Source organism: Nocardioides sp. AN3 (genome assembly GCF_054653495.1).
Genome location: NZ_BAAIGC010000028.1, coordinates 1 through 57104 on the forward strand (window position 1 = coordinate 1; position 57104 = coordinate 57104).

Genomic DNA, 57104 nt, shown 5'->3' on the forward strand with positions numbered 1-57104 from the left:
CTTAGGTCGTCGGTTCGACTGCTCAGGTCGTCAACGTCAGTCCGCACGGGAAGCAACTCGTCCGTAAGGACAGACGTGGTCACGACTCCACCATCTTGCTCATATGCATGGTCGACGAGCGGCCGACCAGCCGCGAACAGGACGAGCCCAGCGCCTACAGCGCCCGCGAGCATCGACACAACAACCGTAACCACCCATCGCGCGGGATCAGTCATGACGTGACGCTAGGCCAATAGCCTGCGATTACACGACAACACGACGCCACCGGGTTCGGGTCACTTCCGAAGAGTCAGGCCGGCCTAGCCGCCCATGGTGCGGCTCACTCGCGGGTCAGCAGCTTCGCGCAAAGCTGATCTCGGCTGTCGCCCGGACAAGGCGTGTCAACAAGTAGCCGCCTGGCGATCAGGCGACCGAGTTCGGAACCTGGCAAACAGTCAGGCGGCTACGGGACACTGTTCAGGGGGCCGTACGGCGGTTGAACCAGAACCGGAACGGTCCACGTCTGGCCGTCACGGGACGAAATGGCTCGAACCTCCAGCCATTCGTCCCCTCGATGATGCTCGCTGACGATTTGAACACGCCAAGCAAGGTCCCTCGCTCGCGGCAGAACAGAAACGGTCGTCGAATCGGCGACGTCGGGTGCCTTGACGCCGAGCACGTGCTCGGTAAAGGCGAAGGAGCAGCCTCTTGGCAGCCTGACCTCTACCCTTTCCAGTTCCTCGTTCGACGTGAGCACGAGACGCAACCGGTAGAAGTATCCGTCTCCATTGACGTCCTCAATGGTGGCCTCGAACGTCGGCGCACGCTCATCGCGACGCCGCTGCTCCTCTACTCGCGCGGTCCGTTCAGCTGACCCCGCTTGCCTCCGGGAGTAGACCGCTGACGCGATAGCTGCACCCAACGCGAGGATCGAGATGACAAGCGCGGCGACGTCCACCACCGCACCCTAGACGCCGGACGACAACATGCCTCGAACCCGACGATGATCGGCCCAGGCAGACCGGGCTGCGCTCACGCGCCTCGTCACCGGGCAGCAGTGCGTCATTCCGCTCGGTTGCGCGCATGTTGTCACGTGCCCCGAGCCGCCGTCCAGGTGCTTGAGCGGCGCGCCTGATCGAAGATTGCGTCGGCCTGGGTCTGTTCGAGCAGGTTCGGCTGCGTCGAGATCCAGCTCTTGAGGCGGCGACGGGTAGTGATCGCGACGTCGGTCGGGTCTTGGCGGATCGTGAGGTTGCGCGGATCGACGACCACCACGACGGCGTACACGGGGACGGGGAAGCCGCAGGCTCGGGTGAGGAGCTTGCTGGCGCGTTCCGCCTCGTGGCGGGAGTTGCGCAGGTAAGGCTGCTTCTGGCCGTTGACCATGAAGGTGTTGCTGTCGACCCAGATGTTGGCGCCGCAGTGGTTCTTCGTGTTGAGGGTGAAGACGCCGCCGGGGCCGACGAGGATGTGGTCGATGTCGGAGCCGTGGGTTCCGACGGGTACGGAGTGAAGATGGCGCCATAGTCCGTTACGGCTGAGCTGCCATAGGTCGCGGGCGACGGTCTCCTCGCCGAGAGCTCCCGTGCGCCATGCCCGCAGCTCGTGTCGGCCAGCATGATCGAAGAATCCGGGCGTGGGCAGTGACGCCGCCCGCCGCCACAGCGCGTCGCCCGCCTCGTTGCGAACGAGGTCGCGCCAACCTCCGTGCGGAGGATCGATCGGCCCCCGCCAAGTCGGGTGATCGAGCCACCACCGCGCCCAGGCCTGCCTGTTCACGGCGTCTTGACGCAATGCCTTGCGGCGCCGCCACCGGTTCCGGAATCCACCGTCTCGTGGTGGGATGACGAAGGGTTCGCGCTCTGGTCCGATGCGCGCATGCGGCACCCCGTAGGTCGCCAGCCAGCTCTCGACCGACACCTTCAGCAGATCGACCCAGTCCGCTGACGCAGGCTGGTCAATACCGGTGACGAGGTCGCGATAGCCGACGACAGTGCCGTCGTCGAGCCAGGTATATGCGCGGCTGACTCCGGGCTCGTTGCGCCACGACACATTCGCTGCGAGCGTCGACGGCATGCCGAGCGCCCCGTGCTCGGCGGGTGCGGCCGGCTCTTACTCACCCACCGAACGTTCCCAGACGCATCCAACCGAATCGAGCACTTCAAGAGCATCAGGGACGAACGTCCCGATAGCGAGGCGTTGGGCGTGAGGGCGATGGCGGTCACTCCGCGAGACAGACGTGAAGTCGACCTCAGAAAGCCCTGGTCGGCAGTCGGCGCGAAACGCATCCTTCCCTCACGCGAATCTACGACGATCGAGTCGTGATCGGGATGGTGTTTTCGCTGATGTTCATCATCGTCAGTCTCACGATTCAAGTCATGGTGTGGACCGTTCGGATTATGTTCCTCTTCCTTCGGCTCATGATTGCTGCAGTTCTCAGCAGCGGCAGCGCTCGATCGGAAGTGAGGCGCGTCTGAGCCGGATACACATGCGTCACACCGTCGGCTTCGAGGTGTGTCGCATCGCCGCGAGTATGGCTTTGTCAGCGATGCTTCTATTCACGTCATGGCTCCGATGTGCGGTGATCCCACGCCTTGGTCGAGTCCTCCGGGCCGCGCTTGGGGATGTCGGCACTTCGCGATATTCGGGCGTGTCAACAGCCGCTAAAAGCGCTCCCCCCTTTACCTTGCGTATGTGCCCCGTGTCCCTCGCTCGCGACCCGCGATCGACCCGTGGTGACCGCTCCCGACCTCACGGCCGTCGAGCGGTGGGAACGCCGCACCGAAGTACCGCTCATCCTGTTGGCGTTAGCCTTCCTCGTCGCCTACGCATGGCCTGTGCTCAACCCCCGCATCGACCCCGACCTACGCACGTTCCTCATCGCGGTGTCGTGGGCGGTCTGGGTTGCGTTCGCGATAGACCTCACCATCCGTCTCTGGCTCGCCGAGGATGTGCGCCGTTACGCGCTGGCGCACTGGTATGACGTGGCGCTCGTGGTGCTGCCAGTGCTTCGACCGTTACGACTACTCCGCCTCCTCACTCTCGTCCGCATCCTCGACCGGTCAGCGGCACGCAACCTGGCCGGGCGGGTGTTGGTCTACGTGTCCGGTGCGGCGGTCATGGCAGTTGTTGTGGGCGCGCTCGCCACTCTGGATGCGGAGGAGGACGCGCCCGGAGCCAACATCACGACCTTCGGGGACGCGCTGTGGTGGGCCGCAACTACCGTGACGACCGTCGGCTACGGGGACCGATATCCGGTGACCTTCCAAGGGCGCGTCATCGCCGTCGTTCTCATGATCATCGGCATCGGCGTCGTTGGCGCAGTCACCGCATCGGTGGCGACCTGGATTCTTGGACGCGTGGCCGACGAACGGGCGGCCCGAGAGCACGACGTTGCGGGCTGACTTTGTGAAGGGCACGTCGGATCGACCGCGACCTATCGTGACGAGACGCGGCTATCCGCCGCCAGTCGGCGTGCCTGAGTATGGGATCCGCCGATGGTTGGCGACCGCTGCCGGGCCTTGGCGGGTCACGGCGTGTGGACGCACCGCCGATCAGGCGTCCGGACTGAATGTGCCCGAACGAATCTGCTGTGCAACTTCATGGGCTCTGTCGCGGCCAGCACCCAAACTCGCGCAGTCTTCGATGAGGACTTGCTCGTCGTCATCGACCCTTGTGACGAGCAGCATGTGGCCATCGACTCGTCTCGCTGCCGGCTGGACGCGAACCAGCAAGCGGTTCACGAGCCGAAGGATCGGCCCTTGGCGGATCGAGTCTCCATACGCAAGGACGGTCGGTCCGACGCTGCCGAAGGAAGGCACCACCTGAATGAAGTACCTCGCACCGTTCGGCGCATTAGCAGAACAGGTGAAGACGTTAGCGGGGTAGTCGGCGTGGTCAGGCACGGACGCAGCATCCCACCTACCGGATCTGCCGCGATGAGCTCAGGCGCCGAGGGTGTGCCACACCGCCGGGTGCGTCGCTTCGGCTCCGCGTTCGGGCGCTAACGACCTACCGGATCTGCCGATGACCCGTCATGTCGGAGACACCGCGCTCGAATCGCTCCGAGAGGTGCTACTTGGAGCGGATGATCCTTTGCTGAAGCTCCTCGTAAATGAAGGCGTCCTGGGGGAAGTCACCGTGGCCACGCCAAGGGTCGGGCCACACGCCGCGCAGCCACTCCAAGACGTCCTCAGGGGCCGGGTGGCCGCCGGTGGCATGCTCCGCGTCGACGATGTCCGAGTCCCCCGTCCACCGGGCGACCCGCTGCCAGCCGATGCCGTCCTCACCGGCCGCGTAGATGAGCCAAACCGGCGATTCATACTGCGTCTCGCACGCGCAGAGCCATACGGCATGAGTCACCCGCAGCCGCCCATCTCGGTGCAGGTCTTCCCCGCCTGAGCGAGATGCAGCCGCTTGGAGAACTGCCTCGACGGCCGCGACGCTCGGGTCCCAATCAGGCGGCGGTCGCCTGCGACGCGAGAACATGCGCCCATGCTATGGGCGACCGGATAGTGCCCACGCGGCGCACGCGGAGTCTGCCGCGAGTCGCGCGTTCCAAGGGGTGCGTCTAGCAGCCGCGTCTCGGCTACGGCACACAGAGCGTTGTATCGCCATTCGCCGTCGCAGCGAGGACGCGTAGGTGAGGATAGTTCGGTGAGTCGTTTCCCGTGCCCGTGCTGTGGCCACCTCACTCTTCCTCAGGGACCGGGAGACTACGAGCTCTGCCCGATCTGCTTCTGGGAGGACGACGGCGGACAGCTGCGTTATCCACTCAGCCCCGACGGTGCCAACGGGATCAGCCTTGCCGAGGCGCAGCAGGTCTATCGACGGCTCGGCGCGATGGATCAGGTGTTCAAGCGGAAGGTCCGCAAGCCCCGGCAGGACGAGCCGGTCGACGAGGGCTGGCGTCCTTTCGATCCCGATCTCGACTGGACCGTCCCTGCGCTGGACGACGACCGATGGCCGGTGAATACCGAAGCGCTCTACTACTGGCGCCCTACCTACTGGAACGGTGATCAGCACCGGCTGCCGCTGCCGGCCCGGGAGCCAACCAACGATGATCGATTCGTCGCACACCTTCGCGCTCAGGTGCCCGAGCTTCGCGAGGCGATCGCCGCATCTGAACGACGCTGGGGCGTGGCCGGCGCGTTCGACGTGTGTCACGCCGCGGCCCGCCGCGTCCTCACGGCGTACCAGGAGGGCGACGACCAACTCGCCTTGAGCATCGTGACCGCGCTGCTTCCCGCTGTCGACGAAGGTTCGGCGATGTACAGCCCGAACTGCGTCTCCATCGCATTCCTGGAGCACGAAGGCTGGCACAATCCCGCCACCCAGGACCACGTCGATACGTGGCCAGCGCCCATCCGAGACGATCTTCGAGCACAGCAGGCATATCGACGGCACCACGATGCGACGATGGTGCTCCGGCGGGAGTCATGGACCGAGCTGCACCGCACCGGGCACGGCCAACCGATCGACGAGATTGCCGCACGGCTTCGTGCCCTACCTGGCCAGGTCGATGACGATGACCCTGAGACCGAGCTCGGGCTCCAGGTGACCGCGAGAGTGATCAGTGACCGGTTCTGGCTCTACCGGCACCCGATCGACTCCTTCCGTCTCGCGTGGCGATACCGCGCGACGCGGCGCCCTTGGCGGACGATCGGCGCGCTGCGCCGCCCTCGGTTCGTCGTGGCAACACAGACTCCGACCGAGCCCTGATGACGTTGTCGTCCGGATCTACCCAGATACCAGTACGCCCAGAGCGGTGCGTCTAACCGGGTCCCCTCTGTGTCAAGGACCCGGGTTCGGCGCCTTTGAGTGTGCGCCGGTGTTTGTCGCCGTCAAGGTCGTTCGTCCGGTGGGGCGCTCCATCTTGACGGCTCCTGCACGCCGGCGCGGGGGCGGTGGAGCCGAAGCTGCGTGGGGTGTTCGAGGTCGTGGTCGGGAGGGTAGCGTCGGTGCTGCGGGCTCGGGCTGTGGCTGGTCCGAAGAGCCGACGACCGGGGTGTACAGGTCGGCCACGCTGGACTTTGCAGTCGTCCCCGAGTGCCCTCCCGGGCCCGCCTGAGCCTGGTGTGTCGCGTCTGCCGAACCGACTGCGGCCGCGGCCGCGTCGGCTCGCAGCTGCCGGTAGACCAGGTCTGAGAGGCGCCGCTTGAGGCAGCGCAGTGCTTCCTTGCCGGTCTTGGCCTCCTGCAGCTTGCGTCGGAAGTAGCGGCGCCCTTCGCACTCTTGCCGGATCTGGGTGATCGCGGCGACGTAGAGGACGTGGTTCATTCGTCGGTTCCCGGCCCGCGACAGGCGCTGCCGGGTGTGGTCTCCAGAGGAGGCGTCCAGTGGAGCGGTGCCGTTCCAGGAGGCGAAGTGGGCGCGGTCAGGGAAGCGGGCGATATCACCGACATCGGCCAAGATCCTTGCGGCTCCCGCCGGGCCGATCCCATGCAGGTCCATCAGATGCGAGCCTTGAGCCAGGACGGCGGCCTTGAGCTCGTAGTGCATCGCCTTGAGCTTGCGGTCGACGCGGACCAGGTCCGCCAGCTCTTCGGCGGCCATCCGCCGCGTCGTCTTGCCCACCACGGTCCGCGGTCTCACCCCAGCCAGCAGCTTCTGCGCCTTGGTCGCGGTCAGGTTCCGTGGCGCGCCACCGGGGATGAGCTCGGCGAGGAGCCGGTGCAGCCGGTTCACGGTCTGGACCCGCAGCGCGGAGAGCTCATCACGACGATCGGCCAGCAACCGCAGCGCGATCAGCTCCTCGTCGAAGGTCAGCACCTTCAGCTTCGAGCTGCGTAGCGCCGCCGCGGCGACCGCATGCGCGTCGACCGGGTCACTCTTGCGGGCGTTGCCGGTATCGAAGACACGCACCCGGGCGGACAGCTTCGCGGGCACGTCGACCACCGTCTCGCCGTCAGCCAGCAGCCGCTGCGCCAGCGGTCGACCCACTCCTTGAGCGCCCTCGACGGCCCACCGGTGATGGGGCCACTGCTGGCGCACGTACCCCAGCATCGAGTGGTAGTCCCGGTTCTTCGTGCCGAACCGGCCAGTGGCGGCCACCACGCCCTGGTCGTCGATGACCTCGATGGTCACCGACCGCTTGTGCGGATCGACCCCTACGATCATCCGGCCCATCTCCTTCTCGCCTCCGTCCTCTTCAGTTGCTACCTGGATCGGCGAGGAAGGGCAGAGCTACTTGGAGCTCGGGGCAGTCCCCTCTTGAGCCACAACCTCACCACGGCGCTCGACGAGAACGCAGCCCGAAAGAGAGCCACAACATCCGAAATTGCTGGGCAGCCGCGAATAGAGAGCGTCCCGTCGAGCACCTCGACACCAGCCTGGCCGGGCCGGAGCCGTAAGAGAAGTCAACAAGTAGCCGCCATTGATCAGCTCGACCATGACGCCGGTTCTAGTCAGAGGATCGCGCCTCGTGGCCCTAGTTCGATGGAGGCAACGCCCCGCGCGAATAGCACGAGCAGCCGATCCCCGTGCTGGCAACGAAGGACACCTGGCTCAGATGCCAACGTTGCTACAACGCGTTCGACGAGCTTGTCCTCATCGGTCGCATCTGGATCCTCGTACCTCACGTCAGTGTGCTCACCGCTGGTGAACCGGACACGAAGCACAACGTCTGTCATGAAGGCACGCTACCGGCGGCCGGTGCTCACGTGTCACCCAGGCCAGCCGCCTGGCAGCGTCTTTCCGCCGCGCTCACAGCCGCAGGCTTGTCATCCCTCCGTCGACGCGAAGGATGGCGCCTGTCGTTGATGCGGCCAGTGGCGAGGCAAGCGAGGCGATCGCGACTGCGACCTCCTCGGCAGTGACCAGGCGACCCATGGGCTGCCGTTTTCGGAGGGCTTCGGCCGCGGCGTCCGGGTCGTCGGCTTGCGCCAGCAGACGCGTGATCCATGGCGTATCAGCGGTTCCGGGAGCGACCGCATTGACGCGGATGCCGTCCTCGACGTGGTCGGCTGCCATCGCCAAGGTGAGCGCGTGGATGGCACCCTTGCTCGCGCTGTAGGCGGCCCGGTTGCGCACTCCGACGAAAGCGACCGCCGAGCACATGTTCACCACCGAGGCGTGGTTGGACCGTCGCAGGTGAGGCAGCGCTTCGGCGGTGACGCGTGCCGTGCCGATCACGTTCACGTCGAGTACCTGCCGCCATTCGGCTTCGTGGGTGACGTCGACCGATCCGATCGCGCCGATTCCTGCGTTGTTCACCACGATGTCGACGGCGCCGTACTCGCTGACGACGGCCGCGACTGCTGCGACCACCGACTCGGTGTCCGTCACATCGCAGGTGACGGCAAGCTGGTCAGCCGGAACCGTTGAGACGTTCATGTCGAGCACAGCCACCCGAGCGCCCCGGCGACGGAGGCATGCTGCCGCTGCCGCGCCGATGCCGCTGGCGCCGCCGGTGACAACGGCCACGAGACCGTCGAAGTCATTCATGTGCGCATCTCCTGCTAGAGGACGTGAGGATTGACAAGGATCTTGGGGCCTGGGCCAGCGTCGGCCGGACGTTCACCCTCGAGCACGGCACCGACCTCGGCCAGGCCGACCGTCGCGGCGACCAGCGGTCTCGGGTCGACGCGCCCGGTCGCGTAGGCGCGAATGGTGGCCTCGAGCCCGGGTGAGGCGGACAGGATCCCTACTGCCGTGACGTCCTTCAGCGCGAGTACGCGGGAGTCGACCAGACTGGGGTTTCCGGCCAGCCCGATGTAGACGACGCGGCCGCCGGGTTCGACCGTCTCGGCCGCATAGGCGGGCAGGTCTGCTGCGTTCGAAGCATCCACCACGGCATCGAAGGCGGCGTCGGGGACCGTGTCGGTCGTCCAGGCGTCGTCGAAGCCGAGATGCCGCGCGAAGCTCAACGAGCCCTCCGAGCGCCCGAGGAAGTGAACCTCGACGCCTTCAGCGCGCAGGAAGAGCCCGGTGAGGGTGCCGATCGCGCCAGGGCCGAGGACCAGGACCCGGTCTCCCGGACGAGCATGTGCCGCACTGGCGGCCCGCCACGCGTTGCCCCCGGGTTCCACCATCGCGCCGGCCGTGACGTCGACTGTCGACGGGAGCGCGTGGAGGGAGGAGACCGGTACCGCGATCTGCTCGGCGAGCGCTCCGGCCCGGCCGTTGCGGATACCGACTTCTGACCGTTCCTCGCAGACATGCTGGTGTCCGCGCAGGCAGCGCCGACACGACCCGCACCCGAGCATCGTGTCGCCCATGACGCGCCGGTTCAGCCAGCCAGGGTCCACGCCAGCACCGACGTCTCGAACGGTTCCGCACCATTCGTGTCCGAGCGTCATTGGGTACTTGGCGTGGCCTTGATGGAGGTAGGCCATCTCTCCGGTGAAGAACTCGGCGTCTGTGCCGCAGACCCCGACCCGCTCGACGTCGATGACGACCTCGTTCGGGTCCGGTTCGGGTGCGGGGACATCTTCGACAGACCATTCGCGTGGCCCGTGAAGGACGAAGGCGCGCACGCCGCGCCCTACCGGGGTGCCAGCACGCGCTGGCGCTGGCGACCGAGCCCCCTGATGCCGAGTTCGATCACGTCGTCGGGCTGGAGCCAGATCGGCGGCGTGAAGCCCATGCCGACGCCCGGCGGGGTTCCCGTGTTGATGAGGTCGCCGGGCTCGAGAACCATGAACTGGCTGATGTAGTGGACGATGAAATAGGGGTCGAAGATCATCGTGCCGGTCGAGCCGGACTGGCGCCGCGTCCCGTTGACGTCGAGCCACATGTCGAGCGCAAGGACGTCGTCGATCTCGTCGGGGGTGACAAGCCAAGGCCCGGCGGGGTTGAAGGTCTCGGCAGACTTGCCCTTCAGCCACTGGCCGCCCCGTTCCATCTGGAAGGAGCGCTCGCTGACATCGTTGACGAGGACCCAGCCGGCGATGTGGTCGGCGGCAGTCTCGACCGAGTCGAGGTAGCTGGTCCGTTTGCCGATGACGATGCCGAGCTCGACCTCCCAGTCGGGCTTGGTGGCACCGCGGGGAATTCGTACGTCGTCGTCGGGTCCGATCAGGGTGTTCGGCGACTTGGTGAACAGGATTGGCTCTCTCGGTACGTCTTGACCGGTCTCGGCGGCGTGGTCGCTGAAGTTGAGCCCGACGCAGATGATCTGGTGCGGCCGGGCGATCGGTGCGCCGAGGCGTTGGCCTGCGAGCGGCTGGCGCGCGGTGGAGGCACGCTCGGCCACGATGGGAGCGATCCGCTCGAGGCCGCCACTGCCGAAGAACTCCTCGTCGAAGTCGGAGACGACGTCGGAGAGGTCGACGAAGTGCTCGTCGTCGACGAGTGCGGCGGGCCGCTCGGCGCCGACATCTCCGATGCGGACAAGCTTCATGGTGTTCCTTCCGAGGGAGGTGGCGGGCTAGCGAGTTCCGGACCACAGATGAGGTGGATTGCCCGTGACGCCGGGCTTGAAGGTGAAGAGCCGACCCGAGAGCGGGAACCTCTGCTGTTGGCTGGTGTCGAGGTCCTCGGTCGCCGTCGTGATGACGAGGGTGTCGAGGTCGGGCCCGGCGAAGACGGGGCAGGAGGTGTGGGGGGCCGGCACGTCGACGCGACCGATGATCTCGCCCTCGGGCGAGAGGCGAAGAACGCAGCCCGCACCCCAGACTGCGACCCACAGGTGGTCCTGGGCATCGGTGGTCATGCCGTCCGGGTGGCCCTCGTTGAGGACTGTGAGCAGCGTTCGTGTCCCAGCGGAGCCGGTCTCCGGGTCGTAGTCGCGGACGAAGATCCGATTCGTCAAGGTGTCGATGGTGTAGAGGCGCCGACCGCTGCTGCTCCAGGCGAGCCCGTTGGCGAGGGTGAGGTCCTCGTCGAGGACGGTGGCCGTCTCCCCCGCGTCGATGCGAAACAGCCGCTCGGAACTGGTGGGGCCCTTGGTTCCGAGGACCATGCGGCCGGAAGGGTCAGGCTTGCCGTCATTGAACCTGCGTAGGTGGCCGTCGATGAGCTGGCGTCCTGCCTCGATGTCTCCGCCAGGGCTTCGGTAGTAGAGCCGGTGCGTCCCGGCGACCAGGAGGTCCCCCGTGGCCGCGATGGCGACCGCTCCTGCGGTGTCGGGAAACTCGATCCGGTCTTGTGCGTCGATCCGTCCCTGGTCGGTCAGGCGCCCGGTGTAGACGGCACCGTCCATGATGTCGACCCACAGCACGACCGAGCGGATCGGATCCCAGATGGGTCCCTCGGCCAGGTAGTGCGGTCTCTGTGTTGCCACCTCCGCCGTGCCTAGGAGCGGGACGGCCTTGTAGGTGTCCATCACGACCGCCCGCGCGAGGCGTGGGCCTGTGAGCCGGCAGCCGCGGCGAGCCGGTCGCTCGCGCGTGTGCCGACGTGGCCCCAGGCGTCCCGCAGTCGTGCGACGAGCACGGAATCTGTTGCCATGAGCGTCTCAGTGGGACTCACGTGAGACCTTCGAGCCGGTCCTTCCGACGAGGAAGTCGAGGTCGGCACCCTGGTCTGCTTGCAGCACGTGGTCGACGTAGAGCCGCTCCCACCCGCGCGCAGGGTTGGCGAATCCCCGAACGGTCGCGTTGTTGGGCGTTCGTGCTGCCAGTTCTTCGGAGGGGACGTCGAGGTCGAGGCGCCCGGCGGCGACATCGAGGATGATCCAGTCGCCTGTCTCGACCACTGCGAGCGGTCCACCTGTCGCGGCTTCGGGTGTTACGTGGAGTACGACCGTTCCGTAGGCGGTTCCCGACATCCGGCCGTCGCAGATGCGCACCATGTCCCGGACGCCCCTCTCGAGCAGCTTCGTCGGGAGGGGCATGTTGGAGACCTCCGGCATGCCGGGGTATCCCTTCGGTCCGCATCCGCGCAGCACCATCACGGAGTTCTCGTCGATGTCGAGGTCTGGGTCGTCGATGCGGGCGTGGAAGTCCTCGATCGAGTCGAAGACGACCGCCTGTCCGCGGTGCTGGAGCAGGTGTGGCGAGGCGGCGCCCGGCTTGATGAGCGCGCCGCCCGGGGCGAGCGAGCCGCGGAGCACGCTGATGCCGGCGGCCGGCTTGAGCGGCTGGTCGCGTGGCGTGATGACGTCACGGTCCCAGATCTGCGCGTCGTCGAGGTAGTCGACGAAGGGGCGGCCGGTGACGGTGAGGGCGGTGGGGTCCAGCAGGTCGCGGACCTCGCGCATCACGGCGAGGAATCCGCCGGCTCGGTAGAGGTCGTCCATCAGGTATTGACCGGCCGGCTGAAGGTTCACCAGCAGCGGGACCTTCGCGCCGATGCGGTCGAAGTCGTCGATCGTGAGGTCGACGCCAAGGCGTCCGGCGATAGCCAGCAGGTGCACGACCGCGTTGGTGGAGCCGCCGATGGCGGCGAGGGCGACGATGGCGTTGTGGAAGTTCGCCTTGGTCAGGAACGTGGAGGGACGTCGGTCGTCGGCGACGATTTGAACGGCGAGCCGTCCGGTCTCGTGGGCGGCCTCCAGTAGGCGGGCGTCGGGGGCTGGCGTGCCGGCGAGGCCCGGCATGATGGTTCCGAGGGCCTCGGCGACGAGCGCCATCGTGGATGCCGTGCCCATCGTGTTGCAGTGGCCCTTGCTGCGGATCATGGACGACTCGCTCTCGAGGAACATCGCGTCGCTCAGGGTGCCGCCGCGGACCTCCTCGGAGAGACGCCAGACGTCGGTGCCACATCCGAGGGCCTCATTGCGGAAGTGGCCGGTGAGCATGGGGCCGCCGGGCACGACGACTGCGGGCAGGTCGACCGAGGATGCCGCCATCAGCAGGGACGGGATCGTCTTGTCGCATCCGCCGAGGAGGACGACGCCGTCGATGGGGTTGGCCCGGAGCATCTCCTCGGTCGACATCGCTGCCATGTTGCGCCAGAGCATGGCGGTGGGGCGGACTTGGGTCTCTCCGAGGGAGACGACGGGGAGCTCAAGGGGTATGCCGCCCGCTTCGTAGATGCCGTTCTTGACCGAGGCCGCGACCTCCGTCAGGTGGGCGTTGCAGGGGGTGAGGTCGGACGCGGTGTTGGCAATGGCGATGTGCGGGCGGTCGTGGAAGGCCGAGGTCGGGAGTCCACGACGCATCCATGCACGGTGGATGTAGGCGTTGCGGCCGTCGCCGCCGTACCACTCACTGCTGCGCAGGTCGGTCATGCTCTCCAACTTTCGAGATCTTGTTCGCCGAAGTGAAGGGCTTCACAGGATCCGTCTCACGGCCGCGCCCTGCTCATCGATGACTCGGTCCTCCCACCCGCCCACGGGGGATGACTCAATCCCGTCCCCACGATCGAGTGCCTCGAACGCTCGTGCGTATCCCGATTCCAGCGACACGGCGGGGCGATACTCCGGGACGTCCCGCTGCAGCTTGGCCGCGGTGAAGAGCTGATTGCGGGCGAGGACTCCCGGGACGAGCATGAACCGTTGGGGATCGAGAGCCTGGAGCGTGCTTGCGGCGACAGATACCTGTTCCACCTCACGGCCGAGCAGTCGCATGGCGGTGCGATGGACCTCGTCCCACGTCGTGTGCAGCGGGTTGACGAGGTGATAGGTCTGACCGACGCAGTGGTCGTGCTCGAGCACACCGGCGTAGCCGAGTGCGGCATCCTCGGCATGGAGGATGTGGTGCAGCTGGTGACCCTCGCCGATCTTGACGATCGGCAGCCCTCGCCTGATGCGATCCACCCAGGTGGTGTCCCACCCGATCTGACGGATGACGTTGTTCTGTCCGTACGTCGTTGACGGCTTCAGGATCGTGACGGGGAAGTCCTCGGCGAAGTACGCGGCCTGGTACATGCGGTCGATGAGGAGCTTGTTCACCCCATAGGGATGGGTCGGACGGAGTGGATGCTCCTCCGTGGCCGGGAGCCAGTCGAAGTCGTCCCCGATGGTGGCCACGGTGGAGGTGTGCACGAAGCGCCCCACGCCCCGGAACGCCTCGAGACTGGCGCGAGCCTGCTCGGGCTGATAGCTGATGAAGTCGATGCCCGCCTCGAAAGAAGCGGCACGCACGGCCGGGATGAACCAGTCGAGGTCGTTGCGGTCACCGACCAGCACCCGGGCCCCGTCCGGGACGTCGCCGGAGAGGCCGCGCGTGATGCACGTGACGTCGTGTCCACGCTCGAGGAGCGCCGTGACCACGCTGGTCGAGATGGTGCCTGTGCCGCCGACGATCCCGATCTTCACCCGTTCTCCTGTGCTCGCTGGTGGGCTCGCGCCAGTGTCAGGCCTGGCCGTGGATCGAGCGCGGGGAGAGAACAGACCGGTCGATGTCGGCGATCCGCGGGGCGCCGGTGAGGGCCATCGCCTCGGCCAGCTCACCGCGCAGGATCTCGAACACACGCTCCACTCCCTGGGCACCGCCGACCGCGAGACCCCAGATGATCGGTCGGCCGATCAGCACGGCCCGTGCGCCCAATGCGAGAGCGCGCAGCACGTCACGGCCGGAGCGGATGCCGGAGTCGGCCAAGACCTCCAGGTCACCCCCGACAGCGTCGACGATCGCGGGGAGGCTGTGCGCCACGGGCTCAGACGACCTCAGGCCCTGACCGGCATGGTTGGACACGATCACGGCGGCCGCGCCGTGCTCGCGGGCGAGGACCGCATCTTCAGGACGGATGACGCCCTTGAGGATCAGGGGGAGCTCGGACAGGCTCCGCAACCATTCGATGTCGGACCACGAGACGCCCGGATCGGGGAATGCGGCACCGAACGGCCTGTCGGCGTAGTCCCGCGCGATGTACATGGCGTGCGCATCGGTGCGCCACAGCTCGCCGAGCGCCTCGGATGCTCGGCGCATCGGTGGTGAGAACGACGGCATCACGGGCAGATCCACGGTCAGGCACAGGGCGACGGCTCCGGTCGCAACCGCCCGATCGACCACGTCCTTGACGATCGAGCGGTCCCTGACGCAGTAGAGCTGTTGCCAGTACCGTCCCGCCGCCACCGCGCCGACCTGCTCCGGGGCGCGCGTACCCGTCATGCTGAGGGTCGTGATGCTCCCAGCGGCGACTGCTCCGCGTGCCGTCGCCACTTCCCCCTCGGGGTGGACGAAGGTAGAACCGACGAACGGTGCGGTGATCACCGGCACCGCGATCTCCTGACCGAGGACCGTCACGGCGGTGTCGATCTCGCTGACATCGACAAGAGCGCGAGGACGCAACAGGATTCGCTCCCACGCCGCCAGGTCAGCGCTCAGCGTCTCTTCCATTCCGACGTTGTTCACGAAGTCGCGGTACGCCTCCGGCATCAGCCGCTGCGCCGCGACGCGGAGCTCCCCGAGGTCACCGAGGTCCGCGAGCTCCGGGTTCGGCTCGGAGGTCGGCTCGGCGGCCTTCCGCTCGGTCGTCTCGGTCGTCATCGTTGTCTCTCTTCCTCACAGTGGTGCGGCGGCTCAGCGCGGCTGGAGGCCCGCCGCCCGGTAGATGTCATCCACGACCCGCATGGTCCCGACCGCCTGATCGGCGTCCAGAATGCTGGGGGATCCCTCGTCGAGTACGGCGACCAAGTGCTCCAGCTGCCGCACGTAGCTGTTCTCGCCCTCCGCGCCGCTCTCCTTCACCAACACTCGCTCGCCCGACGTCACGGTGAGCGTTGCGCCCAATTGCGGCACGATGACGCCGGTGGCCTCCAGCCGGGCGTCCGAGCCGATCATCCGCACAGACATGCTGCCGCGGTCGTCGCCGATGAACGACGCACGTACCCGGGCCGGGATGTCGCCAGGCAGGCTCAGCACGGCGTCGGTCTGCAGATCGATGCGGGGATCGTCCGCATAGAGCTGGGCCTCCGCTGACACCACGGTCGGCTCACCGAGGGTCGCTCGAAGGAGGTCCGCGGCATAGCAGCCGACGTCCATCACGGCCCCACCGGCCAGGTCCCCGTCGAGCCGGATGTTCCCGGGCTTGACGACGAAGTGCGGGATCGAGAAGTCGATCTCCACGTCGCGGACCTCGCCCAGCACCCCGGAGGCGATGACTTCGAAGAGCTGTCGGTTGAAACTGTGCAACTTGTAGTGAAAGCCCACGAACGCTCGGCGCCCCCGTGCTGCGGCCGCATGGGCGATCGACCTCGCTCCGGCTTCGTTGGCGGACAGTGGTTTCTCGCACAAGACGTGTTTCCCGGCGGCGAGGGCCTGCAAGGCCCACTCGGTGTGAACGATCGGCGGCAGAGCGAGGTACACCAGGTCGACCTCCGGGTGGGCTAAGACGGTGTCGTAACCGCCGGACGCCGGCACATCGAGGCGCTGGGCGAAGTCGGCCGCCCGCCCCGGGTCACGAGCGCCGATGGCGACGACCTCCACACCCTCCACGACCCGGGCTGGTTCAACCATCGCGCGTTCCGCGATGCCGCCTGCGCCGAGGATCCCCACGCGCACCGTGCTCACCCTCGCTCGCCCATGAGTCTCAGGGCGAGGCGGCCCCCCGACTTACCTCTACCGACGACTGGCCGGTCGCGAAACATGGACACTCCCACGCGCTGCACCTGGTCCTTTCCCATGATGAGAAGCCCACTGTGGCCAGGCCGGCTTCTGTCGGGAACCCCTCATTGCCGATCCAGGCCATCGACAACCTCGATGACCGCCCACTCAGTCCTCCGTCCAAGCCGCTGCCCATGCCGAGGGCGGCATCGCCATACTGCGCGGCAACCTCGCTCCCCGAGCGAGCCTTGATCGAACCCGCTGCGGCGCCACCGGAGCTCGCCTCGACGGCCCAGTACGCCGTTCGCCGTCGCGTGCGATATCATGAGATATCTAGGAGGTGGTCGAGATGGCCGACGTACTGATCCGTGACATCCCCGAGGACGTCCTGGCGGAAGTGGACGCCCACGCCGCACGCCTGGGCCTCTCACGCGCCGAGTACATCCGACGCCGTCTGACCGCAGACGCGGCCGTGTCAAGCTCCGGAGTCTCGAGCCATGACCTGCGCGCCTTCGCAAGCAACTTCGCCGACCTGGCCGACCCAGAGGTGATGGACGCGGCGTGGCAGTGACCAACTGGCTGGTCGACAAGTCGGCCCTCGTGCGCCTGGGCGACAGCCCGGACGCCGAGCAGTGGGCGAACCGGATCGAACGTGGCCTGGTACGGATCACAACGATGACGCGGCTCGAGATCGGCTACTCGGCGCGCAACGCCGCCCAAGCCCGCACCACGTTCAGCACCCCGCCCATATCCGCGATGCCGATTGAGTACCTCACTCCTACGATCGAGGACCGCGCGCTCGAGGTGCAGCAACTCCTCGCCGGCAGGGGCCAGCACCGAACCCCATCGATCCCCGACCTCATCATCGCAGCCACTGCCGAGCTCACCGGCATCACCGTCTTGCACCTGGACAAGGACTTCGAGCTGATCGCCGAGGTCACCGGCCAGACCTGCGAACGCGTCCGTCTTTGAACGGTGGCGCCAGCGTCACGTCGCCGCGTCACACCGCCGGTTGTCTGCCGCGACCCGCCGGACCGTCGAGGGTGCGTCTTATCGCCGCCTTGGATGACATCGCGCCGCTCGTCTTGCCGGCCGAATGGCAGTAGCGGCTTCCCGCCACGAGCTGCTAGGCGATAGCGTGCGGAGCATGAAGGCCGACGCGGCCGGTCGGGTGCGGATCACGGCTCCGGGTGTGAGTGACATCATCCGCATCGCGGCGTTGCTGAAAGCCATCGATCCGCACGTCGAGTGGGCCCCGCGCTACGTGCTTGAGGTATGGCTCGCCGAATCGCGACTGGAGGCCGACCATTCCGTATCTCGGCGGCTGCTGTTCGCGTCTGGGGCTCTGATATTCGCCGCGGTCGCTTTGGGTCTGATGTTGCTCATTTTCATCATCCTCCTCAGCGGAGCCGAGTAGCTCGCCTGCCGCCTGCGCAGTGGGCTGCTGCGCCGTTCTCCCGGCGATGCTGGCGGCAGCGTGCACAGCCGCGGCATGGGGGTCGCGTCCGAAGGCGCGTCTTTCCGCCGCGTCAGCCCTGTGCGCCCGCCCGGTGGGCTCAGATCTACCGATGCAGTCCCGACTGATGGTTCCCACACCGCGTAGGTCAGGGCGTGTCACGCACGATGCTGCAGCGGATACACAATCCGCGCAATCGCGAATGCGGTTGCGACCGGGATTGTTGGTATCGCCGAAACGCGGTCGGTCGCGCAGTCAAGTGGTGGTTCCCCGCTCGGCTCTTCGGTCTGCACCACAAGTGCAGTCCCTCAGCAGAGTGGAAGCGGGCCATGGAGTAGGACGCCGACCTCGAAAGTCGACGTCGTCGACGGCCTCCCCTTTGGTCAGCCTGCCGTACGGCTGCGTCACGCCGCCGAGTCCGACTCCGGTCACTGAGAACGACGGTCAACCTCCATGGCGGCGGCGCCAATCGCCCGCTCCAGCATGAGCGCGGCTGAAAGCGCGTTCGAGACCGAGATCTTGAACGGCCCGAGCCCTACCACCTTCTCATTCGAGCCGTATCCGAACCCCAGAAGGCACTGGCGACGTCTCGCCGCTCCGAACCCTCGACGACACTTCTACGTTGCGGACCCCGACCGTACCCAAGGGCCCATTCGTCGAAATGCGTAAGGGCGTTCCGCATCTCCGCGATACCGGGCAGCGCGGTGAGGAAGCGATCTCGTGCACTCGCGAGCTTCTCGCCGATGTTGGCTTCCACCCCCAAACCGGCTAGAGCCACCTGTTCCAACTGTTCGGCAGCGAGCAACTGCACTAATGCGAACACCAGGTTCCGTGCGTCAACCTGCTTCGAACTCACCGGCGCTGAGCGGAGGTCGTTTGCATCGCCGAGCCGCACCACCGCGAGTTGAACAGCACATCGCCACCACATCGCTTCGGAGACCGCTATGGCGTACGGATGGTCAGCGGGTGACCAGTCAGCCCCTTCGGGAATGTCAACCACACTGTGGTTGTACACCCCGCGGTCCCAAGGCGGGTGCGTCACACCGCCGGGTCAGCGCCCTCTGACATACGTCGCTCTGGGTCCGCCGGGTTCCTCCCCCGACTTGCAGGAGCCACGACGCGAGCAAAATCGATCGGTTCCCGATGTGCTTCGAGCCGATCCCGCCTAGCCTTGACCAGTGACCGATGAGAAGCCCAAGACGAGAGTCCATCGGCTGAAAGACAAGATCGTCGACCTCGCCGAGTTCGTCTGGGACGTGGTCTTCTCCTGGCTCTAGGCGCAATCCGGAGCCGCATCTCACGCTGTCCTGGACGCGCGTCACACCGCCGCCAGTCCCCGCCGACTTATCGGATCAGCCGAGATCCGCTCAGATTGACGCGTGCGTCGCGCCGATACTCGCCGCTACCGATGGCGAACGCCCTCAGACGAACGCGACGAGAGCGAGGCCGATCGTCACGAGGGCCGCGACCCAGCAGCGGCCAACCCGACGCCGGTGCGCCGCTCGCCAGGTCACGACAAGGGCCGCCACCGCAAGAAGCGGCACGCCGACGCGCTGAGCCGTAGCACGTGCAATCTCCGTGGCGGTCGGGTCGACCGCCCGAACACCCTCCGGCATGAGGTCGTTGGGTGACCACAGGAAGACAGAGACGCCAAGAAGCCACACCAGCATCCACAGCACGGCCAGCGCCGCCGCCACGGACGCCAAGGCAATCGGCACCGGGGAGACGCGCGCTCGCGCAGGCGCAGGCTCCGACGCGACGAGACTGGGCTGTTCCACGCAGCTGAGCATCCCATGTTGGCGACCGTCACGGTCGAGAACGGCGACCATGTCTGCCGCATTCTGCTCGACCCTGGAGTTGCGTCATTTCGCCGGCAGTCGGGCGCGCGTCGACTTGCGTCCCACGGCCGCCTGCGCTCGCACGATCAGCGGCGCGTTACCTAGGGTCTGAGAAGGGCGGGGTCTCCCGGTGATGGCGCTCATGTTGGGGTTCCGAGGATATGAGTTCCTGGTTGCTTCGGGCGGCGTCGTTCGTGGGTCGGTCGGGTGTGGCGGCGGATGGCCCATTCGGCGACGGCGAGGTTGATTACCCAGCCAGCACCTTTCGCGAGGTCGTCTCGGACGTCGCCGGTGCCGAGGAGGGCGCCGCCGATGGGTTCGGTGAACACCTGGGTGCCGGCGGCGAGGCCGATGGCGTAGGCGCGAATCATCCATGCCCGGTGGGCCGGGATCTGGCGGGCGCGGGCGGCGCAGACCCCGAGAACGATTGCGCCCGCCATGGCGGAGGCGAACACCAGCCGGAACGCGTAGAGGACATCGCCGGTGCCCGGCTGTGGTGAGTACACCAGTGTTAGCCAGAGCGCGGACCCGGCGACCATGAGACCGGCGACGGCGATGACGCGGCCCGCACGCCGATGCCAGGTCAGGTGCTGGCGGCGGAATCGTGGCAGGAACTGGAGGATGCCAACCAGCGCGAAAATCGCGGCGCCGACTATGTGGACGACGAGCGCGACCGGGAACCCGGTGAACCTGGCGTCGGCAGGGATGACCGCGGGACCGCCGAGGAGTTGGATCACACGCAAGGTGCCGGCGGTGAGCGGGATGAAGCTCAACGCGAGGAGTGCGAGGGGCATCGGCCAGCTGGGCGGGATCCGCTCACGGCCCGAGGTCGGGCTGCGGACGGCGGCCGGTGTTGCGAGGTGGTTCATCGTTCGCTCCCGGTGGTGCTCCCAAGCTGGTCCGCGGGGCTGGGCTCGACGCGGGCAACAGAGATAAGCGGCATCCCGAGGTCGCGAAGTCTGGCGAGAATCCCGTGCAGGGCGGCCTGGTCCGCGACGGGGCCGCGAAGGACCGTGGTGACGCCCCTACCGGCGCTGCCGGGGATGTCCGGGCTCGCGTTGGTGACACTGGTGAGGGTCATGCCGTCGAACCACGCCAGCCACCGTTCGTGGAGGCGCCCCTCGATGCGGATCTCGTACAGACCGGGCTCATGCGGGCCGGCGGGCGGGGTGTTCACCAAGTGCTCCTCTTCCTGGTCCTGACGGTTCCAGCGAGAGCTGGAGCCGTGCTGATGCCTGCAAGCTAGGAGCAGAAGCGATGAGGGGTCGTCACATCATGTGGTGACCACGGTGGTGAACTTGCCGCCCGCGCTGATCCAAGGTGCTGAGGTCGCGTCTTCCCGGTTTCGGCAACACCCCTTGTGGCCGCTGGCGTGTGCGAGGACTGTGGGTCACACACGACGTGGTGGTCGCCCAGGGTCTCGGCCTACGCCGCATGGCACTCATCTTGCGTGTGAACACTCCTGCCAGCGATTGCTGCACAGGTGTCATCCCGCGAGTGCCGCAGGCGTTGCCCGTCGGCAGAGGGGAGCTCGTCATGAGCTCGAGAAATAGCACTGCGACCGCTGTAGGAATCTTGTTCTTCACCCAGATGGCGACCGCCATCGCCGGCACCAGTCTCATCTCTGCCTACACCGACAGCGACGCCGGCCGGACAGCACTCACAGCAGGTGTCCTGTTCATGATGTGCGCCGGCCTTGCGGTCGTCGGTATCGGCCTGCTCATGTACCGGGTCCTGAAGTCCGTCGATGCGCGCCTGGCGATCTGGTATCCGGTGCTGCGGGTCGTGGAGTTCACTGTTTCGGCGGCCTGCGGCATCTACCTCCTGATCCAGCTGGAGGTCGTTCCCAACTACCTGCTGTGGGTCTACGTCCCGACGGCCGCCGGTGGCCTGGTCCTCACCTACCTGCTCTTCGTGTCGCGGCTCGTGCCCCGGCCCATCGCGCTGCTCGGACTCGTGGGCTACGCCTGTCTTGCGGTCGGTGTGCCGCTGGACCTTCTCGGTGTCCTCAGCATGGACTCCGGCGCGGGACAGGCTCTTCTCGTGCCCGGCGCTCTCTTCGAAGCGCTGGTGCTGCCCATCTGGTTGCTCGCGAAGGGCTTCCAGACCCCCCTTCGCGCGCGAACTGCTGCTGCCCCGAAGCTCGCACCGACACGCTGACCGTGGGCCGCGCGGGCCAAGCAGATCAGGTTCAGCGGACCCCGGAGCCCGTCAGGAGGCCGAGCCGGTGGGCTCGGCTGATAGCGGCGCGCCGGTTGTTGACGCCGAGCTTGGTGTAGATGTGCTTGGTGTGGGTGCGGACCGTGTTCAGGGACACGACGAGATGGCGTGCGATGGCGGGCCCGTCGAGGTCTGAGCCGAGGAGTCGCAGCACGTCGAGCTCCCGGTCGCTCAGCGGGTCCACCAGCCCCACCTGCGGTTCGAGACGCGGTGCTGACTGGGCCGACGGTGCAGTCGTGGACCCGGCGCCGCGAGCCACCCCGTTCGCGGCGTTGCTGGCCATCATGGCGTCCAGCAGCTCGTGGACGTATCCGGACCGGGGCTGGGTGGTGGCGAGCTCGCGGAGCCGGGGTGTCAGGGCGGACGCGGCGTCGACGAACACACGGACCCAGCCGTCGGTCTCGGCGAGGTCGACCGCGTGGCGAAGCGCTTCGAGCGCCGCACCTCGGTCCCCGTTCGCCTCGTACGCGGTGGCCAGCAGGACCTCGAGCTCGATGACCGACCCGATCCGGCCGCCGTCGGTGGCCGCGGCAAGCAGACGGCCCAAGAGAGCCAACGCGGCATCCAGCGACCCTGAGGACCCTGTCGACCTTGTCGACCCTGCAGGCCCTGGAGACCCGTGGGCGGCGTGCTCTGCCAGCAGCACCCTGGCGAGGGTGATGTGCTCGTACTCGCGGAAGTACGACAGCTCGTCGTCGACCGCGACCCCGTGATCGCGCGCCCACGCACGCGCACCGACAAGATCGCCACTCGCGGCGAGAACTCGAGCACGGGACGCGTGGACCGGCTGCACGTTCGGCGAGTAGTCGCCGACGTAGACCCGCTCGGCCTCGTCGAGCAGCTCGAGGGCGGCGGCCAGGTCGCCCTCGGCCGCCCGTAGTCGGGCCATGCCGACGCACCACCGGTACGGGTTCTGTGGGAGAGAGGCTGCCTCCCCCAGCTCGTCGGAGCGACGCAGATGCTCGGCTGAGGCAACCAGGTCGTTGCGGTACCACGCCGTGCGGCTCAGGCCGACGAGCATGTCGGCGGTGCCTCGCATGACGCTTGCCCCGGGCGGGGTGTTCGCCTCGACCAGCCCAAGCGCATGGGCGAAGGTCTGTTCGGCGTCGCGGAGCCGACCCAGGCGCAGCTCCATGTCGGCTATCGCGATGGAGCAGCCCAGCACGTCGGCGATGTGCCCGGCCCGCGTCAGGGCCGGAATGGACCGGGCATAGCTGGCATGGGCCGCCGTGATGTCCCCGGTCGACCAGGACGCAAGCCCGGACAGCGCCGCCGCTGCCCCGACAGCGAGGTCGTCGCCCTCGACGGCGGCGACGATGGCGCGTTTGGCGCGGGCGATGGCACGGGCTGGGTCGCCGCCGAGGAGGGCGAGCGCGGAGCGGTACATCTCGACCGCGGCAGGGACCCGGTCGAACTCCTTGGGGTCGACGAACACGAGGTCTGCCGCAGGCTTGGCCAGGAGGTCCTCGACGTGGTCGAGGCGGCGGTCGACGCCGTCGAACTGGTTGCTGGCCATCAGGCCGCCGATGAGCGCGACCGCGAGGACGGGGCGGTCCCGTAGGACCTCATCGGGCAGCCGGCGTGCCCAGCGGCTCAGCAGGTCCTCGAGTCGCTCGCGCCCAAGGGCTCGAAACGAGCTCTCGATGAGGTCCGCGGCCCGGTCGAGGTCACCGCCCTCCAGCGCGTGCCGTACCGCGGCCTCCACCTGGCCGGCCGCCGCATACCAGTCAGCCGCTCGACGGTGCAGCTCAGGAACGTCCCCGGGGCGTTCCTCGAGGAGATGGGACTGGAGCACGTCGCCGAACAGGTGGTGGTAGCGGTACCAGGTGCGCCGGTCGTCGAGCGGGACGAGGAAGAGGTTCGCACGGTCCAACGTCTCAAGCATCGCCTTACCGCTACGAGCGCCACTGGCGTTCCTCGACGGCGGGCTGACCGCGTCGCACAGCGGCCCGGTCACTCGAGCGAGGATGGAGGTGTCGAGCAGAAAGCGGCGTACGCCGTCGGGTTGGCGGCTGAGGACCTCGTCGGCGAGGTAGTCGACGACGAACCGGTCATCGCCGGCGAATCCGGCGATGAACGCGGAAGGGTCGTCGCGACCGCGTAGCGAGATGGCGGCGAGCTGGAGCGCGGCGACCCAGCCTTCGGTGCGGGTCTCCAGCGAGGCGATGTCGGTGACGGTGAGCGCGAAGCCGTGGAGGTCGTTGAGGTAGGAGGCGACCTCCTCACCGGTAAAGCGGAGATCGGATGCGCGGACCTCGAGCAGCTCTCCTCGTGCCCGCAGCCGCGACAGGGGCAGTGCGGGGTCGGCGCGGGTGCTGATGACCAGCCGCAGCTGGGGCGGCAGGTGGTCGACGAGGAACGTCATCCCGGCCGCGACATCGACGCTGTCAGCGAGGTGGTAGTCGTCGAGGACCAGGGTGACGTCGCCAGCTTGGACGCTGAGTTCGTTCACCACCCCGGCGAGCACGGCTTCGACGGGCGCCTGCCCGGACTGGAGCAGCGTGAGCGCAGCAGCACCGGTGCCCGGGACCGCTCGGTCGAGGGCCAGGAGGACGTAGGTCCAAAACGTAGTCGGCTGACGGTCCCGGCCGTCGAGCGAGACCCACGCGACGGGATGCTCGCCCCCAGGGCTGTCCCGTCCGGTGCTCACCCAGTCTGCGAGGAGCGATGTCTTCCCGAACCCCGCGGGTGCAGAGACCAGCGTGACCGGTGAGCCGTCCGCATGCTCGAGCAGATCGGCAAGGCGGGGCCGCGCGACGACGTCGCGTCGCGGACTCGGTTGGAGCAGCTTCGTCTCCACCAGTGGGTCGGCCATGCGGCTCCCCTTCCTGGGCGTCGGACCGACGGCCCCCTGAGCGTAGGGCAGAACGCCGTCGTCGGCGCGGGGTCGACCAGCACCCTGACGCCCTGTGCGTCAGTGCGCGGACTCGGAGGTACTGGCATGGGTGTGCATCCGTTCGCCGGGGCGGCCGAAGATGCTCAGGACCTCGGCGGGTCCGTCGCCGGTGCTGCCGAACCAGTGCGGGACCTGGGTGTCGAACTCGGCGGCCTCTCCGACGCCTAGGACGATGTCCTGGTCACCCATGACGAGCCGCATCTGCCCGGACAGCACGTAGAGCCATTCGAACCCGTCGTGCGTGCGCGGCTTCGGCTCCGACTGGCCCCTGGGGATGACGATCTTCCACGCCTGGATGCCACCAGGGTGGGTCAGCGGCAGGACGGTGCGCCCGTTGACGCGTCGCGGCTTCAACCGGATGCGCGGGTCACCCACCTCGGGTGCGCCCACCAGGTCGTCGATCGGCACCCGGTAGGTCTGAGCCAGCGGCAGCAGCAGCTCCAGGCTCGGGCGTCGTTGCCCGTTCTCGAGCCGCGACAAGGTGCTCTTGGAGATCCCGGTCAGCCTCGCGACCTCCGTGAGAGTGACGCCGCGCTGCTCGCGAACACGCCGCAGACGCGGGCCGACCAGGTCGAGCGCGGCCGCGATCGGGCCGGTGCTGCCCACGGGAGCGCTGGCAGATACGGAGGTGCTTCGAGAGTCGTCCATGCGCCCCATTGCACCGCCTCGTTCCCAGAATCAGCAACAACGGTTGTCGAAGACGTGGTGTCGGACGACTCTGGTGGCATGAACGAATACGACGTGGTGGTAGTCGGCGGGGGCGCCTCCGGCCTCTCAGCAGCCCTGGTCCTCACTCGCGCCCGTCGCAGGGTCGCCGTGGTCGACGCGGGCCATCCGCGCAACGCACCAGCGGCCCATATGCAGGGCTTCCTAGGCTCCGACGGGCTGGCGCCGACCGAGCTGCTCGCAGCCGGCCGCGCCGAGGTCACCGGCTACGGCGGCCGGCTGGTCTCCGGAACGGTCGCGACCATCACCGCGTGCCCGCGCACCAGTGCTCGCCAGAGCCGTGGCTTCGAGGTCTTGCTCGCGGACGGCTCCACGCTCAAGGCGCGCCGCATCCTGGTCACGACCGGGCTGCGCGACGACCTCCCCGACATCCCCGGCGTGCGGGAAGGGTGGGGACGCGACGTGCTCCACTGCCCGTACTGCCACGGCTACGAGGTCCGCGACCAGCCCCTCGGCGTGCTCGGCGGCGACCCTGCCTTCATCGAGGACGCCCTGGCGCACGCACACATCGTCCGCCAGTGGTCCGACGACGTCGTCTTCTTCGCCAACGGCGGATCCTTGACCGCCGCACAACGTGAGCAGCTCGTCGCCCGCGCCATCGGAGTCGTCGACACGCCGGTTGCCCGCCTCGTCATCGAGGACGACCGGCTGACAGGTGTCGAACTCGACGGCGGCCAGGTCGTGCCCCGGAGCGCGGTGTTCGTCCGCCCGCAGTTCGTGCCGAACGACACCCTGCTGACCGGCCTCGGCTGCGAGACCGGTCAGAACCGCTGGGTCACCGTCGATGCCACCGGACGCACGAGCGTTGCGGGCGTCTGGGCAGCCGGTAACGCAGTGAACCCGCGCGCCCAGGTCATCACCGCCGCCGGCGAAGGGTCAGCGGCCGCTATCGCCATCAACCACGACCTCGTCGACGAGGACCTGCCCATCGCGGTCACCAACTTCCGCCTCGGCCTTCCCGTCGGCTGAGCCCGCCGACTGAGCCCCTCGGCTGAGCCCAACCGACTGAGGCCATCGACTGAGTCGGGCTCGGACCTACCCCACAGACACGCCGCCCCCATTGGTCCGGACCAGCACCCCACTGACCCGGCGTACCAACCCCGACTCCGAAGGAGCATCACCATGTCCAACCCCGCCCCCACCCCGAGCCCCAGCGCCGGCACCAGCTTGGCCATCGGCGTGGTCCGACCGGTCGGACCACCCTCGAAGCACCAACTCGCGCTGATGATCTGGATCGCGGTCTTCCCGACCCTCACGGTGCTGAACCTGACCATCGGCCCATCACTCAAGGACGCGAACCCCGTCCTGCGGACCTTCGTCCTGGCCACCATCGCGGTCCCCATCGTCATCTACGGGCTGATGCCGCGCCTGCACCAGGCCCGCGGTCGCATCCTCGCCCGCCGCGCCGCCTGATGTCTCACCCGGCCGCGGACCGCCTGCAACGCGGAGCTTCCTGACTCGTCGGCCGGAAGCCGTTCTCCCCGATGCGGCCCCCGCCCGACGTCCTCGCGGTCCAGGACCGCACCAGCGCCCCCGGCTCCCCCTTCTGGAGCCGGGGGCGTCCCACGTCACCCACCCCAACCGCCCGCAGTCGGCACTCGGCATGAGCCTGGAAGAGATCACCACCCTGCTCACCACGTGTGGTGACGACCGCTCACCACACCGGTTCCTAGGTTCACGGTCCAGCAAGGCACTACCGACACCGACACAGCAGCCGCCGCGCAGCCCCGGACATCTCGGAACGGGCGCCACAACCGCCGGCCACCACACTCGAAAGGCACGACCATGAACCGACTCACCCGCGCCTTGGCGATGGCCAGCGCGAGGCACCCGTGGCGCACGATTGCGAGCTGGGTGCTCGCGGTAGTCGCCGTCTTCTTCTTCGCGGCCGTCGGCGGCGGCACGTTCGTCGACGACTTCTCCGCACCCGGCAGCCAGAGCTCCCGGGCGATGGACCTCGTCAACAGCAACTTCCCCGAAGCTGCCAAGGGCAACGCCCTCGTTGTGTTCCAGGCACCTCCCGGCACCACACTCGACGAGGACCAGGCAGACGTCACCGCCGTCCTGGCGAGGGTGGCCCGGCTCGACCACGTCGCGTCCGTCACCGATCCGTTCCAGACCGGAACCATCTCCGAGGACGGCCACATCGGGTACTCGCTGATGACCCTCGACGTCGCGGAGCGCGAGATGGGCAAGCCGGCCTTCGCGACGCTCTCGCAGGGCGTCACCAGCATCAACACCGGTCCGGACGCCACCGACCTGCGGGTCGAGCTCGGTGGCGACGCGGTGTTCCTGAACGCGGGAGGCGGCGACTCCGGTCACGTCGGCGTCGGCCTGCTCGTCGCGCTCCTGGTCCTGCTCGTCGTGTTCGGCACATTCGTCGCCGCGGTCCTGCCCATCGGTCTCGCCCTCGTCGCGGTCGGTGCCGCCATCGGGGGCATCACCCTGATGGCCGGCTTCATGGACGTGTCCGTCTCCGCCATCCCCGTCGCCGGTCTGGTCGGACTCGGCGTGGGTGTCGACTACGCCCTGTTCGTCGTCGCCCGCTACCGGGAGAACCGCTCCGCCGGCCGCGACAACCAGACAGCGCTCGCCGGCGCCATGGGGACCTCCGGTGCGGCGGTCGTGTTCGCCGGCGGCACCGTCGTCATCGCCACCTCAGCGCTCGTCATCACCGGTGTCGGCGTGCTGACCTCCATCGGCCTCGCGACCGCGATGATGGTGCTCTCCTCGGTCATCGCAGCCGTCACCCTGCTCCCGGCACTGCTCAGCCTGCTCGGTGACCGCATCGACACCGGTCGCATCGGGCGCCGTCATCGCCCGGTCAAGGCCGCCGAGGAGACCGCCTGGTGGAGGTTCGGGCACCGCGTGTCCGCCCGCCCGTGGCCCTACCTGCTCGGCTCCGTCGCCCTTCTGCTGGCCTTCGCCGCCCCCGCACTGTGGATGCAGACCGGGTTCCCGGCCGCCGGTGACGCCCCGAAGGAGACCACCCACCGCCAGGCCTACGACCTGCTCACCGAAGGGTTCGGTGTTGGCATCAACGCACCCTTGATGGTCGTCGTCGACCTCAGCGCCCCGGGCACGGACGCCGCTGGAGTGGATGCGGTGGCCGACGACATCGCGGCCGTCCCGGGTATCGCCTCGGTCGGCGAACCGCAGACCTCCCAGGACGGCGACACCCTCGTGTTCACCGCCACCCCGACCACCGGCCCAGCCGACCTGGACACCTCAGCCACCATCGACCGGGTCCGCGCCGTCATCCCCGGCAACGTCTACATCTCGGGCATCACCGCCGTCACCGACGACCTCAACGCCCAGCTGTCGGCCAAGCTGCCGCTCTTCATCGGAGCCGTCATCGCGGTGTCCTTCCTGCTGCTGATGATGGTGTTCCGCTCCATCCTCGTCCCGCTGAAGGCGGCGGTGATGAACCTGCTGTCCATCGGAGCCGCCTATGGGCTCCTCGTCGTCGTCTTCCAGCAGGGCTGGGGCGCGGAGCTGTTGGGCCTGGACGGGCCGACCACCATCACGTCGGTCATCGTCATCATCATGTTCCCGATCCTGTTCGGGCTCTCGATGGACTACGAGGTCTTCCTGCTCTCCCGCATCCGCGAGGAGTACGACCGCACCGGTGACAACACCGAGTCCGTCGCGCGTGGCCTGGCCGGCACAGGCCGGGTGGTGACCTCCGCCGCCCTCATCATGGTCGCGGTGTTCTCCAGCTTCATCTTCAGCCCGATTCCGTCGCTGAAGATGCTGGGCCTCGGGCTCGCGTTCGCCGTCCTCATCGACGCCACCATCGTGCGGATGATGCTGGTGCCCGCAACGATGGCGCTGCTCGGCACCGCGAACTGGTGGCTGCCTGCATGGCTCGACCGGGTCCTGCCGCACCTGACCGTCGAGAACCACGACGACGCGCAGCCCACCAGCACGGCCCACTCGCCGAAGCCGCCCGCGGACAACCCCACGTCCGCGACCAGCGAGCTCATCGGTCATTGAGCACGAGAGCCAGCTGTCGTCCTTCGGGTAGTCCACCCGGAGGGCGGCAGCATGTTCACGTCGACCCGACGTGGTTGCGACCCAAGACCGGGTCGAACAACGGCAACGTCCCCCGCCAAGGCGTCCCTTGAGGGCGCTAGAGCCGTTGCCGAAAGTCTCGGCCACGTACTCGGGGTCCTGTCTACACACGAAAGAGAACGGCGCTCGGTCGTCCACGGTGACGGCGATGCTGCCGCACCAGACATCTCCGTCGCGTACCAGAACTGGCACGGCTGCGATTGGGACCGTTCGGACGGTGCCGGCAATGGCGGCCGACCACCGGTGGTCGGCCAACGGCATCTCGGACCGCTCGAAGAAGTTGCGTCACTCCGCCGCGTTACACCGCGCCCGCTCCCGTCAGGCAGCAATCGCTGGCCACACGACAGCGACGACGCTCTCGGGGATCGTCTCTCTTGGGTCGCCGCGGTAGAAGGCGCCGAAGTAGCTCCCGAAGCACATGGTGGCGACGGTGTGCTTGTCGACGCCTGCGGACACCGCCCCACGTTCTTGCAGCTGCGACAGGACGCTCTCGACGAGACAGACGCGCGGTTCGACTGCGTGCTTGCGCAGCATCTCGAACAGCTCTGGTGTCCTGACCACCTCGCCGGCGAAGTTGCCCATCAGCACCATCGCGTCGGGGTTGAAGTACGCCGGATCCAGACGGCGGACAGCCTCAACGAGGGCTTCGCGTGGCTTCAACCCGTCAATGTCGATGCGATACTGATCGCGCTGCTTTCGAAAGCCGTAGTCGAGCGCGTCGGCGACAAGCTCCAGCTTGTTGTCCCATCGCCGGTAGAGCGTGGGACGACTCACGCCGGCGTCGGCTGCTATGTCGCCAAGGGTCATGCGGGAATAGCCGTCCTGGACGAGGCGGGCGCGGGTCGCCAGGATGATCGCTTCGTCGAGTGCCGGGTTGCGCGGACGCCCGCCGGCACGCGAAGCATCCAAGGCTGCGGGACGATTCGTCGTTGTGCGCCCACTGGTCATCTACCACCTCGCAAGCAGTGTCGGAGCCCCATCGTATCCAGTTTCGTTACACGCACTTGCCGTTATTCCCAACGTTACATACAGTGCTTGTAACGTAATTATCGATCCGGCAACCTGAATCGGGCATGGATGGCCAGGCGAGGTCTGGCACAGAGAGAAGGTGTCCCAGATGAAGGCAATCGTGGCGACGGATCCGGCTGCGGGTTTGGCCGGTATGGCGCTGACCGAGCGCCCTGACCCGTTGGCGGCGATCAACGACGTCGTCGTTCGGATTCATGCGTCGGGTTGGGTCGCGACTGAGCTCGAGTGGCCCTCGACCTGGACCGATCGTGCCCACCGCGACCGGACGCCATCGATCCCCGGACACGAGCTCGCTGGAGTGGTCACCGAACTCGGCTATGGCACGACGGGGTTGTCGGTAGGACAGCGGGTCTTCGGCCTGGCGGACTGGCATCGTGACGGCACCTTGTCGGAGTACGTGGCGATCGAGGCGCGCAATCTTGCACCGCTGCCCGATGACGTCGACTTCGCGGTCGCGGCTTCGCTACCGATCTCGGGCCTGACCGCCTGGCAGGGATTGTTCCAGCATGGCGACCTTCGACAGGGCCAGCGCGTCCTGGCGCATGGTGCGGCCGGCGCAGTTGGCGCGATGGTGACCCAGCTGGCCTCTGAAGCCGGCGCTCATGTCATCGGCACCGGGCGCGCCGCCGACCGAGACAAGGCGCTCGCCTTCGGCGCACACGACTACGTCGACCTCGAGAACGACGAGCTGCAAGACGTAGGCGAAGTCGACTTGGTCTTCGACGTCATCGGCGGCGAGGTCCAAGAGAGCTCCTCGGCCCTGGTCAAGGCCGGAGGCACACTGGTCTCCGTCGTCGGCCCCGTCGGGAACCGCCCAGCCGACGGCCGAGCAGTGGACTTCGTCGTCGAAGCCGACCGCAGCCAACTGGTCGAGATCGTGACGCGGGTGCGTGACGGAAGACTGCGGACCAACATCGGGACGACGACATCTCTCGATGACGCCATCGCCACCTTCAACTCCAACGAACGGCCCAAGGGAAAGACGATCATCAGCGTTCGCCCGTAAGGACCTGGGCACCCTGGCGTTCTGCGCGGATTTCGGCGAAGTGAACTTCGGGCGCGCATCGCGTCCGAGGTTCAGTGGGCGAGTTCGCTCAGGACGAGAGCGCCGTGGGAACGGACCGGTTCCAGGTCGGCGGGCTGCACCACGGCCCGTTCGGCGTCGGCGACCACGAGCTCGACGTGGTGGGCGAGGAGCCGACGGTCATCTGGGCCGCCGCAGAACCGTCCGGTGGTAGCCAAGACTCGCAGCAGCGCCCGGTCGACTCGGGGCTCGGCGCAGCCGTAGCGCCGGATCTGGCCGGTGGCCAGGTCGAGGTAGTAGGACAGGTCCCTGCCTGGCACCACCACCCGGAGCGCGCCGCTGACGTCGTACAGTCGTTGGCAGCCGAGCGGGTGGCGCACGAGTGTGGCCAGCAGGACGCCCAAGTGCTCCAGCGCCTGGATGCTCGTGTAGGGGTCGTTGATGGCGGGAGAGAGCGCTTTGACGGCGATGTCGGCGAGCTGGCGGATACCGAAGGCCACATCCTGCTCCATGGTGCGCTCGAAGCCCACCCGCACCGCGGTCGGTAGCGCCGCGCTTAAGGGTGCCACGTCCGTCGCGGGCCTCGCGTCGGTGGTATGCCACAGCCAGAGCAGTGGTGCTCCCTCGACGACGTACTCGCCCACCATCGTGGACACCACTGCCACCATGTCTTGGTCGGTGAGCAGTGGCAGGAGCACCTCTGGGTGCGTGGTCTGCACGTAGCCGGACCTGTAGGCCGGCACCGGCAGCGCCCAGGCCGGCCACGACGGCGGCGGCTCCCCCGTCACGCCCTGGGTGGGCAGGTCATGCTCGATCACGTGGAGGGTCTGGCGCTCTACCGACCTCATCACCTCGTCGATCTGGATGGAGTGGGCCAGATGATGCACGAAGAAGACCAGCATCAGCAGGCTGAGGAACAGGAGGGCGAGGGCGAAGCTGACCGCGAGCCGCGGATAGTCCTCCACTCGTTGCCCCGCTCTGACCCCGACCGTGAACAGGCCGGCCGTGGCGTAGGTGAACGTCGCGACGAAGATGCTGAGCACGATCTGGTTGGGCCGGTCCCGGAGGAAGTTCCGCAGTAGCCGGGGTGAGAACTGGGTCGAGGCCAGTTGCAGCGCGACAACGGTCAGCCCCAGGACCAAGGCGATCACGGTGGCCAGCGTGCTGGAGATCGCGATGAGTAGGGTCCGCGCGTCGTCGGGGGTGCCCTGGAAGACATACCAACGCGCCGAGGACACCTCGATCCTGGACAACAGGTAGCCGGCGCCAAGGGCCAGGACGACTGCGATCGTGGGCAGCACCCACAGGGCGCCCCGCAGGTATTCCCAAGCGGCCTCACGTCGCACGCTGACCACAGTGGCCGGGGCACGCCGAGCCGTCAACGTTTCGCGTTGGTCCGAGAAGAGGGCGCGTGCCTCATGAACGATAGACGCCGCACATGACGACGTTCACTGCGACTGGGCCGAAGTGGTCGACCTGAGCGACGTCCCCCGATGGCAGCCGACGAGCATGCGTTCCCCTGGTCGGTTGCCGTGTCCTATTCGCGGGCCTCCTCGCGGGCGAGGATGAACGCGACACCCAGCGCCCCAACGGCGACACCAAGCGCGGCGACCGGATCGGCCCACCAAACGCCGGCACCGCTGAGCGCTGTCCCGATGACGGTCACCACCGCAAGCACGGCGCCCGTCGCCGAAAGCATGCCGTCTGAGAACAGCGCGTGACTGGCTCATCTTGCGGCGGGCCAGAATCGACAGGACGACCGCCGAGGCCGCGGCCGTGAGCATGCCGAGGATGCTGGCATCGCCGTGAGTCCGCGTCGTCAGTCGCTGGACGCTCTCTGCGGCGGTCGCGACGGCCACGACCACCAGGCCTGAGTTGACGACCAGGAACGCCACTCGTTCGTGGCGCTCGGAGAACGTCTCGTGCCGCAAAGCGTGACGGAAGTGGACCACCAGAGCCGTTGACCCCGCCGCGTCCAGGAGGCCGGTGGCACCAAACGCCACCAAGACCAAGTCGGATGCGGTGATGCCAGAGACTATCGCCACTGCACTGGCCGCGACCGTCCACACGATCGACCACACCGAGACCCGGAGACCGGACTGGAGGTTACTGACGGTCGAAGAGGCGTGGGGCACAGGCGACCTTCCGCCGACCAGACTTCCCGGCACACCCGCTTCGGACCCTCTCGGGAGAAAAGCCTAACCCGACCCCCTCATTCCGCCGTTGGCACCTTTCCCGAGGTGTGTCACACCGCCGCGTCAGCTCGCCGACTATCCGTCGCCCAGTGACCGGAGCCGACGAGCGGTCGTTCGGAACTACTAGCGCTCCCACGCCCCGGGCGTACGCTCGGAGCATGGTCGCGTCAGCCCTCTACAGGCTGTACAACCCCCGCAACCGCGAATGCGGCTGCGACCCCGACTGTTGGTGCCAGCGCACCAGTCTTGGCCGGGCTTTCCGCTGGTGGTTCCCCGGACGGTACTTCGGGATGCCGCACAAGTCCCGGGGATCAGATGGATGGAAGCAAGCGCAAGGCGAGACCAAGTAGGACCTGGAAGAACTGTCCGCCCATTCCCCGATCCGCGCGGGCACCAGGATGGGTCTTTCCGCCGGGTGGGGACCTTCGCCGCAAGTCGGACGCATCTGCCGATGTGCGGTTCGTCCCGCCTGACGGTTGGAAGTGCGCTTGAATATGGCGGTGAGGAAGGACCATCGCCGCGAGCTGTACAGCCCGACGTCCCAGGACGCCTTGCAGGTTCCCGACGTCGCAGGACCCGACGGTGTGCGCGTGACCCTTCGGATCGAACCCGCGGTCGATCGTCTCCGCCGGTGGCGTTTCATGGTCGCCACACCCAAGGTTCTGACCGATCCGGCCGAAACGTACCTCTCCTACCGCGTTCTCCCTGACCTGGTGCAGCGTTACGTGCTGGGAGACCGTTGGGCTGTCGAGGTTGAGGCGGACAGCGGCGAGCGGACGCGCGTCCATGCGAGCACGCGCAACGACGCAATCGAGCACGCCCGGAAAATCCACGACGGCATCGCAAGGCAAGGCGTCGCATTCCTCAGGACGTTCGCTCACTGACGCTGCCGAAAGGAAACGGCCCGCAGTGACCACTCGTGCCGGGACCCGACCTCGGCCATGCCTGGGACCCGAGGGCCGCCGAGATCATCCTCGACCGAGTGGGCCTCGACCATCCCGACGACACGGTTCGGTTCGAGGTCGCCCGAGCACTGCCCGGTGGCTTCGGCCCCCGCGACGCCTGCTGGCAACACGTCGTGGCGGCACTCATCACGCTGTCGGACGATCACAGCGCCGGGGTTCGAGACTGGGCCCTGCTTCGGGCTCGGCCAACTCAAGGCGTCTTCCCCCGCGGCTCGGAATGCGCTCACGGTGCGGCTGACCGACCCCGATACTCGAGCTTGAGGCGGCCGCCGAACTCGCGGACCCCAGGCTCTACCCGTTGCTCTTGCGCCTTGACGACGAATGGCGAGGCGACGATGACGACCTCATGCGCGTCCTCGCCTTCGCGCTCCGCCGATGCCACCTGGAGGCAAGGGCGCGGGCCACTCATGGAGAGCGCAACCTCATGGCCCGGGTCAACGCTCGACTCGCGGACGAGCCGCACACCGCCAACCTGACCGCAACCCTGCACGGGCAGTATCCCCGCACGATCTTGACCTTCATCGAACCAAGCGGAGCAAAGGTTTGGAGTCGAGCTCGAGGTCTGGGACGAGCGAGAGCCCGAGACCTACCCCCTGGAGCAGGAAGCGGCCAGCGCCGTCTTGACGCTCAAGAATGACCTGCGCCGATAGCTCACCACTCGACGCACGCAGCGCCCTCGCGGCCATAGCTGATGCTCGTGGGGCCTGGCAGGCCTTGGATGGGAACCTCACTTCGTGGTCACGAGGCTCCTGCTACTGGCAGACACCCATATTCCGAAGCGAGCACGCGCCTTGCCTGAGCAGGTGTGGCGGGCGGTCGAGGAAGCCGACCTCGTGATCCACGCGGGCGACTGGGTCGACGAGCGACTGCTCGATGACCTGCAGGCACGCGCGGCCCAGCTGGTCGGAGTCCACGGCAACAACGATCACGGCGCGTTGCGCGAGCGGCTGCCCGAGGTGGCACGGGTCCAAGTCGACGGGATACGCATGGGAGTCATCCACGAGACCGGTCCTACGAAGGGTCGTGAGGAGCGCTGCGCCGCCAGGTTCCCCGACGTGGATGTCCTCGTCTTCGGGCACAGTCACATCCCGTGGGACACGACGGCTCCCCGTGGACTGCGACTGCTCAATCCCGGCTCGCCGACAGATCGGCGGCGCCAGCCCGAATGCACCTACCTCACCGCCATCGCCGACGGCGGCTCGCTGCGCAACGTGACCCTGCACCCCGTACGGCGGGGGTAGATGACGCCCGGTCGCCTCTGGTCGTCATCGGCAACGTCTCCGAGGACGCGCAGACCCAGCAAGAGGATGCCTCCCGTCGTACGCTTCGCGCATGTCGCGGAGCACCTTGTGAGCGGGTGGCGAGCGGGGCTGCCCACGTCGCGCTGACGTGGCTCGCTGTCCTCGTGTTCGCGTTCGCCGCGTACATGATCGGCGTGTACCTCCTCTTCGTGGTCATGGTGCGCGTCATGGAGCACCTCACCGACGACTTGGAACGGCCACCACGCCGAGAGCGGTTCAAGGATCATTGGCCGATGGCGAAGATGTCCGAAACATGCCGTTCGTCGTCCCGATGTGCTTCAAGATGACGCCGTGGGAAGAGTCCGGATCGGGGTGGCGTGGACGAGACTCCGTCGCGCTCGAGCGCGCCTCTTCGTCGCAGTGGCCGCTGTGACGACGGCGGTTCGGCATTGGCACGGCTGGCTGGGCTGGGCGCTCGGCGTCTTCGCCGCTGTAGGCGTCATGCTTTTCGAGCTTCGGCAGTGGTGGGAATACCTCACCGATGGCAAACGCAAGAACCCGACACCCGAGCCTCACCTGTCGGGATCAGCTCGGTTTCGAGAGCCAGGAATGACCGCAGTACGGCTGCTGGCCACAGGTGATCGACCCGAGCTCGTTGCCCGACGTCTCCGCGTCGTGACGAACCTCGACGATGCACGGATCGCCGATCTGATCAAGACCACGCCGGTGAACCTGCCGGACCTCCTCAGTCTCCGCAGCGCGGAGCACGTCGTCGACGCTCTCCGCCACGCCGGAGCTGACTCTCAGATTCTCATCCACGGCCTTCTTACCGACGCTCAGGAGCACGTAGACCCGCCTGGCGACACTGTCGCGGAGCGTCGAGGCGCGCGATGAGCGCGATGTAGCAGCGGACTCAGGTGCGACACTTCGCCGCGAGGTCACGTGGACCGGGCTCCGAGGCGGACGTGACCAGGCGAGTATGCCGTGCCGGTGACGGACTACGGTGGGACCGCCCGGTCCAGACGACCCGAGGATGACCACATGGCGCGCATCGATCCGCAGACGGTCCTGCTTCACAGCCACGGGCTGTCCTACATCGACAGCGGATCCGGGCCGGTGATCCTCTTCATCCACGGGATCCTCGGCTCGCAACGGCAGTGGGCACACCTGGTCGACAACATGGACGACGACTACCGGGTTCTCGTGCCCGACCTGTTTGGTCACGGCGAGTCGGCCAAGCCGGTGGGCGACTACTCGCTCAGTGCGCACGCCGCGACCTTGCGCGATCTCCTCGACCACCTCGGCATCGCGCGGGTCACGCTCGTCGGACATTCGCTCGGCGGCGGCATCGCGATGCAGTTCTACTACCTCTTCCCCGAACGGGTGGATCGCCTCGTCCTGGTCTCCAGCGGCGGGCTGGGCCGTGAGGTCAACCTCATCCTCCGTTCGGCGACGCTGCCCGGCGCGAAGCAGGTGCTCAGCCTCGTGGCTTCTGCACCCGTCCTAGCCCGGGTCGAAGCCCTGGGCCAGCGTGCGACCCGGATCGGATGGCGCCCCACCGCCGACGTCGACGCCATGTGGCGAGGGTTCAGCTCGCTCGCCGACCGAGAGAGCCGCAACGCGTTCCTCGCGACCGCGCGTTCCGTGATCGACTTCGGCGGCCAGACGGTCAGCGCGCACGATCACCTTGCCGGCGTACGCCCGATCCCGACCCTCATCGTCTGGGGCTCCAAGGACCGCATGATCCCTGCGTGGCATGCGCTGAACGCACAGCGCGCCATCCCCGACTGCCGCGTCGAGCTCTTCGAGGGGGCCGGACACTTCCCGCATCTCGACGACCCCGACCGCTTCGCGATCGTGCTCCGCGACTTCATCAGCGCGACCGCCGGTCCTGAGTCACCGCAGGTGTCTCAGACGCCCGACGGAGCGGGTGACCAGTGAGAGATCGTGCCGGTCGCGGCCCCGGCGAAGGCGACCCTGTTGACTCGACGGGTGGGAGTGGTGAGGGTGGTGGTCAAGGCGTTGAACCTCTCTCGTTGTTGTCCGAGATGAGCGTGTCAGCGGGCATCGCCGCGCGGACGGCTTCGGCCACGCCGATCTGAGGAAGGACGCGAGCCATGGCCAGGGGTCGGCCAGCTCTTCACTCGCCGAAGATGTCAGACGTGACCGCCCCAGGCGCGCACTTCGCAAGAGAAGGGACCAACGTCCCACTGCGCCACCGTCGGCTCGCGCCGATGTGAGAGTCCCTACGGCGCGGATGGGGGGAGGATCGAGATGTGCGCGACGCCAACGCCGAGAGTGGCGTTGACGAGGGCGCCGGTGCGGAGCTCGAAGGTCTCCACCGGTTCGTCAAGGCTGTCGGCGAGCACGGGGATGCCGACCACCCGCGAGGCGGTGCCGGGTGGGAACGTCACTGTCATGGTGACGGGCGTGAAGTCGTTGGTGTCCGCGGTGCCGACGACCGTGTGCAGCTGGACGGAGACCGTGCGGCCGCTGGGGCGCGACAGTGTGACCGGCACCGAAGCAACCGTCGATCCGGCGGCAGGCTCGGGGACGCTGACGTCGGCCAGTCGGAGGACGGGCGGTGGGTCGTCGTCGTCGATGATGCCGCGGGCGCTGGTGCGCCGGATCGTGAGGCCTCGCGGTGCTGACAGGCGCAGCCGGATCATCTCGGTGGGCTCGTCGAGACTGTCGCCGAGCACCGGCACCCGCACCACGGCGCGGGTTGCCCCCAGGGGGAACCACACGCGGACCCGTTGCGGTAGGTAGTCGAGGCCTGCTCTGGCGCCGTTGTCGGCCGTGGTCACCAGGACACTGGTGGCCCGCGAGGTCGGCCGGTCCAGGCTGAGCGAGAAGGCCAAGGTGGAGCGAGAGCCGGTGCGTTCGCTCACCCGAGCATCCGAGATCGACACCGCCGGAACCGGCGGGACCGGCGTCCCGTGGGAGCCGAGCGAGGCGAAGCAGTAGCCCCGTGCGCGGGCGGTGCCGATAATGCGCGGGACCGCTGCGACCGAGCTCGGCGAGTTCCCGACGCCGTCGTGCTGCAGCACGATGTTGGTGCGGTGCGGACGCAGTTGCGCGAGGACGCTCGAGGCGATCGCGTCGGTGGACCGGCCCGGGCGCCAGTCCTGGGGGTCGACCGTCCAGAGCACCGGCACGCCACCCGTCCCGGAGATGACCGAGCGGACTCGGGCGTTGACAGCGCCGTACGGCGGACGCACCAGCCGCGTCATCGGCACTCCCGCGTCCGCGGCCGCTTGCCGTGTGCGCCGTAGCGTGGCGCGGATCGCGTCGTCGCTGAGTCGGGTCAGCTGCTCGTGGTGGTCGGTGTGGTTGCCGATGGCGAATCCAGCGCGAGCGACCCGGCGGGCGACGCTCGGGGCCGAGCGGATGCGCTCGCCCACCATGAAGAAGGTGGCCGGCACATGGTGTGCGGTGAGGATGCCGAGCAGCTCGGGCGTCACGTCGGAGGCGGGCCCGTCGTCGAAGGTGAGCGCGACAAGCCCAGCAGAGCACCGGCGTGGCGCGGCTGCCGCCGGTCCGGAGGGCAGGACGACCACGAGTGCCGCGATGATCGTCGACACGATCATCACCACGGTGAGCATCACGGGCCTGCCAACACGTCCCACCCGCTCGCCCCCTCGTGCGCGTCGGCAACCGCCGATTCCGGACCCACAGGATGACACCCACCACCGGTCCGCGCGGGCCAAACCAGACCAACCAGCCCAAATGTCGCCGGACGGCCTGACCGCCTACTGCCGCAAGCGAGCCGATAGCTGAGCAGCCAGTTCGACGGACGCTTCGATCTCCTCGCGGCGGATCGACACGCTCTCCACGTTGAGGCCGAACGGCACCCCCAAGCGTCGGCAGTAGTCGATGAGCTCGGCTGCCGTGACGACCGCCTGCTCCAGCGACGCGGTCAGCGGGTTCGCCGCGTGCCGCAGGTCGTTCTCGATCCATCTCGGCACGTCGACTCCGAGCCAGCGAAGGAACTCGAGGGTCTTCATCGAGCCGCACACCGAGAACGTGAAGACAATCGGCACCGGGGCCACCCCTCGCGCCTCGCACTCGTAGCGGTAGTCCGAGACGAGGTTCTTGGCGGCGTTGAGGTCGTAGACGACCTGGGTGATGAAGAACCGGCAGCCCGCCTCCTGCTTGGCGATCAGGCGCAGGTGCTCGTTGTCTCGCCGACTGTGCCGTTCAGGGATCGCCACTCCGCCCAGCAACAGGTCCGGGTTCAGCTGGGCACGGATGGCCTGCGCCTCGGCGAGCGAGACCGGCGCGGACGTGCCGCTGGACGCAGCGCCGACCATGACGGTCAAGGTGCGGTCCGGGTCCTGCTCGGAGATCCAGGACTCCAGGCTCCTGCGCTGATACTTGCCGACCGCGCGGTAGATGATCACCGGTGTCTTCCATGCCTGGAGGTGGGCAGTGCGGTAGTCGGACGGGTCGACGGTGGGGCTGAACGGGAACGGACGCTCGTCCGGGTTGCGGGCGCTCTCGTCATCGATGTCGTAGACGACAAGACCATCGAGGTCGAGTCCACTCAGCCGGTCGATCGTGGCCCGAGCGATCTCAGGAAGTCGTTCGTCGGGCGTCGACCGCCGAGGCGGCGTGATCGCGAAGAGAAGGAACTCTCCCCCACCGGAACGCAGGTGTGCCACAAGTTCCACGACGCGACCGTAGCGGATCCCCGAACCAGGGCCCGCCGCCCGATAGCGTCCGGGAGTGCCCACGCCTCGCTCTTCCCGTGCTCGTCGACGCCGGGCGTCACCACGCCGGAGCGGCACGCGACAGCCATCGCGACCGTTGCCGGCCGCCGGGCCGGGCGAGCGGCTGTGGGTGCTCGACGTCCCCTACGGGGCGCAGGTGGACGGCGCGTCCTGGCACCCGGCCGTCAAGACCCATCTGTTCGTCGGGCGGTCTTTGCCCGCGCACCTTGCGCCCTACGCTCCGGGGCCGTACACGCTCGGCCGGTTCATCGAGAACACCCTCAACCCGGACAGTCCAACCCCCAACCCCGAGCAGACCGACGCCCTCGAGCCCCGCAGGATGCAGTTCGAGGCGGCTGATGCGATCGCGGCCCGGGCTGCCGCGGGCGGGCGACAGTTCCTGCTGGCCGACGAGCCTGGGGTCGGCAAGACGATCGCCGCGGTCCTCGGGGCGACGGCGGTGGGCGACCTTCGCGGCGCGCGGCGGGTGCTCGTGGTGGCCGACCGGCCCGCCGCGATCACGATCGGCCACTGGTGCCGCACGATCACGGCGCTGGGCGACGGGGGTCTGGAATGGGTGGTGATCACGTGGGACCGTCTGGACAAGGTCAAGGACCACACGTGGGACGTGATCATCGCGGATGAGGCGCACGCGCTGCGACGTACGACGACGAAGCGGTGGAAGCTGTGGGCGCGGATCTCGGGGCACGGGCGGCCGCACGACAAGGCGCCGTTCGTCATCGCGACGACCGCTACCCCCGGACACATGCCGCTGGAGCTGGCCTATCTCGCTCCCGCATATGCGCAGGTGCTCGGCGAGCCGATGCAGGAGTGGACCTCGGCGGCGCAACCCGGGGCCGCGTTCGCGGCCGCGCTCGAACGCCACGGCGTCGGGATCGAGCACGGGCGCTACGGCGCGACGTGGACCACGGACACGGCGCGGCGCGCCGCGGACCTCAAGCTGGTCCGCGGTTGGCTCGCCGACGTGCGGCCCCCAGCGATGCTGCACCGCGCCGCGCCGTGGGGGCCGGTGCCGATCTCCGGCATGCCGGTGGCACTGACGCCGGCGGAGCGGACTGCCTACGAGGCCGAGTGGGGTGAGTTCTGTCGTGAGATGGAGATCGCGCGACGTGGCCGCAATGTGGCGCAGGGGCGCGCCGCGCTGCTGCGCTTCCGACAGAAGGCCGGGCTGATCCGTGTCGACTCGACGGTGGCCTGGATCGCCCAGCAGGTCCAGGCCGAGCGACAAGTGGCGTGCTCGGTCGAGTTCGTCGCGACCGCCGCCGACCCGATCGCCGACCGACTGCGTGACTCCGGCATCGACGTGGCCACGATCTACGGGCGCGGCCGGTTCGACTCCGAGGCCGAGCGGCTCCGGTTCCAGACGGGAGAGGCGAAGGTCTGTGTCTTCACCTCGGTCGCCTCGTTCAGCCTGCACGCCGGTGAGACCCTCGCCGACGGCCGCTCGGCCAGCACCGAGCCGCGGGTCGGCGTCTTCCACCAGGCCCGCTTCTCGGGCATCGCCGGACGTCAGGTGACCGGGCGCACCCACCGTGACCACCAGGTCTCGCCGTGGCACATCGCCTACGCCGAGAGCACGGTCGAGGAGCAGGTCGGCAAGCTGATGGTGGAGCGGATCGCAGCAGCCTCCGCCATGGTAGGAAGCGACACGACGGGTCTCACCGACATCGCCCAGCTCTTGGGGGCCGACTGGCTGCCCTCCACGGCCCTGACCGAGGACGGCACGTGACCGGAGGGCGCCTCACGCGGAGATGCTCCGTTGGTCGCGTCGTAGCGGGTGGTCCTCCGGCACCTCGACGAGCACGATCCGTACGCCGTCGGGGTCACTGACCCACATCTCGATCAGACCCCACGGCTCCTGGAGCGGCTCGCGGATGATCGGCACGCCGGCGGCGCTGAGCCGCTCGTGCTCGGCGGCGACGTCACGGACCTGCAGCCACAGCTCGACGGTCGGGGTCGCCGACCCTGTGGGAGCAGTTCCGGACACCTCCAAGAAGGCGCCGCCGAGGAAGAAGACCACACCCCCGCTGAACTCCCGGTAGACCGCAAGCCCCAACGCCTCGCGATAGAAGCGCTGCGAGCGCTCCGAGTCCGTCGGATGGAGGAGCACACGACTGGCAAGGACGTCCATGTGCCCATCTTGGTGCCCCGCCACCGCCGGACAGGGGTTCTTGTCCAAACCCTTGTCGGGGCAATCGACGGTGGGTGATCCTGACCGCATGAAATCCGGCATCCGCGCTGCTGTGGTCTCCGCGCTGCTCTCCGTGCTGGTGGTAGGCGGCAGCTCACCTTCGACCTCGGCGGCGCTCCCACCTCCTCGACAGCAGGCGGTAGGCGTCGCGCAGCTTGCCTCGTCGTCAGGTGCGCCCTCCGCTTCCCCGCGTGCGGCGCTCACGGTCGGCGGCAGCGCATGGGTGGCGGTGTCCGTGGCGCGGCTGTGGGAGTCGCCATCGGCGCCTTGGTCAGTGGACGCGCCGGCGCTCGAGAGTCCGGTCCGCTTCCGGGCATGGCTGGCAGACATGAGCCTTTCCCAGCGGCGCGCCCTCGACGTACGCAGCGACACCGAGGCCCTCTTCGGTGATCGGGTCGTCGTCGTCGCACTGCGGCCCGGCTGGGTCAAGGTCGTGGTGCCCTCACAACCCAGTCAGAAGGACCCCCGCGGATACCCGGGCTGGATCCCCCGCCGCCAGCTCACCGCCCGCACACCGGCCCGCACCGCTCAGGTCGCCACGGTGACCGCGCGCACCGCATGGCTGCGCTCCGACGACGCCGGCCACAGGCGAACCGTCGAGATCAGCTTCGGGACGACGCTGCATGTGGCAGGCAAGGTCGGACCCTGGGTGCGCGTCCTGACACCGCGCGGGTTCGTCCGTCGGGTCGCGAGCAGCACCGTGGTGGTCCATCGTCCGCAACGTGCCGCCATCGCGCCCTCACGGGCGAGCCTCAAGCAGACGGCGATGTCGTTCCTCGGCCTGCACTACCTGTGGGGCGGCCTGTCCGGATTCGGCCTCGACTGCTCGGGTCTGACCTGGCTGGACTATCGCGCCCACGGCATCCGGATCCCGCGCGACGCGCTCCCCCAGTCACGCCATGGCGTCCCCACGTCGACCCGAGCGACAGGGGATCTCATCTTCTACGCCCACCACGGGCTCGTTCACCACGTCTCCATGTACATCGGGAACGGCTACATCATCCACGCGCCACACACCGGCTCAACGGTCCAGATCGTCCCGTTCTCGCAGCAGCCGCTGCGCAGCGAGTACGCCGGCACGCGCCGGTATGTCCCCTAGCTCGCGGGGTTCACCTGGGCCTCGGGCGGGTACTCAGGACGCTGGCCGTGCCCGCGACGGGAGGGTCGAGGACGCGAGCCGCGATTGCGGTGGGGGTCCTGTCTCACAGGAAGGTGCGGCATGGTGTGGTGTGGGGTGGAGCAGTCGTGACGCTGACCGCCAACATCGCGACCTGTGACACGCCGGACCGCCACGAATGGGCGCTCCGGTCGATCGAGTTCGAGGACGTCGGCTCTGTGCGCGTCTTCGAGTGCCAGCTCTGCGGCAGGGTCGACCACCGCGGCGCCGGCCCCTGACGGCATCCCAGGCGTGAGGGATTGGCCACCTCACATTGGACCTGCGTTCACCGGGCGTCCCTAGCGTCCGGGCTCGACTCCACTGTCAAGCCCGAAAGGCGTCTCATGGACCTACGACTCTCGGTCGGCGCAGCAGCCGGCGTACTCCTTGCTGGTGCCGCCCTGGCAGCGCTGCCCCCGGCCAACGCGACATTCCCCGACCGACTGCCCGGCAGTGCGCTCCCGGCGGGTGCGATCCACCACGTGCTGGTGATCGACCTCGAGAACGAGGACTACGACACCTCATTCGGGCCGTCCTCGCCGGCTCGCTATCTCAACGACGTGCTGGTGCCGCAGGGCCAGCTGCTCACGCAGTACTACGGCATCGGCCACTTCAGCACCGACAACTACTTGGCGCAGATCTCGGGCCAGGCACCCAACAAGGTGTCCGGCAACGACTGCATCACCGACCTGGCGACGTTCACCTCGACGTACACCGACGTCACCCCCGGGACCCCGGACTCCGACCAGGCCACCTACCCCGGCCAGGTCGACGGGAGCGGTTGCGTCTACCCGGCGAGCGTCCAGACCATCGGCGACCAGCTCGACGCCCGGCCCGGTGCCGGCAGCCACTCGGGCGGGCTCACGTGGCGGCAGTACGCCGAGGACATGGGCAACGACCCGGCCCGCGACTTCGGCACCTCGGACCCGATGGGCGGCACCGACTGTGCCCACCCGGCCAAGGACGGCGCGTTCCCCAACAAGGCCACCCCGACCGATCAGTACGCCATCCGGCACGTGCCCTTCCTCTTCTTCCACTCCGTCACCGACCGTCAGGCCTACTGCGACCAGCACGTGGTGCCGATGGGGACCGTCAAGGTCAGCGCGGAGGGTGACGTGTTCGCCGGCCACCTCGCCCAGGACCTCGCCCAGGAGCGCACGACGCCCTCCTTCGCGATGGTCACCCCGAACGTCTGCTCCGACGGACACGACGCGACGTGCATCGGCACGAACACCGAGGGTGGCCACCAGGGCGGACTCGTCGCCGCGGACCTGTGGCTGAAGCATTGGATGCCGCTGATCCTCGGCTCGCCGGCCTACCGCAGCGGCCACATGCTGGTCGTTCTCACCTTCGACGAGTCCGAGATCACCGACTCGACCGCGTGCTGCCAGGAGCAACCCGGCCCGGACAACGCCAACCCCGGCTACCCGCCCCTGGCGGGCCCGTTCCTGCACTTGCCCGCGCCGACCCGCGCCGGGCAGTACCCCGGTGGCGGACGCACCGGCACGGTCCTGCTGAACTCGAAGTGGATCGCGCCGGGGTCGGTGAATGCGACGCCGTACAACCACTACTCCGCGCTGCGCAGCTATGAGGACCTGCTCGACATCACCACCGGCGGGTCCGACGGTCGCGGACATCTCGGCTTCGCGGGCCAGCCGGGCCTGCGGTCGTTCGGGAGCGACGTCTTCAGCCACTGACGGATGGCAGCTGGGCGGGGGTCTCGATACGCCTCCGCCTAGCGGATCCGGCCACTCGATCAACGAGCGGCTGGGCGGGGGTCTCGAGAAGGGGCCGCATGGCCCCCGCGGACCGCTCGGCCCTAGCCTGTCCCCGTGACGGGAACCGGGCGGGCCGTCGAGATCCACGTGGTCGCGGACTCGACCGGAGATACGGGCGCGCGCGTCGCGCGGGCGGCGCAGGCGCAGTTCCCGGACTTCGAGATCTCCGTCGTCCGCCACCCGCGGCTGCACGACCTGGCCGGCGTCGAGGACGTCCTCGACCAGCTCCGCGCCGCTCCCGACGAGGCCGTCGTGTTCTGCACCGTCGTCGATCTCTCCCTGCGCGAGCGGGTGCTCGAGGGGTGCGCCGCGCTCGCGGTGCCGTGCGCCGACCTCATGGCGCCCGCGCTCGAGGCGGTGGTCGAGCGCACCGGAGCCCAGCCCACCCGTGTGGTCCAGCCCGTGGGACTGGCCGCCGACTACTTCGAGCGCATCCATGCGATGGAGTTCGCAGTCGCCAATGACGACGGCCACCTCGTGGACGGCGTCGAGGAGGCGGAGATCGTCCTGGTCGGGGCGTCGCGGACGGGGAAGACGCCGCTGTCGATGTATCTCGGCTACCTCGGCTACCGGACCGCCAACATCCCGCTCGTCGCCGGCGTCGCTCCCCCGGCCGAGCTGTTCCGGGCCGACCCGTGGAAGGTCGTCGGCCTCACCATCGACCCTGAGCGGCTCGTCACGATCCGGAGGCGACGGGTCGACCTCATGGGCGCAGCCGGGCACGGCGGCGGCCGGCTCGGGGGCTATGCGGACCTGGCCCGCATCTACGAGGAGCTCGATGAGGTGGCGAAGATCCAGCGCCGCCTAGGCTGCCCCGTGCTGGACACGACCTCCCTCGCCCTGGAGGAGGCGGCCGGCCGGGTGATCGAGCTCGTCAGCGCACGACGTCGGGTCTATGCGGCCCAGCAACCGAGGAGACAGACATGACCGACCACACCTTCGTCTACGACTTCTCCGCCGGCAACGCGGAGATGAAGCCGCTGCTCGGCGGCAAGGGCGCCGGCCTGGCGGAGATGACGAGGATCGGCGTGCCCGTCCCGGACGGCTTCACCGTCACCACGGAGGCCTGCGTCGCCACGATGAAGGCTGGCGGCACCTGGCCGTCCTCGCTCTGGGACGAGATCGAGCAGCACCTCGACGCCCTCGAGCAGCGCACCGGACGCAGGCTGGGGGCGGCCGAGCGGCCGCTGCTGGTCTCGGTGCGCTCTGGCGCCGTCTTCTCCATGCCCGGGATGATGGACACGATCCTCAACCTTGGGATCTCCGACGAGGCGGCCGAGGGCCTCGCCGCCGAGACCGGCAACCCCCGGTTCGCCTGGGACTCCTACCGACGGTTCGTGCAGATGTACGGCGAGGTCGTCGAGGGCGTGCCCGCCCACGCGTTCGAGGACGAGCTCACTGCGCTGAAGTCCCGCCGCGGCGTCACCCAGGACACCGACCTCGACGTCGACGACCTGCGCGAGCTCGTGACGACCTTCCGCCGCGTGGCCCGCCAGCAGGGTGCGGACCTGCCGACCGACCCGCGCGAGCAGCTCCGGCGCGCCGTCAACGCCGTCTTCGCCTCGTGGGACAACCCGCGCGCCGGCGTCTACCGCAAGCTCAACGACATCCCCGACGACCTGGGCACCGCCGTCAACATCCAGCAGATGGTCTTCGGCAACCGAGGCCCGACCTCGGCCACGGGCGTCGCATTCACGCGCAACCCCTCGACCGGGGTCAGGGAGCTCTACGGCGAGTTCCTCACCAACGCTCAGGGCGAGGACGTGGTCGCCGGCATCCGCACGCCACGGCCACTGGCGGAGCTGCGGACCGAGCTGCCGGAGGCCTACGACGAGTTCATCGAGACGATGCAGCTGCTCGAGAGTCACTACGGCGACATGCAGGACATCGAGTTCACCATCGAGGAGGAGCGGCTCTACCTGCTCCAGACGCGCACCGGCAAGCGCACCGCGGCCGCCGCGCTGAAGATCGCCCGCGACATGGTCGAGGAGGGCGTCATCGACCGGGCCGCTGCCCTGGGACGGGTCGAGCCCGCCCAGCTCGACCAGCTGCTGCACCCGGGGCTCGACGGCTCGCACGACGCCACCCCGGTGACGAAGGGGCTGAACGCCTCCCCCGGCGCCGCCGTCGGCCAGGTCGTCTTCGACGCCGACACGGCGGCCGAGCGCGGCAAGGCCGGCGACGCCGTCGTCCTCGTGCGGTGGGAGACCACGCCCGACGACATCCACGGCGTGGTCGCCGCCCAGGGCGTGCTGACCGCGCACGGCGGCATGACGTCGCACGCCGCCGTCGTGGCGCGCGGCATGGGCAAGCCGTGCGTGGCCGGCGCGGGCGACCTGCGCATCGACGCCGAAGCGAAGACCGTGACCATCGGCGACACGGTGCTCACCGAGGCGGACACGATCACCCTCGACGGCACCACCGGCAACGTGTACGTCGGCGCCCTCGAGCTCGTCCCCCCGCAGATCACCGACGACTTCCGCGAGGTGCTCGGCTGGGCGGACGACGTACGCCGGCTGGGGGTGCGTGCCAACGCCGACACCGGCCCCGACGCGGCGAAGGCGCGCGAGCTGGGCGCCGAGGGCATCGGGCTGTGCCGGACCGAGCACATGTTCATGGCGGCCGACCGGCTGCCCGTCGTACAGGCGATGATCCTCGCCTCGACGCCCGAGGGGCGGGCGGATGCGCTCGACAAGCTGCTGCCCATGCAGCAGTCCGACTTCGAGGAGATCTTCACCGCGATGAGCGGGCTGCCGGTCACGATCCGGCTCATCGACCCGCCGCTGCACGAGTTCCTCCCCGACCTGGTGGAGCAGTCGCTGGTGGTGCAGCGACTCGAGGACGCGGGCACCACCGGTCCCGAGCTCGACGCCGCGCGGGCCATGCTGGCGCAGGTCAAGCGCCTCTCGGAGATGAACCCGATGCTCGGCACCCGCGGCGTGCGGCTCTCGCTCCTCTACCCCGAGATCTGCGTCATGCAGACGCGCGCGATCGTCCGGGCCGCCCTCGCCGTGCGCGCAGCGGGCGGCGACCCACGTGTCGAGATCATGGTCCCCCTCGTCGGCTTCGCCGAGGAGCTCAAGAGGATGCGCGAGGTCATCGTCGAGACGGCCGACGCCGTGCTCGCCGAGGCGGGGGTCGAGCTCGAGTACGCCGTCGGCACGATGATCGAGCTGCCCCGCGCGGCGCTCACCGCGGACCAGATCGCCGAGCACGCGGACTTCTTCTCCTTCGGCACGAACGACCTCACCCAGACGGCGGTCGGCATCTCCCGCGATGACGCGGAGGGCTCGTTCCTCGGCGCCTACATCGACGCCGGGATCGTGCCCGCCAACCCGTTCGCATCGGTGGACGTGGATGGCGTGGCCGAGCTGGTGCGCATCGGCGTCGAGAAGGGACGCGGAGCGCGGTCGAAGCTCAAGACCGGGGTGTGCGGCGAGCACGGGGGCGACCCTGCGAGCATCGCCGTCTTCGACGGCATCGGCTTGGACTACGTGAGCTGCAGCCCCTATCGCGTTCCGCTGGCACGGCTCGCAGCGGCGCGCACGACGCTGGCGAAGGAGTAGTCGCGCGGATCGGGACCCGCGGTCGGCTCCATCCGGCTGGCGAGGCGAATACGTACCGATGTGCGTAGTTCCGCGGATGTCCTGCTGCGCGCAGCCGGACAGGGTAGGGGTCACGACATCCACGACGTCCGGCACCCCGACGACGCCCGGTGAGGAGAACCGCTGTGAGCCACGCCCTGATCCCCAGCAAGCCGACGCCGAAGCCGGCGTCGACCCAGTCGCGCCGTCAGGTCGGCGGCGTCGCGCCGCGGGTGCCGGGCGTGAGCTCGACCGTCCTCGGCCGTCGGATCCGCGGCGCCTGACCTGATCGTGAGACACCGGGCCGCAGATCCGCGGCATGGGGGAAAGATCGCCAGGACTGGGTAGGTTCCGCACGGTCCCTGCCAGTCCATCGGCTCTGGATGGAGAGTCGGTGCCGAAGACCGCTGTGCGATCGCGGGCATGCCGAGGGTGGGCGGAGTGTCAGCACCGTCGAAAGTCCCTCCTGCGCGCTCGGGCGACAGGGCCCCGCTGATCAGGACGCCCCATGACGAGCATGCGAAGCCTCATCAGAATCCTGCTGGCCGCCGTACTGGCCGTCTCGCTCTCTGTGGCGGTGAGGGGCGCGCCGGCGACGGCAGCCGTGCCCCTCGGCTGGTCCGGCCCGGTGCAGGTCGACCCGGTGCACTACAACCCCTCGGCGATCTCCTGTCCCACGTCGACGTTCTGTGCGATGGTCGACCAGAACGGCAACGCGTTCGTCCTCACCGGCTCCGGCTGGTCCGCGCCGACGCGCATCGACACCGACATCCTCGGGAACGCGATCCCGCTGAAGGACGTGTCCTGCACCTCGGCCTCGTTCTGCGTGACGGTCGACAACCAGGGGCGGGCGTTCATGTTCGACGGCACCCACTGGTCGGCGCCCGTCGACATCGACGGCACCAACACCCTGGACTCGGTGTCGTGCGCCTCGAGCACCTTCTGCATCGCTGCTGACCGCTTCGGCTACGTCATGACGTTCAACGGGTCCTCATGGGGATTGCCCGTGCTCACCGACCCCGGCAAGGCCGGCGGTGACCGACGGATCTCCTGCCCGTCCTCCACCTTCTGCGCGTTGTTGAGCTCCGGCGCGCTGCGCACCTTCAACGGCAGCACCTGGTCGGGAGCGACGGCCATGGGGCTCGGTCCGATCATCTATGGCCTGTCCTGCACCTCCAGCACCTTCTGCGTCGCCGAGGGGGCGAACGGCTTCAGCGGGCCAGGCGCCCAGATCTTCAACGGCTCCACGTGGACGACGCCGTCGGGCACCGGCGGGGGCACCGACGTCTCGTGCACGTCCTCGACGTTCTGCACCGTCATCAACGCCGGCGGGGTGTCGACGTACAACGGCTCGAGCTGGACCGCTCTCGCGCCCCTCGCCTCCGGCCTGGCGTCGGTGTCGTGCGCCTCCTCGACCTTCTGCACGACGGTCGGCCCCGCCAACCTGAGCATGATCGGCACGCGCACCGTGCAGGACACGGGGGCGGCCTACACCTTCAACGGATCCACCTGGTCCGCCCCCGTCCCCGCCGACCCCTTCGGCGGTGGGATGGGGTCGGTCTCCTGCCCGACGACATCGACCTGCGTGTCGGCGTTCACGGGCGTGGACGCGTCGGTCCTCCAGGATGGCACGTGGACCTACGACGTCTACGTCGACAACGCGAGCCTGGTCGTCAATGCGGGGCCGTCCATCTCCTGCCCGACGGCGACGTTCTGCGCGGCGGTCGACTTCGAGGGAGACATCGTGACCTGGAACGGGACGACCTGGTCCGCGCCGGTTCTCGTCTCCAACGGCCTCGACTCGGTCTCGTGCCCGACGACCACCTTCTGCGCCGCCGTGACCCAGAACGGCGATGTCGTGACCTACAACGGCGCCACCTGGACGCTGCCGACGAAGATCGACAACGCCTCCGGTCTCGGGTCGGTCTCCTGCCCCACGACGACCTTCTGCGCCGCGATCGACCAGAAGGTGAACGTGTTGCTCTTCAACGGCTCCTCCTGGACGACTCCGACCTCGCTCGCGCTCGGGGGTTGGCCCGGAGGCATCTCCTGCACCTCCTCGACGTTCTGTGCGGTGGTGTCCCAGACGGGCGCCGTCACCTTCAACGGGTCGAGCTGGACGGCTCCCACGACAGCGGAGAAGGGCATGGCGGTCTCGTGCACCGCTCCGACCTTCTGCCTGGCGGTGGGAGCCCAGAAGGCGTCCGTCTACAACGGGACGAGCTGGTCGTCGCCCACCACGGTGACGACGGCGCCCGCTGTCGCCCTCGACGCGGTCTCGTGTGCGACCGAGTCGTTCTGCACCGTGCTGACCAATGCCGGCTCGGCGTTCACCTACGGCGGCGTGGCCCCGCTTCCCGTGCGCACCGCCGGCCCGAGCCTGAGCGGGACATCACGGGTCGGGCACATCCTCACGTGTGCGGTGACCTACTCGGGAGCGTCCTCGGTGCGCTACGCCTGGACGCGGAACGGTGCGGCCATCGCGGGTGCCGCCGGCACGACGTACCGCCTCACGCTGCAGGACTACAAGACGCACATCGGCTGCACCACCCAGGCCGCCAACTCCACCGGGGGTACGACGTCGGTGGCCGCGAGCCCGACCGTGCTGGTCGGCATCGACACGATCGCCAACCGAGGCCTGCCGCAGATCGTCGGGACGGTCAAGGCACGCAAGACAGTGCGCGCGGCCCCCGGCTCGTGGACGCCGACCGCGTCGTCGTACTCCTACCAGTGGCTGCTGGCAGGCAAGCCGATCCGCGGTGCGACGCGGGCGACCTTCAAGATCCCGCGCAACTTCAAGCACCGTGCGCTCAGCGTGAGGGTGACCGCCCACCGCACCGGGTACGCCGCCGGGATCGCGACCTCCAAGGCGACCAGGGTGCGCTAGGCCTGCGGGGTCATATGTCCTGCGGGGTCAGGTGTCCGTTGAGCCCGGACCTGTGTCACCGGCGACCTCAGCTCCCGACTCCCCCGCCTCGGCGGTCTCCGGCGGACCCTCCGTGCGGGCCTCGGCCTCGTCGGTCGCGGACATGATGGCGATGATCTCGTCGCGATCGCGCGATGAGGGGTAGCCCCATTCCGGCTCGTAGCCGTAGACCTCGTCCAACAGCCGACCCTCGGAGAGGGTGTCGAGGATCTCGACCGTGCGTGGGCCGATCAGCGCTGGATGCTCCACGCCGGAGGCCTCGGAGACCTTGAGCAGGTCGCGCCGCAGCGTCTTGACGTAGTTCGCGACGCGGACCGCCTTCAGGGCCGGGTCGAGGCCGTGGGCGAGCCAGGGGTTCTGGGTCGCGACGCCGGTGGGGCACTCGCCCGTGTGGCACTTCTGCGCCTGGACGCAGCCGACCGCCAGCATCGCCTCTCGACCGACGTTGACCATGTCGGCACCGAGGGCGAAGGCGACGATGGCGTTGTCGGGCAGGCCGAGCTTCCCCGAACCGATGAAGGTGAGGCCCTCATGTAGGCCGCGTCGAGCGAACGTGGAGTACACGCGAGCGAATCCGAGCCGGAACGGCAGGGAGACCGCGTCAGTGAAGATCAGCGGCGAGGCGCCCGTGCCACCCTCACCACCGTCGATCGTCACGAAGTCAACGCCACGATCGCTGCTCGCCATCGCGTCAGCCAGGTCTTCCCAGAAGCCGAGATCGCCCACCGCGGACTTGATGCCGACCGGCAGGCCAGTCTCCTCGGCGAGCATCTCGACGAAGTCGAGCAGGGAGTCGACGTCGTCGAACTCCGAGTGCCGCGAGGGGCTCAGACAGTCGACACCCTCAGGCACGCCGCGCGTGCGAGCGATCTCGGCCGAGACCTTCGGCCCCGGAAGCACGCCACCGAGCCCGGGCTTGGCGCCCTGGCTGAGCTTGATCTCCAGCGCCTTGATGGGCGCCGAGTCGACCAGCTCCTTGAGTCGCGCCAGGCTGAACCTGCCGTCCTCGTCACGGCAGCCGAAGTACGCCGTACCGAGCTGGAACACCAGATCACCGCCGCTGCAGTGGTAGCGCGAGACCGCTCCCTCGCCGGTGTTGTGCAGACAGCCGGCCGCTGCCGCGCCGCGGTTGAGCGCCTCGATCGCGTTGCCGGAAAGAGATCCGAAGCTCATCCCCGAGATGTTGACCACCGACTCCGGCCGGAACGCCCGCCGTCGGCCGCGCGGTCCACCGAGCACCTTCGCCGACGGCAGGCGCGCCTCCTGACCGACCGCGCCGTGGGTCGGGTAGGCGCGACCGAAGGTCTTGTGATGGACGATGACGTTGCCCTCGGAGTGCTCCAGGTCGTTGTCGGTCCCGAAGCCGAAGTAGTTGTTCTGCAGCTTCGCCGACGCATACACCCAGCGACGCTGGTCGCGACTGAAGGGCCGCTCCTCGTCGTTGCCCGCGACGATGTACTGCCGGAGCTCCGGCCCGACGGCCTCCAGCATGAACCGCGCATGACCGATGACCGGGAAGTTCCGCAGGATCGCGTGCCGGCGCTGCACCAGATCATGCGCCGCGATCGCGCCCAACGCCGCCGACGGCAGGGCGGCCATCCACCTCTTCTTCATGCCGTCGCCGTACCCAGTGGACCGCGGACGCCTACATCGCCGGACGTCATGCGGACGGAGCAACCGCTTCCACGTTTCGCCTGACGTCCCCGGCGGACCGCGACGGCACTCTTCCGCACCGTGTCGCCACGTCGTACGGTCGCCGTACCTGGTCACGGCAGCACGGGGAGGTGGCGGTGATGAGCGACCGACGGGAAGACAAGGGCAAGCAGGGGAAGAAGGCGAAGAACGCGAAGAACGGCCAGCGGCCAGACCGGCTGCCCCGGGCTGCGTACGAGAAGGAGCTCCTGAGACTTCAGGCCGAGCTGGTGACGATGCAGGAGTGGGTGCGCGCCGAGCAGGCCCGGGTGGTGGTCATCTTCGAGGGCCGCGACGCCGCTGGCAAGGGAAGCACCATCAAGCGGGTGACCGAGTATCTCAACCCGCGGGTCGCGAGGATCGCCGCACTGCCGGCGCCGACGGAGCGCGAGAAGACGCAGTGGTACTTCCAGCGCTACATCGAGCACCTGCCCGCTGCGGGCGAGATCGTGCTCTTCGACCGCAGCTGGTACAACCGCGCCGGCGTCGAGCTGGTGATGGGCTTCTGCACGAAGCAGCAGTATCTGCGCTTCCTGCACCAGTGCCCCATCTTCGAGCGGCTGCTCGTCGAGGACGGCATCCTGCTGCGCAAGTACTGGTTCTCTGTGAGTGACATCGAGCAGGAGAACCGGTTCCGCAGCAGGCTGCACGACCCGATGCGGCGGTGGAAGCTCTCCTCGATGGACCTCGAGTCGATCTCCCGCTGGGAGGACTACTCGCGGGCGAAGGACGAGATGTTCGTGCACACCGACATTCCGGAGGCACCGTGGCACGTCGTCGAGAGCGAGGACAAGCGGAGCGCGCGGATCAACATGATCGCGCACCTGCTCTCCACGATCCCCTACCACGATGTGCAGCGACTGCCCCTCGAGCTGCCGCGGCGTCCGCCGTCCAAGGGCTACGAGCGGACGCCGCGGGAGATGCAGACCCAGGTGCCGGACCACGCGGCACGTCTCCGGCCCACGTAGCTCCGGAGAGACGACGGCTCACGCCTGAGACCTCAGCCAGGCGCGCCACCCGCCGTGCTCGGTGATGTCGCGGACAGGATCGGCGCCGTCGGCGCTGCAGATGAAGCCGGTCACCACTCGGCCGTCGGCGAGCTGAAGGGGACCGAGCCCGAGCGGCGCCGCGATCGTCCCGAGGAGTCCGCCCACCGCCTCGTCCGGCAGGGCCCACAGCTCCACCTCCAGACCCGGGCCCGCCGCGGCTCCGGGCACCCGCGTGACTCCTGGACGAGCCAGAGGGCCGTCGACGACGAACATCCGGTAGTCCGCCGCCGTGGTCGTCGTCTCGAGCAGGACGCCACCGCGAGCGACCAGATCGTGGTTGAGCGGCTGGCCTTGGAGATGGGCGCCCGCCACCGCGATGGTCGTCCACTCGCCCTCGACGGGCGCCAGGTCCTCCTCCCGCCACTGAGCGGCGACGCCCAGCACGAGCCGGTCACCTCCGGCCGGGGCCAGCAGCTGCACGCCGAACGGCAGCCCGTCCCCACGCACAGCACCGGGGATCGCGACGGCGCACAGGTCGAGCAGGTTCGTCATGTTCGTGAACCTCCCGAGCTCGCTGTTGGCGCCGATCGGATCCGCCGCGACCTCGGCCAGCGTCGGGTGGGTCGGCGTCACCGGCAGCAACAAGGTGTCGGCGGCGGCCCACACCTCTCTGGTCTGCCGGTCGAGCTCGGCGAGGCGGTGGAAGCCACGGAAGGCATCGACGGCGGTGCCGCCCCCACCTGTCACGATGGCGCGCACCGTGGGGTCGACGGCCGGGTGATCGTCGAGCACCTCGCCGAAGGCCAGCTGACGCTCGGCGACCCACGGGCCTTCATAGAGCAGCCGTGCCGCCTCCAGGAACGGCGCGACATCGACCTCGACGGTGCGGAAGCGCCGCGCTGCGTCGGCCTTCGTCGCCTCCCACGCCTGCTCGTGCACGGGGTCGAGGCCGAGGTCCCCGCGCGGCACGGCCACGACGGGTGCGGCAGGCAGCGGCCGCTGGGTCAGCTCCCTGCTGAACGGGTCCGACACGTCGTACGCCGCCATCGCCTCGAAGACCCGCGCGGCCAGCCCGACCGTGCGACTGAAGACGCTCACACAGTCCAGGGAGCGGCAGGCAGGCACCACGCCCGTCGTGGACACGAGCCCCCGCGACGGCTTCAGGCCGACGACGCCGTTGAAGGCCGCGGGCACCCGCCCGCTGCCGGCCGTGTCCGTGCCGAGGGCGAAGTCCACCTCACCCGAGGCGACGGCGACGGCGCTGCCGGAGCTCGACCCGCCGCTCACGTGGTCGGGTGAGAAGACGGAGTGGCAGGCGCCGTACGGCGACCGGGTGCCGACGAGGCCGGTGGCGTACTGGTCGAGGTTCGTCTTCCCCACCGGCGCCGCGCCCGCCTCGAGCAGACGCTGCACCGCCACGGCCGAGGTCGCCGCGGGCGTCGTGCGCCGCGGGTCGCCGGCCGTGGACGGCACGCCGACGAGGTCGATGTTGTCCTTGATCGCGAAGGTGAGCCCCGACAATCCACCGTCGCCTGTCACGAAGGCGGCGGCCTCCTCGAGCCCCCAGCGCGTGATGTAGGTCGGCTGGTCGGTCATGACACCCACCTCTCTCGCTCGGCGTCGAAGGCCGTGCGACGACGGCTCCGCACCGTCCTGATCTCGTCAGCCGCCTCCTCCTCGATGGCGCGGACCTCGGCGACCGAGAAGGTCGCCGGCCGCGTGACGAGGTCCTGGCGGCCCGCCTTGATCTCGGCCCGCCGTCGGGCGAGCTCGTCGGCGGAGACGGGCTCGAAGCGGATCCGGTCGAACTGCCGCAGCAGCCACGGCTGCGGGTCGCGGTCCGGCTGGTCGGTGAGCAGTCGCCACACCGGCACGGTGCGTCCGACCAGCTGGTAGCCGCCCGGCCCCTCCATGCCGTAGACGCAGAGATAGATTCCGCCGATGCCGACGGCGTTCTGAGGCGTCCATGTGCGCGCGGGGTTGTACTTCGTGGTGACGAGCCGGTCCCGGGGGTCGATCGGCACGGCGACCGGAGCGCC

At 68.5% G+C, this 57104-nt stretch carries 54 protein-coding genes (1 of these 54 running past the window's edge); 22 read left to right on the forward strand and 32 right to left on the reverse strand.

Annotated features, from left to right (window positions below; genetic code table 11):
• The 3 genes from ACYQ1K_RS22220 to ACYQ1K_RS22230 all read right to left on the reverse strand — a co-directional run.
• A partial coding sequence (locus ACYQ1K_RS22220; protein WP_459985497.1) for a hypothetical protein occupies positions 1–215 on the reverse strand: 215 nt, incomplete at its 3' end.
• Positions 216–442: 227 nt separating this feature from the next.
• Entirely contained in the window at positions 443–937 is a 495-nt protein-coding gene (locus ACYQ1K_RS22225; protein ID WP_459985499.1) for a hypothetical protein, read from the reverse strand.
• A gap of 131 nt (positions 938–1068) precedes the next feature.
• Complete coding sequence (locus ACYQ1K_RS22230; protein ID WP_459985501.1) at positions 1069–2055, reverse strand: nuclease-related domain-containing protein; 987 nt, start codon at positions 2053–2055, stop codon at positions 1069–1071.
• A gap of 659 nt (positions 2056–2714) precedes the next feature.
• On the opposite strand from ACYQ1K_RS22230, the gene ACYQ1K_RS22235 reads away from it, so the two are divergent.
• The gene (locus ACYQ1K_RS22235; RefSeq protein ID WP_459985502.1) at positions 2715–3383 is read left to right on the forward strand and encodes a potassium channel family protein; all 669 of its coding nucleotides are present in this window, start codon (positions 2715–2717) and stop codon (positions 3381–3383) included.
• Positions 3384–3533: 150 nt separating this feature from the next.
• Here the strand turns inward: ACYQ1K_RS22235 and ACYQ1K_RS22240 are convergent, their stop codons facing one another.
• Both ACYQ1K_RS22240 and ACYQ1K_RS22245 read right to left on the reverse strand, forming a co-directional pair.
• The gene (locus tag ACYQ1K_RS22240) at positions 3534–3884 is read right to left on the reverse strand and encodes a hypothetical protein (RefSeq protein WP_459985503.1); all 351 of its coding nucleotides are present in this window, start codon (positions 3882–3884) and stop codon (positions 3534–3536) included.
• 169 nt (positions 3885–4053) lie between these two features.
• Positions 4054–4341: a hypothetical protein gene (locus tag ACYQ1K_RS22245; protein WP_459985504.1), complete on the reverse strand. Its 288-nt coding sequence runs from the start codon at positions 4339–4341 to the stop codon at positions 4054–4056.
• 294 nt (positions 4342–4635) lie between these two features.
• On the opposite strand from ACYQ1K_RS22245, the gene ACYQ1K_RS22250 reads away from it, so the two are divergent.
• A complete protein-coding gene (locus ACYQ1K_RS22250; protein ID WP_459985505.1) occupies positions 4636–5700 on the forward strand; it encodes a CPCC family cysteine-rich protein in 1065 nt (354 codons plus the stop codon).
• A gap of 72 nt (positions 5701–5772) precedes the next feature.
• Here ACYQ1K_RS22250 and ACYQ1K_RS22255 read toward each other — a convergent pair whose 3' ends face one another.
• The 11 genes from ACYQ1K_RS22255 to ACYQ1K_RS22305 all read right to left on the reverse strand — a co-directional run bounded on the left by ACYQ1K_RS22255 (position 5773) and on the right by ACYQ1K_RS22305 (position 16319).
• Complete coding sequence (locus ACYQ1K_RS22255) at positions 5773–7098, reverse strand: IS110 family RNA-guided transposase (protein WP_459985506.1); 1326 nt, start codon at positions 7096–7098, stop codon at positions 5773–5775.
• A 287-nt stretch (positions 7099–7385) separates the two neighbouring features.
• Positions 7386–7610 (reverse strand): hypothetical protein, encoded by a 225-nt coding sequence (locus ACYQ1K_RS22260; protein ID WP_459985507.1) that lies wholly within the window; start codon positions 7608–7610, stop codon positions 7386–7388.
• Positions 7611–7683: 73 nt separating this feature from the next.
• Positions 7684–8424, reverse strand: a complete 741-nt coding sequence (locus ACYQ1K_RS22265; protein WP_459985508.1) for an SDR family NAD(P)-dependent oxidoreductase — start codon at positions 8422–8424, stop codon at positions 7684–7686.
• A 14-nt stretch (positions 8425–8438) separates the two neighbouring features.
• On the reverse strand, positions 8439–9455 hold the full coding sequence (locus ACYQ1K_RS22270; protein WP_459985509.1) for a zinc-dependent alcohol dehydrogenase: 1017 nt from the start codon (positions 9453–9455) through the stop codon (positions 8439–8441).
• Between the two features lie 8 nt (positions 9456–9463).
• Positions 9464–10321: a fumarylacetoacetate hydrolase family protein gene (locus ACYQ1K_RS22275; RefSeq protein ID WP_459985510.1), complete on the reverse strand. Its 858-nt coding sequence runs from the start codon at positions 10319–10321 to the stop codon at positions 9464–9466.
• A 27-nt stretch (positions 10322–10348) separates the two neighbouring features.
• A complete protein-coding gene (locus ACYQ1K_RS22280; protein WP_459985511.1) occupies positions 10349–11245 on the reverse strand; it encodes an SMP-30/gluconolactonase/LRE family protein in 897 nt (298 codons plus the stop codon).
• The gene (locus ACYQ1K_RS22285) at positions 11245–11370 is read right to left on the reverse strand and encodes a hypothetical protein (protein WP_459985512.1); all 126 of its coding nucleotides are present in this window, start codon (positions 11368–11370) and stop codon (positions 11245–11247) included. Before ACYQ1K_RS22285 ends, ACYQ1K_RS22280 begins: the two co-directional genes overlap by 1 nt.
• Positions 11371–11377: 7 nt before the next feature.
• A complete protein-coding gene (locus tag ACYQ1K_RS22290) occupies positions 11378–13093 on the reverse strand; it encodes an IlvD/Edd family dehydratase (protein ID WP_459985513.1) in 1716 nt (571 codons plus the stop codon).
• 42 nt (positions 13094–13135) lie between these two features.
• Entirely contained in the window at positions 13136–14122 is a 987-nt protein-coding gene (locus ACYQ1K_RS22295) for an NAD-dependent epimerase/dehydratase family protein (RefSeq protein ID WP_459985514.1), read from the reverse strand.
• A gap of 37 nt (positions 14123–14159) precedes the next feature.
• On the reverse strand, positions 14160–15296 hold the full coding sequence (locus ACYQ1K_RS22300; protein ID WP_459985515.1) for an alpha-hydroxy acid oxidase: 1137 nt from the start codon (positions 15294–15296) through the stop codon (positions 14160–14162).
• Between the two features lie 33 nt (positions 15297–15329).
• Entirely contained in the window at positions 15330–16319 is a 990-nt protein-coding gene (locus ACYQ1K_RS22305; RefSeq protein ID WP_459985516.1) for a Gfo/Idh/MocA family protein, read from the reverse strand.
• 382 nt (positions 16320–16701) lie between these two features.
• Between ACYQ1K_RS22305 and vapB the strand changes: the two genes are divergently transcribed.
• The 3 genes from vapB to ACYQ1K_RS22320 all read left to right on the forward strand — a co-directional run bounded on the left by vapB (position 16702) and on the right by ACYQ1K_RS22320 (position 17769).
• Positions 16702–16923: a type II toxin-antitoxin system VapB family antitoxin gene (vapB, locus tag ACYQ1K_RS22310; protein ID WP_459985517.1), complete on the forward strand. Its 222-nt coding sequence runs from the start codon at positions 16702–16704 to the stop codon at positions 16921–16923.
• Complete coding sequence (locus ACYQ1K_RS22315) at positions 16914–17324, forward strand: PIN domain nuclease (protein ID WP_459985518.1); 411 nt, start codon at positions 16914–16916, stop codon at positions 17322–17324. The genes vapB and ACYQ1K_RS22315 overlap by 10 nt, the downstream gene beginning before the upstream one ends.
• A 175-nt stretch (positions 17325–17499) precedes the next feature.
• Complete coding sequence (locus ACYQ1K_RS22320) at positions 17500–17769, forward strand: hypothetical protein (protein ID WP_459985519.1); 270 nt, start codon at positions 17500–17502, stop codon at positions 17767–17769.
• Positions 17770–18343: 574 nt separating this feature from the next.
• Here ACYQ1K_RS22320 and ACYQ1K_RS22325 read toward each other — a convergent pair.
• The 4 genes from ACYQ1K_RS22325 to ACYQ1K_RS22340 all read right to left on the reverse strand — a co-directional run bounded on the left by ACYQ1K_RS22325 (position 18344) and on the right by ACYQ1K_RS22340 (position 20823).
• Positions 18344–18808: a hypothetical protein gene (locus tag ACYQ1K_RS22325; RefSeq protein ID WP_459985520.1), complete on the reverse strand. Its 465-nt coding sequence runs from the start codon at positions 18806–18808 to the stop codon at positions 18344–18346.
• A 421-nt stretch (positions 18809–19229) separates the two neighbouring features.
• Entirely contained in the window at positions 19230–19586 is a 357-nt protein-coding gene (locus ACYQ1K_RS22330) for a hypothetical protein (protein WP_459985521.1), read from the reverse strand.
• Positions 19587–19786: 200 nt separating this feature from the next.
• Positions 19787–20515, reverse strand: coding sequence for a DUF2306 domain-containing protein (locus tag ACYQ1K_RS22335; protein WP_459985522.1), 729 nt, complete (start codon positions 20513–20515; stop codon positions 19787–19789).
• Entirely contained in the window at positions 20512–20823 is a 312-nt protein-coding gene (locus ACYQ1K_RS22340; RefSeq protein WP_459985523.1) for a hypothetical protein, read from the reverse strand. The genes ACYQ1K_RS22335 and ACYQ1K_RS22340 overlap by 4 nt, the downstream gene beginning before the upstream one ends.
• A 359-nt stretch (positions 20824–21182) precedes the next feature.
• On the opposite strand from ACYQ1K_RS22340, the gene ACYQ1K_RS22345 reads away from it, so the two are divergent.
• Positions 21183–21806, forward strand: coding sequence for a DUF4386 domain-containing protein (locus ACYQ1K_RS22345; RefSeq protein ID WP_459985524.1), 624 nt, complete (start codon positions 21183–21185; stop codon positions 21804–21806).
• A 31-nt stretch (positions 21807–21837) separates the two neighbouring features.
• Here the strand turns inward: ACYQ1K_RS22345 and ACYQ1K_RS22350 are convergent, their stop codons facing one another.
• The gene (locus ACYQ1K_RS22350) at positions 21838–24681 is read right to left on the reverse strand and encodes a winged helix-turn-helix domain-containing protein (protein WP_459985526.1); all 2844 of its coding nucleotides are present in this window, start codon (positions 24679–24681) and stop codon (positions 21838–21840) included.
• Between the two features lie 99 nt (positions 24682–24780).
• Positions 24781–25410 (reverse strand): helix-turn-helix domain-containing protein, encoded by a 630-nt coding sequence (locus tag ACYQ1K_RS22355; RefSeq protein ID WP_459985527.1) that lies wholly within the window; start codon positions 25408–25410, stop codon positions 24781–24783.
• A gap of 78 nt (positions 25411–25488) precedes the next feature.
• Here ACYQ1K_RS22355 and ACYQ1K_RS22360 point away from each other — a divergent pair, with 78 nt between their 5' ends.
• The 3 genes from ACYQ1K_RS22360 to ACYQ1K_RS22370 all read left to right on the forward strand — a co-directional run bounded on the left by ACYQ1K_RS22360 (position 25489) and on the right by ACYQ1K_RS22370 (position 29484).
• Positions 25489–26457, forward strand: a complete 969-nt coding sequence (locus ACYQ1K_RS22360; RefSeq protein ID WP_459985528.1) for an NAD(P)/FAD-dependent oxidoreductase — start codon at positions 25489–25491, stop codon at positions 26455–26457.
• Positions 26458–26610: 153 nt separating this feature from the next.
• The gene (locus ACYQ1K_RS22365; RefSeq protein ID WP_459985529.1) at positions 26611–26901 is read left to right on the forward strand and encodes a putative antibiotic biosynthesis monooxygenase; all 291 of its coding nucleotides are present in this window, start codon (positions 26611–26613) and stop codon (positions 26899–26901) included.
• Positions 26902–27273: 372 nt separating this feature from the next.
• Positions 27274–29484, forward strand: a complete 2211-nt coding sequence (locus tag ACYQ1K_RS22370) for an MMPL family transporter (protein ID WP_459985530.1) — start codon at positions 27274–27276, stop codon at positions 29482–29484.
• Between the two features lie 396 nt (positions 29485–29880).
• On the opposite strand, the gene ACYQ1K_RS22375 is transcribed toward ACYQ1K_RS22370, so the two are convergent.
• Entirely contained in the window at positions 29881–30510 is a 630-nt protein-coding gene (locus ACYQ1K_RS22375; protein ID WP_459985532.1) for a TetR/AcrR family transcriptional regulator, read from the reverse strand.
• A 169-nt stretch (positions 30511–30679) separates the two neighbouring features.
• Between ACYQ1K_RS22375 and ACYQ1K_RS22380 the strand changes: the two genes are divergently transcribed.
• Positions 30680–31597, forward strand: coding sequence for an NADP-dependent oxidoreductase (locus tag ACYQ1K_RS22380; RefSeq protein WP_459985533.1), 918 nt, complete (start codon positions 30680–30682; stop codon positions 31595–31597).
• Positions 31598–31668: 71 nt separating this feature from the next.
• On the opposite strand, the gene ACYQ1K_RS22385 is transcribed toward ACYQ1K_RS22380, so the two are convergent.
• Complete coding sequence (locus ACYQ1K_RS22385; protein ID WP_459985534.1) at positions 31669–32961, reverse strand: DUF2254 domain-containing protein; 1293 nt, start codon at positions 32959–32961, stop codon at positions 31669–31671.
• Between the two features lie 191 nt (positions 32962–33152).
• A complete protein-coding gene (locus tag ACYQ1K_RS22390; protein WP_459985535.1) occupies positions 33153–33314 on the reverse strand; it encodes a hypothetical protein in 162 nt (53 codons plus the stop codon).
• A gap of 996 nt (positions 33315–34310) precedes the next feature.
• Between ACYQ1K_RS22390 and ACYQ1K_RS22395 the strand changes: the two genes are divergently transcribed.
• Positions 34311–34694, forward strand: a complete 384-nt coding sequence (locus tag ACYQ1K_RS22395) for a hypothetical protein (RefSeq protein ID WP_459985536.1) — start codon at positions 34311–34313, stop codon at positions 34692–34694.
• A gap of 815 nt (positions 34695–35509) precedes the next feature.
• On the forward strand, positions 35510–36016 hold the full coding sequence (locus ACYQ1K_RS22400) for a metallophosphoesterase family protein (RefSeq protein WP_459985537.1): 507 nt from the start codon (positions 35510–35512) through the stop codon (positions 36014–36016).
• A gap of 585 nt (positions 36017–36601) precedes the next feature.
• Here the strand turns inward: ACYQ1K_RS22400 and ACYQ1K_RS22405 are convergent.
• On the reverse strand, positions 36602–36862 hold the full coding sequence (locus ACYQ1K_RS22405) for a hypothetical protein (protein ID WP_459985538.1): 261 nt from the start codon (positions 36860–36862) through the stop codon (positions 36602–36604).
• A 195-nt stretch (positions 36863–37057) separates the two neighbouring features.
• Between ACYQ1K_RS22405 and ACYQ1K_RS22410 the strand changes: the two genes are divergently transcribed.
• Positions 37058–37957 (forward strand): alpha/beta fold hydrolase, encoded by a 900-nt coding sequence (locus ACYQ1K_RS22410; RefSeq protein WP_459985539.1) that lies wholly within the window; start codon positions 37058–37060, stop codon positions 37955–37957.
• A gap of 305 nt (positions 37958–38262) precedes the next feature.
• Here ACYQ1K_RS22410 and ACYQ1K_RS22415 read toward each other — a convergent pair whose 3' ends face one another.
• Positions 38263–39621 (reverse strand): polysaccharide deacetylase family protein, encoded by a 1359-nt coding sequence (locus ACYQ1K_RS22415; RefSeq protein ID WP_459985574.1) that lies wholly within the window; start codon positions 39619–39621, stop codon positions 38263–38265.
• Positions 39622–39768: 147 nt separating this feature from the next.
• On the reverse strand, positions 39769–40689 hold the full coding sequence (locus ACYQ1K_RS22420; RefSeq protein ID WP_459985540.1) for a methylenetetrahydrofolate reductase: 921 nt from the start codon (positions 40687–40689) through the stop codon (positions 39769–39771).
• 136 nt (positions 40690–40825) lie between these two features.
• Here ACYQ1K_RS22420 and ACYQ1K_RS22425 point away from each other — a divergent pair, with 136 nt between their 5' ends.
• The gene (locus tag ACYQ1K_RS22425) at positions 40826–42478 is read left to right on the forward strand and encodes a DEAD/DEAH box helicase (protein WP_459985542.1); all 1653 of its coding nucleotides are present in this window, start codon (positions 40826–40828) and stop codon (positions 42476–42478) included.
• Positions 42479–42490: 12 nt separating this feature from the next.
• Here ACYQ1K_RS22425 and ACYQ1K_RS22430 read toward each other — a convergent pair whose 3' ends face one another.
• Positions 42491–42880 carry a VOC family protein gene (locus ACYQ1K_RS22430; RefSeq protein WP_459985543.1) on the reverse strand — a complete coding sequence of 130 codons (390 nt, stop codon included), beginning with the start codon at positions 42878–42880 and terminating at the stop codon, positions 42491–42493.
• A 388-nt stretch (positions 42881–43268) separates the two neighbouring features.
• Between ACYQ1K_RS22430 and ACYQ1K_RS22435 the strand changes: the two genes are divergently transcribed.
• The 7 genes from ACYQ1K_RS22435 (at position 43269) to ACYQ1K_RS22465 (ending at position 52345) form a co-directional block, all read left to right on the forward strand.
• The gene (locus tag ACYQ1K_RS22435) at positions 43269–44039 is read left to right on the forward strand and encodes a C40 family peptidase (RefSeq protein WP_459985544.1); all 771 of its coding nucleotides are present in this window, start codon (positions 43269–43271) and stop codon (positions 44037–44039) included.
• A gap of 146 nt (positions 44040–44185) precedes the next feature.
• Entirely contained in the window at positions 44186–44335 is a 150-nt protein-coding gene (locus ACYQ1K_RS22440) for a hypothetical protein (protein ID WP_459985546.1), read from the forward strand.
• A gap of 105 nt (positions 44336–44440) precedes the next feature.
• Positions 44441–45793 (forward strand): alkaline phosphatase family protein, encoded by a 1353-nt coding sequence (locus tag ACYQ1K_RS22445; RefSeq protein WP_459985547.1) that lies wholly within the window; start codon positions 44441–44443, stop codon positions 45791–45793.
• Between the two features lie 135 nt (positions 45794–45928).
• On the forward strand, positions 45929–46801 hold the full coding sequence (locus tag ACYQ1K_RS22450) for a pyruvate, water dikinase regulatory protein (protein ID WP_459985548.1): 873 nt from the start codon (positions 45929–45931) through the stop codon (positions 46799–46801).
• Positions 46798–49440, forward strand: coding sequence for a pyruvate, phosphate dikinase (gene ppdK, locus ACYQ1K_RS22455; RefSeq protein WP_459985549.1), 2643 nt, complete (start codon positions 46798–46800; stop codon positions 49438–49440). The genes ACYQ1K_RS22450 and ppdK overlap by 4 nt, the downstream gene beginning before the upstream one ends.
• Before the next feature lie 164 nt (positions 49441–49604).
• Positions 49605–49742: a hypothetical protein gene (locus ACYQ1K_RS22460; protein WP_459985550.1), complete on the forward strand. Its 138-nt coding sequence runs from the start codon at positions 49605–49607 to the stop codon at positions 49740–49742.
• Between the two features lie 224 nt (positions 49743–49966).
• Entirely contained in the window at positions 49967–52345 is a 2379-nt protein-coding gene (locus tag ACYQ1K_RS22465) for a hypothetical protein (RefSeq protein WP_459985551.1), read from the forward strand.
• A 27-nt stretch (positions 52346–52372) separates the two neighbouring features.
• Here the strand turns inward: ACYQ1K_RS22465 and ACYQ1K_RS22470 are convergent, their stop codons facing one another.
• Positions 52373–53998 carry an FMN-binding glutamate synthase family protein gene (locus tag ACYQ1K_RS22470; protein WP_459985552.1) on the reverse strand — a complete coding sequence of 542 codons (1626 nt, stop codon included), beginning with the start codon at positions 53996–53998 and terminating at the stop codon, positions 52373–52375.
• 179 nt (positions 53999–54177) lie between these two features.
• Between ACYQ1K_RS22470 and ppk2 the strand changes: the two genes are divergently transcribed.
• Positions 54178–55044: a polyphosphate kinase 2 gene (gene ppk2 / locus ACYQ1K_RS22475; RefSeq protein WP_459985553.1), complete on the forward strand. Its 867-nt coding sequence runs from the start codon at positions 54178–54180 to the stop codon at positions 55042–55044.
• An 18-nt stretch (positions 55045–55062) separates the two neighbouring features.
• On the opposite strand, the gene atzF is transcribed toward ppk2, so the two are convergent.
• Both atzF and ACYQ1K_RS22485 read right to left on the reverse strand, forming a co-directional pair.
• Positions 55063–56661, reverse strand: a complete 1599-nt coding sequence (atzF, locus tag ACYQ1K_RS22480; protein ID WP_459985554.1) for an allophanate hydrolase — start codon at positions 56659–56661, stop codon at positions 55063–55065.
• Positions 56658–57104, reverse strand: partial view of a 5-oxoprolinase/urea amidolyase family protein gene (locus ACYQ1K_RS22485; RefSeq protein WP_459985555.1) — the end only. The gene runs 1554 nt beyond the window's last position; only the last 447 of its 2001 coding nucleotides appear in the window; the start codon falls outside the window, past its right edge; the stop codon is at positions 56658–56660. The genes atzF and ACYQ1K_RS22485 overlap by 4 nt, the downstream gene beginning before the upstream one ends.

What these genes read in the sequence shown, in the direction of transcription:
- ACYQ1K_RS22335 (WP_459985522.1), bottom strand. Translation starts at nt 20,515, where the DNA reads ATGAACCACCTCGCAACACCGGCCGCCGTCCGCAGCCCGACCTCGGGC.
- ACYQ1K_RS22375 (WP_459985532.1), bottom strand. Translation starts at nt 30,510, where the DNA reads ATGACCAGTGGGCGCACAACGACGAATCGTCCCGCAGCCTTGGATGCT.
- ACYQ1K_RS22300 (WP_459985515.1), bottom strand. Translation starts at nt 15,296, where the DNA reads ATGACGACCGAGACGACCGAGCGGAAGGCCGCCGAGCCGACCTCCGAG.
- ACYQ1K_RS22470 (WP_459985552.1), bottom strand. Translation starts at nt 53,998, where the DNA reads ATGAAGAAGAGGTGGATGGCCGCCCTGCCGTCGGCGGCGTTGGGCGCG.
- ppdK (WP_459985549.1), top strand. Translation starts at nt 46,798, where the DNA reads ATGACCGACCACACCTTCGTCTACGACTTCTCCGCCGGCAACGCGGAG.
- ACYQ1K_RS22410 (WP_459985539.1), top strand. Translation starts at nt 37,058, where the DNA reads ATGGCGCGCATCGATCCGCAGACGGTCCTGCTTCACAGCCACGGGCTG.
- ACYQ1K_RS22255 (WP_459985506.1), bottom strand. Translation starts at nt 7,098, where the DNA reads ATGATCGTAGGGGTCGATCCGCACAAGCGGTCGGTGACCATCGAGGTC.
- ACYQ1K_RS22380 (WP_459985533.1), top strand. Translation starts at nt 30,680, where the DNA reads ATGAAGGCAATCGTGGCGACGGATCCGGCTGCGGGTTTGGCCGGTATG.
- ACYQ1K_RS22230 (WP_459985501.1), bottom strand. Translation starts at nt 2,055, where the DNA reads ATGCCGTCGACGCTCGCAGCGAATGTGTCGTGGCGCAACGAGCCCGGA.
- ACYQ1K_RS22265 (WP_459985508.1), bottom strand. Translation starts at nt 8,424, where the DNA reads ATGAATGACTTCGACGGTCTCGTGGCCGTTGTCACCGGCGGCGCCAGC.
- ACYQ1K_RS22350 (WP_459985526.1), bottom strand. Translation starts at nt 24,681, where the DNA reads ATGGCCGACCCACTGGTGGAGACGAAGCTGCTCCAACCGAGTCCGCGA.
- atzF (WP_459985554.1), bottom strand. Translation starts at nt 56,661, where the DNA reads ATGACCGACCAGCCGACCTACATCACGCGCTGGGGGCTCGAGGAGGCC.
- ACYQ1K_RS22365 (WP_459985529.1), top strand. Translation starts at nt 26,611, where the DNA reads ATGTCCAACCCCGCCCCCACCCCGAGCCCCAGCGCCGGCACCAGCTTG.
- ACYQ1K_RS22290 (WP_459985513.1), bottom strand. Translation starts at nt 13,093, where the DNA reads ATGACCGACCTGCGCAGCAGTGAGTGGTACGGCGGCGACGGCCGCAAC.
- ACYQ1K_RS22415 (WP_459985574.1), bottom strand. Translation starts at nt 39,621, where the DNA reads ATGCTCACCGTGGTGATGATCGTGTCGACGATCATCGCGGCACTCGTG.
- ACYQ1K_RS22355 (WP_459985527.1), bottom strand. Translation starts at nt 25,410, where the DNA reads ATGGACGACTCTCGAAGCACCTCCGTATCTGCCAGCGCTCCCGTGGGC.
- ACYQ1K_RS22260 (WP_459985507.1), bottom strand. Translation starts at nt 7,610, where the DNA reads ATGACAGACGTTGTGCTTCGTGTCCGGTTCACCAGCGGTGAGCACACT.
- ACYQ1K_RS22445 (WP_459985547.1), top strand. Translation starts at nt 44,441, where the DNA reads ATGGACCTACGACTCTCGGTCGGCGCAGCAGCCGGCGTACTCCTTGCT.
- ACYQ1K_RS22370 (WP_459985530.1), top strand. Translation starts at nt 27,274, where the DNA reads ATGAACCGACTCACCCGCGCCTTGGCGATGGCCAGCGCGAGGCACCCG.
- ACYQ1K_RS22390 (WP_459985535.1), bottom strand. Translation starts at nt 33,314, where the DNA reads ATGCTTTCGGCGACGGGCGCCGTGCTTGCGGTGGTGACCGTCATCGGG.
- ACYQ1K_RS22465 (WP_459985551.1), top strand. Translation starts at nt 49,967, where the DNA reads ATGACGAGCATGCGAAGCCTCATCAGAATCCTGCTGGCCGCCGTACTG.
- vapB (WP_459985517.1), top strand. Translation starts at nt 16,702, where the DNA reads ATGGCCGACGTACTGATCCGTGACATCCCCGAGGACGTCCTGGCGGAA.
- ACYQ1K_RS22280 (WP_459985511.1), bottom strand. Translation starts at nt 11,245, where the DNA reads ATGGACACCTACAAGGCCGTCCCGCTCCTAGGCACGGCGGAGGTGGCA.
- ACYQ1K_RS22320 (WP_459985519.1), top strand. Translation starts at nt 17,500, where the DNA reads ATGAAGGCCGACGCGGCCGGTCGGGTGCGGATCACGGCTCCGGGTGTG.
- ACYQ1K_RS22360 (WP_459985528.1), top strand. Translation starts at nt 25,489, where the DNA reads ATGAACGAATACGACGTGGTGGTAGTCGGCGGGGGCGCCTCCGGCCTC.
- ACYQ1K_RS22285 (WP_459985512.1), bottom strand. Translation starts at nt 11,370, where the DNA reads ATGGCAACAGATTCCGTGCTCGTCGCACGACTGCGGGACGCCTGGGGC.
- ACYQ1K_RS22435 (WP_459985544.1), top strand. Translation starts at nt 43,269, where the DNA reads ATGAGCCTTTCCCAGCGGCGCGCCCTCGACGTACGCAGCGACACCGAG.
- ACYQ1K_RS22430 (WP_459985543.1), bottom strand. Translation starts at nt 42,880, where the DNA reads ATGGACGTCCTTGCCAGTCGTGTGCTCCTCCATCCGACGGACTCGGAG.
- ACYQ1K_RS22345 (WP_459985524.1), top strand. Translation starts at nt 21,183, where the DNA reads ATGAGCTCGAGAAATAGCACTGCGACCGCTGTAGGAATCTTGTTCTTC.
- ACYQ1K_RS22275 (WP_459985510.1), bottom strand. Translation starts at nt 10,321, where the DNA reads ATGAAGCTTGTCCGCATCGGAGATGTCGGCGCCGAGCGGCCCGCCGCA.
- ppk2 (WP_459985553.1), top strand. Translation starts at nt 54,178, where the DNA reads ATGAGCGACCGACGGGAAGACAAGGGCAAGCAGGGGAAGAAGGCGAAG.